This window comes from Ensifer sp. 1H6 (assembly GCF_001976035.1).
Taxonomy (GTDB): domain Bacteria; phylum Pseudomonadota; class Alphaproteobacteria; order Rhizobiales; family Rhizobiaceae; genus Ensifer; species Ensifer canadensis.
Window position 1 is genome coordinate 1 of the sequence record NZ_MOAI01000016.1, and the last position, 57,671, is coordinate 57,671.

The window sequence follows — 57,671 nt, forward strand, 5'->3', positions numbered from 1 at the left end:
AACCGTCGTTCATTGACCGTGCCTCCTGCTTTCCCCAGGACGCACTCATACGAAACACGACGTCCGAGAACATCGGGCGGGAGAATTTCTATGCCTGCGACTTGAAAAGGCGAACATGAGAGTGGATTGATGCCGAAATTCGGATCTACAGTAGAAGCGCATCCTCCGATCAAGTGACGGTCTTCGACACCGAAGGCGTAGGTTGCCCGCAGGCGTGCGCCCTTGCCAGATCGGGCCGAAGGGAGCCGGAGAGCGGCACATGACTATGATCCGGCGTATCAGCGCCGCGACCATTTCTAGCGTATCAAATCACGCAGGTGTTGCGGCATTGACAGAAGCGCTCTTACCAAGCTGGCACCGTGCCCCCGACGATGCGCCACGTTCCAGCCGCTCGAGCTGTGAACAACGTCGGGCGATGTTGCTGCCGCGACGCTCCTTGAAACAGAACGCGCGCAATCCCCTCGCGGAAATTTTGCGCCGCAGCCAACTCGGTGCCAGTGATTGCTAGCGCCGCGCCGCGCGGCTGCTCGCAGGCTCCAGCCCCTTGCCGCGATAGGCCACGGGGATGCCCAGTGTCTCGTGGGCCGTTGCCAGCGTTTCGAGCCAGGTTGCCAGTTCGGTAGGTACCTTCTCGTCGCCGGTCTCCATCGCCTCGATCCACGCTAGATTGCAATGGAGCGCGCTCGCGAGATTGATCGGCGTCCAGCGAAGGGCAAGTAGGCATTGGGTAAATCGCGCGGGGGTCATTTCAGTGCTCAAGTTTGCGGGGGGCGTCGGTTCGATGAGGCTATACACGCAGAAATAAGTCAAGGTGATGACTTGTCGCGCCACGATGATGTGATCGAGTGTGTGGTCCACAGCAATCGTCGACACCAGGAAAAACTGCTGCGATCGTTAAGCGGGATGTCCAACTTGCGTTCGTCGGCGCTGGCCGCTAATTCCGATGTCGATGGCAAATGACAGCGACTCGCGCGGGCGAGTGGATAAGGACAGCCAAGACCGGGGCATTGACCGTTGAACACGACCATTTACCAGTCTGCCATCAACATTGCCGCAAAGGTCGGCCTCTATCTTTCGCTCGCGATGTTCATTCCGGCGCTGGTCGATCTCTATTTCGGCCATCGGGACTGGAAGGTTTTCGCTGTTTCGGCGTGTCTGATGGGTAGCATTTCGCTGGTCACAGTGGCAGCTACGCAAGGTGGACCACCGGCCTTCAATCGAAAAATGGGCTTTCTGCTCGTCAACCTGTTGTGGCTGGTCGTCTCGCTTATCGGTGCCGTTCCCTTCTGGCTTTCTTCGGTCAATCTCGATTTTGCCGAGGCGCTGTTTGAGTCTGTCTCAGGCATCACCACCACCGGCTCAACTGTCATTGCCGGTCTGGACAATGCGCCACCCGGTATTCTTGTTTGGCGTTCGCTGCTCCATTGGCTCGGCGGCATCGGCATCGTCGCGCTCGGGCTGTTCGTCATGCCGTATCTGCGCGTCGGCGGACTGTCGTTCTTCAAGATGGAATCGTCCGATACCACCGAGAAGCCGTTTGCGCGCATCGTCACCTTCACGCGTGCCTTTATCCTGATCTATATCGTCCTGACGGTCACCTGCGGGATCATCTACGGCTATCTCGGAATGAATCGCTTCGATGCGATCAATAACGCGATGTCGACGATTGCGACCGGGGGCTTTTCGACCCATGACGCGTCGCTCGGCTATTTTAACAGCCTGCCGATCCTGTGGGTGGCTACCTTCTTCATTACGGTCAGCAGCCTACCGTTTTCCGTGCTGATCATCTTTATCGTGCGCGGCCGGCTGGACACGCTGAAGGATCCGCAGATCTTCGTGTTCCTGTCTTACCTCACCGTGCTCGCGATCGCAGCCAGCTTGTTTCAGCGGTTGGAAAACGGCGTCGATTTTCACGAGGCGCTGGCGCATTCGTTCTTCACGGTGTCGTCGATCCTGTCAACGACAGGCTTTGCCAGCGATGACTACATGCTGTGGGGCGACTTCATCGTCGCACTCGCCTTTGCGGCGACCTTCATGGGCGGGTGTTCGGGCTCGACCGCTGGCGGCATGAAAGCCTATCGCTTCATCATCATCTTCAATTCCATTCGGGCAGGGCTCTTTAGGCTCATCTACCCGAACGCGATCCACACGGTGCGCTACGGCAAGGCACTGGTCGATATCGACGTGCAGCGGACCGTCTTTTTGTTCTTCACGGCCTATATGATGATCTGGGCCTTCGGCAGCATGGCCATGGGCGCCTTTGGCTATGACCTTTTGACGTCGGCGTCGGCGATCGCCACGGCGCTTTCAAATGTCGGTGCCGGGCTCGGCCCGATCATCGGGCCGGCTGGAAACTTCTCTACCTTGTCCGATCCGGCGCTTTATCTGCTGTCGGTCATGATGCTGCTCGGGCGTCTGGAAATCCTGACCGTTCTGGTCATCTTGACGCCGCTGTTCTGGAAGGATTAAGGCACGAGCGTTTCCGGTTTAACCGGAATTTCACAAACGGCTGTATCTCTTTGTTTTTTGACAGGAAACCGCTACGCACTTGCCCTGGAAATGCTCCAGGAGCCCAAGCGAGTTGGGCTCCTATACGGTTCAGACCGGCTCCGCTTCGCGCCGGGTCGCTGAGTTGTCGACGTAGTATTTTTCGAAGCGGTGGCGATAGTGTTCGGCGGCGCCGAAGTCGCTGTATTTCGCCAATTCCCGCATATCCGTCTTGTTGAGGATGACGCCGAGGATCTTCGAGTTGATCTGCGGTTCGGCGTGGAGCAGGTCGCGCACGAGCCGCGACGGTGTGCGGCCCCATTCGGCCACGAAGAGGAAACCGTCCGCAAGCGGTGAAAACGCCTTGCCATCAACGACAGGGGCGAGTGCTGCGAGGTCGACGATCACATAGTCGAAGGACTTGCGCGCGTTCGCGATCAATTCCTCCATGGCCGGCGAGGCGAGCAACTCGTGGCTGTCATGCGGGTAGTGGTTGGTGGCTTCGCCACCGACCGGGAAGATCGCAAGCTTCGTCTTGTGGTCGATCTTGATGCCGGCCGGCCAGGATGTCTCGCCGGTTAGCGCCTCGACAAGTCCGGTCTTGGGCGCCGGCGTGATCATCTTGCTAAGGCCGGGCCTGCGGATATCCGCATCGATCAGCAGCGTCCGCTTGCCGCTGGCGGCGAGAAGGGCGGCAAAATTGGCAGCGACGATTGATTTCCCTTCATCGGGAACCGCCGACACGATGCCGACCACACGGCAGGCATTTCCATGCAGCATCTGGTCACAGGCGAGCTTGGCGTTGCGGAACGTCTCGGTAAAGGAGGAGCGCGGCGCGTCGAGCACGATGCGGCTGACGCGTTCGAAGGGCACCGGCTCCGGTGCCGGTTGGGGCGGTCCCTTGTCCTTCACAAACCGGGCACGCATATGGTCTGTGGCTGTCGTCGGGCGCGGGCCGATCAGCGGGACATAACCGAGCGACCGATGCCCGAGGATCGAACGGACGTCGCCTTCGAGACGGAACGTGCGCTCCCGGAATTCCTGAAACGCCGCAAACGCCCCACCTGCCATCATGCCGAGCACGGCGGAGAGTGCGAGGATCATCGTCTTCTTCGGGCTTGAGGGCGAAACAGGCACGCCGGCTGCGGAAATCACCCGAGCCTTGGCAATCGGGAAGGAGCGCTGCTGTGCGGCTTGCTCATAGCGGCCGAGATAGGATTCATAGAGCGTCTTCAGAGCTGCGGCCTTCTGCTCGAGTTCGCGCAGATGGACGAGCGAGCGGTTTGCGTCGGAGTTCCGGCCGGTGGTTCCCTCGATGTTTTCGCGCAACGAGGCTTCGCGCGACCGCGCGACCTCGTATTCATTGCGATAGCTCGAGGTCAGCTGCTGCAGTTCCTGATAGATCTGGCGGCCGATATCGTTCTTCTCCGCCCGCAGCGATACCGCCTGGGGATGATCGGCGCTAAAGCTTTGGGTCACCTCCTGCTCGCGTTTGCTGACGGTCAGATAGCGGGTCCTGAGGTCGCGGATCACCGAATTGTCGCCGTCCTTCGACGAGATCGTCGCATTGTCGACGGCCTTTTCAGGGCCCTGTTCGACGATCGCCTGAAACTGCTTGTAGCGGGCCGAAGCGGAGGCCGTGTCGGCCTGGGCGATGATCAGCTGGCTGTTGAGATCGGCGAGCTGTTGCTCGGACATCAGTTCTCCCCGCGCCGAGGTCAGCCCGTTGTCGGTGCGGTATTGCTCGACCTCAAGCGAAGCGACCTGGGATCGCTGCCTCAGGTCGGCAAGGCGCTCCTGCAACCACACGGATGCCCGTTCGGTCGCCTCGAAATTGGCGTTCAACTGGTCGGTCAGGTAGGAATCGGCATAGGCGCGTACCACCTGCGCTGCCAGCTGCGGATCGCTCGAACGGTAGGCAAGGGCAACGACCGAGCTTCGCGAGACGCGTTCGACGGCGAGGCCCTGCTGGATAAGCGCGGCTGCCTTCTGTCGCCGGCCGCTGCGTGCGGCCTCTTCCGAAACCGGAGAACCGCCCGTAAACACACCGGTGATCGACTTCATCCAATCCTTGACCACAGCGAAAGCCGAGCGTGGCGGATTGACGATCGTGTCGTTGTCGGCAAGGTTGATCTTGTCGACGACGCGCAGAGCCAATTCGCCTGATTTGAGGATCTCGACGGCGCTGGCAAGTTGGGTGTCGAGCAGCTGGCTGTTTTGTGGCGAAGCCTCTTCTTCCGCGAATTTCGAGAGGTTCTCGTCGAGCAGGATCTGCGTCATCGAGGTATAGTTCGGCGTGGCGAAAAGCAGGTAGACACCGCCGAGAACGACGAACAGGGCAACGAACAGCCCGACTGTCTTGCCGCGACGAACCACCACCGAAAAAAGCCGGTCAAGGTCGATGAAGCCATCGGTTTCCTCGGCTTCGCGGGGCAATACGCTACTGAACGGTAGACTTCTTTGTTTCATTGGGTCGCTCTGTCCGTTTCCATATAGCTATCGGCCGGCGCCCCCACATCTCGGGGCGCCGGAAACCGGGTTTATGCCGCGCGGATGCGGCCTTCGTGAGACAAAACCATGTCCCTGACGGATTCGTAGACCAGATCGCCGATATCCGAACGAGCAAGAGCAAAGGCGACGTTCGCCTCGATGAACCCATGCTTGGAGCCGCAATCGAAGGTTCTGCCATCATAGGGGTGGGCGTGGAACGCCTGATCCTTGGACAGTTTCAGCATGCCGTCTGTCAGCTGAATTTCGTTGCCGGCGCCGCGCTGCTGTCGAGCGAGAATGCCGAAAATCTCAGGCTGGAGAACGTAGCGACCGTTGAGGTAGAAATTCGAGGGCGCCTCTCCCGCTTTCGGCTTTTCGACCATTTCGGTGACCGCGAAACCATGCGAAACGGACGTTCCCTTGCCGACGATGCCGTATTTGGAGGCATCCTCCGGCGCGCATTGTTCGACGCCGACGACATTGCCTCCGGTTTGACGATAGAGATCCATCAGGCCGGCCATGCAGCCGCGCGCGCCATAGGAGAGCATGTCGGGCAGAAGCAGTGCAAAAGGCTCGTCGCCGATCAGGTCGCGCGCGCACCACACGGCATGTCCGAGGCCGAGCGGCGCCTGTTGCCGGGTGAAGCTCACGGAGCCGGCCTTGGGCAACATGGCCTCGAGCTCGGAAATCTGGGCGTTTTTGCCTGAGCGCGTCAGCGACGAAATCAGCTCGGGCGTATCGTCGAAGTGGTCTTCGATCGCCTGCTTGTTACGGCTGGTGACGAAGACGATATGCTCGATGCCGGCCTCGCGGGCTTCATCGACGGCATATTGCACGACCGGACGATCGACGATCGTCAGCATCTCTTTCGGCACAGCTTTGGTCGCGGGAAGGAAACGCGTGCCGTTGCCGGCAACCGGAATAACTGCTTTTCTGACAGTTCTGATACGGTCCATGGCATTATCCTTTTCTCGTGTGAGGGCTTTTGCCCGAGGTGGATCGTTCAGCCGCCACCGTCATTGTGGCGGGCTTCAAGCGCGACAGCGGCGCAACCAGGCGGCGCAGTCGCACGGCGATCGGCATCCTGAGATGCCGGAGCGCGCGAGGGCTGGAGAGCGCGGTTCTGATGGCGCCGCCCAGCGATCTGGATTTGATGTGTTCAACGAGTGCCAAGAAGGCGCGCGCCTCGTAAAGGCTGCGGCTGCGCTTGCGCTGCATGGCCATCGCGCTCGCGTCGATGGCGTGGGTGCCGAGGAAATCTGTGTCAGCGGCGATCATCGCATCGATGTGGCGCAGTTCCAGCACGCGCGAGATGGAGCCTTCGCGGATGTGATAACGATAGCCGGAGGACGGATCGACGACACAGCGTCCGCCTTCGGCAAGGGCCGAGGCCAGCAGGATATAGTCTTCGCCGATGCGGATCTCTTCCTTGAAGCGCAGGCGGATCTCTTCGAGAAAGCGGCGCTCGAAGATCGGCTTCATGTAGCCGAAATTATAGGTCGACCGGAAAAGCACGTTGGATTCGATGAAGGCGGCAAGGGTGAGAACAGGTGTATTCTCAAGCGTCGTGTCGTCAAACATCCGTTCGCGCCGGCCATCAAGGTTCAGGACTTCCAGATTGTCGACGGCGATATCAGCGCTTTCGCGGCGTGCCCGTGCGATCATTCGTGCAAGTCTTCCGGGGCGAACCGTGTCGTCGGCATCGAGGATGGCGACCCATTCGCCGCGGGCTGCGTCGAGACCGGCGTTGCGCGCGCCGCCAGGCCCCCGGTTGGCCGGAAGTCGGATCAACCGGATACGCGGATCGGCGATAGCCTCGACGACAGCCGCCGTATTGTCCTGCGACGCATCGTCGACGACGATGACTTCGACCGAGACATCTTCCTGGGCGAGCGCACTGTCGATTGCGCGCGTGATCGTATCAGCCGCCTTGAAGGCCGCGATGACGAAGCTGACATCTGGATTGGTTGTCGTCATGGCGCCGCCACTTCCGATGTGCCGTATTGCTCGAGCTCGCGAACGCCGAAAAGGCCGCTGACGACGCCGGCATGCATGACGGCACGCAGGGCATAGCGCGAACGCGCAACTGCCGAGGCGAGCAGGATGAGGCTTGCGGCAGCGCAATACCCGGACTTGGCGGCGGCACGAACGATCTCGACGGCTTTTCCGCTGCCTGCCGAGGCCTGTGCGAGCAGGCGTCCATGAGTCTGACCCGAGCGAAAGCGTCGTTTTGCCAACCATTGGAAGCTGGCGCGCTTTTCCGGCACTATTTCGTAGACCAGGGCATCCGACGCATAGGCCAGACGGCCGCCGGCCTTGTGCATATGGGTGAAGAATTCCGTATCTTCACCGCCGGTTCGGCCGAGCGCGAGGTTGAAACGCCGGCCGGCAAGTGCCGGCGTTTTTCGATCGAGCAAGACGTTGCAGGTGTAGCCCGTTATGATCTCGCCGCCGACCCAGACGGGTCGCGTCGAGTGGAAGTCACCGCGGCGCATCCAGGACGGCGCCGAAAGGTCATATTCGGCTCGGACCGGGCCGAGAACCGCCTCGGCCCCGGTGGCTGAGGCCGTCTCCAGCAGACGCACCAGCCATTCGCGAGCAACCGTTTCGTCGTCATCGACGAAGGCGAGGTAGTCGCCCGATGCGTTATCAAGGCAGGCGTTACGGGCGATCGAGATGTTGCTCGCCGGGCAATGCACATAGTCGATCCCGAAGGGAATTTCCGACCTCAATGCGTCGACAAGACCTTCGGCACTTGGCTGTAGATCGTTGTCGGCGACGATGATCCGAATTGCCGTCCCATCCGGCACGGTAATGGCAGCCAGCGAACGCAGGGTTTCGGCAAGCTCTGGCCGGCGAAACGTGCAGACCGCGATGTCGACCCGAAGGCCGGCGGCCATTTTCTTCGTTGCCTCAATCATGGTGCGACCCGCCTGTTGCGAAGGTCGAGCAGCTCGCGCCAGAAACCGGCGGACCAGGCGAAATGCATCACCATGGCCGAAACCGCTGCCAGCGGGCCGTAGGGGTTTTTCTGGCCGAGCGCCATCCAGGCCCCGTAGCCGATGCAAGCTGCAGCCCAAAGTACGACCGGCACGGCGGCGACCCAGTTGATGACGGCGAGCAGGGCGCCGATTGCGATCGGTGCCACGGCGAGCGGCAACAATTGACGCAGGCTTGGCGCGACGCGATGCTTCAGCACGTTGCGGGCTCGCCCGCGGCCGTAGCTGAAATACTGCCGAAACAGCGGCCCGATCTTTGCCCGGGGGTAATAGACCATGCTCGTTCTGTCGGTCATCCAGATGCGATAGCCGGCCTTGCGGAACCGATAGTCGAACTCGGCATCTTCGTTGTGACTGAAGCTCTCGTCGTAACCGCCGATCGCCTTGAAGGCTGCAATGCGCATCAGCGCATGATGGCCGTGGTCGGCCCAATGGCTTGTGGCCCCGAGCCGGTGTTTGGCGCCGCCATTTCCGAGCTTGGAATTCTGGGCATAGGCCGTCGCCTTCTGAAACGGCGTGAAGCCGACTGTCTCCATGGCAACGACGACGGAGTCGGCGCCGGTTGCGATCACTTCGTAGACAAGCTTCTGGCAATAATCATCAGGATAGGTGCCATGCGCATCGATGCGGATCAGAAAGTCGAAGGACGAGCCATACTCGGCCACCGCAAGATTGATTGCGGCGCTCTGGATACGCTTGGGATTATCGAGCGCCAGGACGGACGGATCGCCTTGGGCCAGCCGCGCTACGATTTCGCGGGTGCCATCGGTGCTGCCGCCGTCGGCAATCAGGATGACAGCATTAAGTGGCGCCAGTGACGGACGAAGCTTGTCCACTAGAGCTTCGATATGTTCAGCCTCATTGAGGCAGGGGATGACGATCAGGCTGCGCGTCGACGTCAGATCTGTTGTGTTCATGACAAACCACCTTCGTTTTGACGGGCTTGAGAAAGGGGCGTCGCGGGCTCGGGGGCCGTCGATGCAATTGCCGAAAGGCGCCTCACGAGGTTCTCGCAATCGGTGTGGCGAAAGACCCAGGTGTCGGTGTTGCAGGCGGCAACCCGCCCAGACGCATCGGCGTGGCTGTTGGCATCGACCGCTCCAAGGAGCGAAACGAGGTTGTCCGGCTCGGGTTCATCAAGCAGAAAACCAAGACCGCGGACCGCCAGAAAACGGGCCGTCTCCGTGCCGCGCATGGCGATCGGAACCCGTCCGTGTCGGCAGCCCTCATAGAGCCGGTTCGGAAGCAGCCATTTGGAGTTCTGGCCCTCCTCGAAAAAATCGATCGCCCAGGTGAAATCGATCTCGTCGTAGATCGCGCCGAGGTCTTCCGGGCTGCGGTAAGCGCCGTGGAAGGTCATGTGCGGCTCATTGCGAATGAAACCGTCGAAATCGTCGAACTCGGAATAGGCGGGCCGGCCGCGTAGTACGATCTCGAAACGGCCCTCCATGCGGCGCGAGAACGTCGAAAGCAGTTCGAGCGACTTGCGGCAGCGTAGCGCACCGAACCAGCCGATCCGCCAGGGGCCGTCTGGTCGCGCTGTGGGGGCCGCGGAAACCTGCAGGCAATCTCGATCGCCGAGCTCCAGCACCTTGTTCTCCAGCAGCATGACTGGCGTCTCCAACCCGGAGAGTGGGCGGAAATAATGCTCGACGAAGGCGGGAGAACTGGTGATCAAAAGCCGCGCATTGCGTCCGAGATAGGCTTCGCTGGCGCGCATGGCGCGTCCAGCCACGTCCTTGCGCAGAAGCAGGCGGTGAATGTCGAGGCATTCATAGACAATAGGGACATCACCGCCGAACATGGAAACCGCCTTGTTGGCGACGGCGAGCATGTCGAGGTTGCGGGCGATGATCAGGTCGGGCCGGCGACCGCGCGCAGCTTGGCGGGTAGCGACAGGCAGGCCTTGGTGATCGCTGAGACCCGCTGGGCAAAGCGACCGTCGCGCGTCGTGCCGAGCTCGATCGGATCGATGCCCTCGATCGCGGCCAGTGCGTTCGCGCCCCGGCGAAAGCCGGCCAGCGTCACGCGCGCACCGCCTGCCTTCAACATCAGGATTCGACGGCGAACCGCGGGGTCAGCCAGATCCTGCGCGAAATAAAGTATCTGCAGCATGAAAACATCCGTTTTCGTGCTCAGCCCGAGCCAAGCTTGATTCAAGAAATCGTGCATCGCAACGGTGGCGTTGCGATGCACGGATGCGTTGTGCCGTCCTCAGTTCAATTTGCAGGCGACGGACTCGGCGAACTGGCACTTGTCGTTGGGTGCGGTGAAGGCGATCCGGTCAACCTGCAGCGCTGTCGGTCCCTTGTAGTTAAAGGTGCCCATCCAATCGCTGAGGGTGTCGGTGCCCCAAAGGCTGAAGAAGATCTTCTGGGCGTTGGACGGGATCTTGGCGGGATCGGTCACTTCGTGAACCAGTTCACCATTGACGTAGTAACGGATCCGCTCCTTCTCCCAGACGAAGGCGTAGTCGTTGAAGCCTTGGTTGGCGCCGCCCGGTACGTCGGCGAGCTTCTCGTTGCCGCCCTTGGCGGAGACGTACTGATTGAGCTGCACCTTTGCCGGGTTCTTGCCGAGCACTTCGAAGTCGATCTCGTCATGCGCCTTTTTGTCGGCAGGCCCGATATAGGTGAAGAAGGCTGAGTTCAGCCCCGATCCGTCGGCGGACTTAATGCGGGCTTCGTAGGTCCCATAGCCGAACCGCTTGCGGGTCTGGACCTCGCCGCAGGCATAGTTGCGTTCGCCTGTCTTGCCCTCCTCGAACTTCAGTTCAAGGATGCCGTCAACGACCACCGCCTGCTCCTTCGACCAGGTGCAGTTCTGGTGCGGCCCGTTGTTCCAGCCATCCGAAACATACCAGTGGCCGGTGTCGAGCGTGTCGAAGTTGTCGAGGAACGACGTGCCGGTGGCACCTTCCTGTGCCATTGCGGAACCGGCAAGGCCGGTGGCGAGACATGTGAGAAGGGCGAGGCGGTGAGGTCTGATCGATCTCATGGTCAGGTCCTTTGCTGTGGCGAGTAGTCGGAGCGACGGCCGGTATCCGGGCGCGCGTTGGCTTGGGAGGAGCCGGTGCGGCTGCCGGTCAGGACGGCGGTGAGGCCCGGTGCCAGGCGCTTGGCAAGCCCATGCGCGGCAACGAGAATGGCGATCGTGATGAACGGAATCGTGAAATAGAACAGGCGATAGTCGGCGATCTCGGTGCGATTCCAGACCATCCAGGAAAGGATGAGCAGGGGGTAATGGGCACAGAAGATCCAGAAGCTGAGGCCACCGGTACGCGCCAGGCGTTCGCCGAGCCGGGTGCGCACGAGAAGCGCTGAAACGGCCCAGGATCCGACGATGCCGGAAAGTGCCGTTAGGCTGCGCAGCATATCGACCCAGACCGGGAACTCCGGACCGGTCTGGTAAAGAACGATCGAGAGCGCGACAGCGGCGGCGAGGAAAACGGCGGTGATCGATCGGGCATAGGGGTCGAGCAGCTTGGTATCGATGCGATGCAGGCTCAGATAGATACCGGTGCAGAAGCCGAAAAGGATAGATTTCTTCAGGAAGATGCCATTCGGCAGTGGAAGCACGGCGAAGGCTAGCAGAACGCCAAGCGTTTGCAGCGGATAGCGCTTGATCAGCCAGGCCAACAATGGCGAGAGCAGGATGCATAGCAGCAGATCGCGCAGAAAGTAGAGTGGAACGTTGATCGGCAGCGCCTCAAGCGCGAAAGCAAGGCTCAGCCATTCGCGTGGCGTGGCATTGACCACATCGGGAAGGTAGCCGAAGCCAATATTCTTGAGCTGCGCCACATAGACGAGTGCGAGAAACGCGAGGTTCCACAGAAGGAAGGGAAGCAGCACCGTGCGCGCCTTGGTCCGAAGCGTCTTCTTATAATCGAACGTATCCAGACCGCGTCGGAACATGAGATAGCCCGAGATCGCGCTGAGGCAGGGAACGCCGACGCGAAACAGGCTGTCGCCCAAAAACACGCGCAGCCAGTCCAGAAACCCATAGGTTCCCAGGAACGGGCTGGTTTGCGGATCATGCGGCACATGTACGAAGACGATGCCCGAAATCAGCACGATGCGCATCAAATTGATCCGCGAGGAAATGTTCGCGTCCATAGCCACGATATCCGTCACTCCTATCTGCCAGCGTCATTTTCGGCGCCGTTTCAACAGAGCAGACTAGAGCCCGCATCGATTAAACTAGGGCAGGGGCGTGGATAAAAATATGGCGCTGCAACAAAAGAATCAGCCATGATTTGTTGCGGTGCAGCATTCGCCACATTTCGAGTTAGCGGCAAAACAACAGGGAATCGACCCCTTCAATCCTTAAAAGCGCACGTATTGTCGCATGTTGCGGAATATGCTCATATTCTCATGAACCAAAGTCTGTGATTGAACGCACGCCGATTAATTGCGATCAAAAATTGCAGATTTTTTTCGTTGATCATTGTCAAATCGGAGTTTTTTTGCTGCCGGCGGCGCGAATTGCGGCGAGTGTAAGGCAGGGCCGAGCTCGCCATTTACGATCATTCCGCAGGTTCTGGCGAAACACCCACCGCGCCGCGCTGGCGGATCATCCGATGTAGTTTCACCAGCAACTGCCGCTCGGTCAGAACCATCAGAATGAGATAGATGAGACCGCCGATGGCAGCCCCGATCAGCACCTGCAAGATGGCGTTGGGAACCAGGGGGCCGAATCGCTCGAGCAGAAAACGCACGGCAAGCGCCATGGCAAAGGCCGCAAACATCGGCCGGGTTGAGACGAAGAAGCCTCTCACGAACGGCATATGGTCGGCCCGGAATACCACCCATGAATATCCGACCAGCGTCAGAACGTTGACGATGCAAAGCGCGATCATCGCGTCGATCAGCGAGCCGTTGATCGCCCCATAGGCGACCGCGCCGGTGGTGATGACAGCTCGGATCACAGCCCACCAGAACAGGATGGCGCCCTGGCCGATGCCTTTGAGATAGGGTACGTAGGTGCTGCAGGGGGTCAGGATGCCCTTGGACAAAGCCAGAAGGCCGAGAACCGGCCAGGCCGCTGCCCATTGGCTACCGAAGAGGACGAGCATCGCCGGTTCGGCGAGCGCCCACAGCCCGAACATCATCGGAGCAAGCAGCACTGTGGTGACCTGCGTGCTCAGCATCAACGCCTGCGACCGGCGCTCGCGATCCTCGCCCATATGGCTGAAGGCGGGGAAAAGCACACCCATGACAGCCGAAAGCACGATCTGGTTTGGAATGCTGGAGAAGCGGTTGGCGGCGGAATAGGCACCGGCATCAGAAAGGCCGAGATAGCGGGAGATCACCACCATCGGCGATTGGAAGGTGATGAAATTGGCGATTTCGGAGCCCATCATGCCGAGACTGAAGCGGCATAACGTCCATACGCGTTGAAACGAAAAAACCAGCCTCGGCACGTAGCCGGAGACGGAATAGAGCCCGAAAAGACGGATCAACGCCGATACGAAGAGCTGCCCGAGCAAAGACCACACGCCGAACCCGACGAGCGCCATGGCAACGGCGACGAGAGCGCCGAGCGTCTCCGAAATCATGCTCCAGGCGGCATCCTTGCTGAAATTCATGCGCCGGGCGAGGAGCGCATAGGCGACATCGCCGCCAAGCTGAAGCGGGATGAGCAGGCTCATGATCTTCAATAGGTAGGCAGCTTCCGGCGCGCCCAGCAGCGTTGCGAGGGGCGCGGCAAAGACAAAAAGCCCAAGCGCCATTGCCATGGAAATCGCCAGATTCGCCCAGAACGCGGAGTGGACAAGGTCCATTTCCTCGTCGCGCTGAATGATCAGCGCGGAGGCCAGACCGGCGCCGCCGATCATCGCCAGAAATTGCACGACGGTGAGCGCGACCGCGACCGTTCCGAACTCTTCAGGCGTCAGGATGCGCGCAAGAATAGGCACGGTGACAAATTTCAGCCCGAATGTGCCTGTCTTTGAGAGCACGCTCCAGCCGACGTTACGGGTGACGGATTTGGCATTGACGGTTGAGGGCATGGCGAACATCCCGTGAGCCCTTTGAAAGAATGAATGACAAAGGACAAGCGATAGACATACGGCCGCGACCCAGTGGGAGGAGACCACGCAAGACTCTTTGTAGAGAAGCCGCAGGGGCGAAAAGATGGCAAAGCTGACGATTATTATACCTTACTACCAGAAGGAGCCGGGCATCCTTCGGCGGGCGCTTTCGTCCGTCTTCGCCCAGACTTTTCAGGACTTCCATGTTTTGGTCGTCGACGATCAATCTCCTTATCCTGTTGATGAGGAGCTGGCGCCGCTCAGTGAAGACATGCGCGAGCGCATCACGATCGTGCGCCAACCCAACCAGGGACCGGGCGGCGCACGCAACACCGGGCTCGACAATGTTCCTCAAGATTCCGAGTTCGTGGCATTCCTTGATTCCGACGACGTCTGGACACCGGATCACCTGAGAAATGCCTATCAAAGCCTGACGCGATTCGATGCCGATTGTTATTGGGCGTCGATAACGGGTGGCGATGCCTTCTACTATCATTTTGGCGTCGCCGATCTCCTGAAGAGCGATACCTGCATCCGGCTGCAGGAGAGCCCGCTGGTCGTGGAAATCCCCGATCTATCCAACGTCATGCTGAGGAATTGGAGCTTTCTGCACCTTTCCTGCATGGTGATCGGGCGCTCGCTGTTCGAGACGATCCGCTTCGACGCCGCACTCCGGTTGGCAGCCGAGGACGTGCTGTTCTTCTGCGATTGCGTGCTGTCGGCGCGGCGTGTGGTGCTTTGCGATGCCGCGGGTGCGGAACGCGGCGAGGGCATCAACATTTTCCATTCGATCGACAACGATTCGCCGGAATTTCTGCAGCAGCAGTTCAACACTTTCGTGGCGCTTGAAACGCTTGAGGGCAGGTTTTTGCGCCGGCCGCAGGAAATCGCCTCGATCCGCTCCTACCAGCATACGGCCCGCCGCCAGGCCCTATGGAGCCAGGCACGGCGACTGCGTCGCAAGAAGGCGCCACAATTCAGGCTGCTTGCGCGCTGGGTATGGCGCGATCCGAAATTGCTGCAAAGCGCGCTTGAACTGGCCGTCGGCAAACTATCACCGCAACGCTGATCACGAAGACAGCATCCCTCAGGAGGGAGAAAGACCCGTCGCTTGCGGCGCCGGACACATTTTTATTTGAGAGAAGGGACCGCTTATGAAGCCCTATTACTGGGAATCACATCACGGAAATTTTGGAGACGACCTCAATCTTTGGCTCTGGGATTTCCTCTTGCCTGGTTTCCGCGACAGCCATGACGACATTCTGCTCGTCGGCGTCGGTACGGTGCTCAATCGAGCGTTATTACCTGACGGCATGCGAAAATTGGTGCTTGGCAGCGGCTTTGGCTATGGCACGCTTCCAGATATGCGCGATACGGCGGAATGGGACATTCGTTGTGTGCGCGGCCCGCTGACGGCCGAAAAGGTCGGTATCGAACCCGAACGCGGCATTGTTGACCCGGCCGTGATGGTCGCCGAAATGCCGGAGTTCCAGAACTTGCCCAAGATCCATAAGCATAGCTTCGTGCCCCATTGGGAGAGTGCGATTGCCGGCATGTGGCCAACGACATGCGGCACGGTCGGCCTGCACTACATCGACCCACGCGGAGAGGCCGGAGCCGTGATCCGGGAGATCGCGCAGTCCGAACTGATCGTAGCAGAATCGATGCACGGTGCGATCCTGGCGGACGCCTTTCGCGTTCCGTGGGTCGCAGTCTCGACATCGAACAGCATCAACAGCTTCAAATGGAACGATTGGGCCCGGACGGTCGGGGTCACCTATCGCCCTCGCCATGTCCCGGTTTCAAGCCGGGCGGAAGCGATGATCAAGGGAACCCGGTTCTGGGGCATGGGTTTTGATGTCGCCGAGACCTATGGTGAAGACCCGAACCGGCGACAGATCGACGGAGACCTCGTCGTCAGCGCGACGCAGCCAAGGCAAACTTTCTTGCGTGGAGCGGCCAAGCAGCTTCTGGCGGCGCCGTCGACGCTAGCATTGTGGCAGGCAAGCAGAGCGCAGCCGCAATTGAGCGAAGACCGCGTCCTGGCCGAACGCAAGGCACGCTTCCGCGACGTACTCGATACGGTTCGTCGCGATTATCTCTAAGGGCTGAGATCAAGCGGCGCCCCGAGCGGGCGCCGTTTAGCCTATCATTGGCTCAACTCAGCGGAAGCCGGCAGCAGGTAGCGCAGCCGCCCCGAGCCGCCGAGCCCCACCGGAGCGTCCGGCTTGCCCGGTCGCATACGTTCGGTCTTATCGGCAAAGATCCCACCGGCGACTGCCGGAACTGCCCCCGGCTTGCCGAGCAGGTAGGTGACGGCGGCGATCGGGCCGCCCTCGCGCTTCAGGTCGAGAAAGCGCCGATGTTCGTAACGTCCCCGGATGTGGCGTTCATGCCGGCGGATCACGGCCGTCGCTTCTGCACTCAATTGATTGTCGGCGAGGATGGCACGGTCGGCCTCGTAAAGGCGCTTCAGGTCCTCGGTGCGGTGACTGCCGCTAAGCGAATTGCCACGCACGATCGCCGCATAGCCGCAGCTGTGGATGATCTTGTAGCGTGCACCTTTGGCAAGCGCCCGCAGATAGAGGTCGTAGTCTTCACCGAGGCGGAGGGTCTCGTTGTAGGCGAGTTGATAGCTGGACAAAAACGCACGCCGCATGAGGGGTTTGAGAAAACCGATCTCGCCACGCCTGACACCGCGGCGCGAGATATTACCTTCGACGAAGCCGGTGAGATCGAGAAGGCGCGGCTCCGGTTGGAACCGGCCGACGTCGGCCGCAGCGCTGGCGGCAGCCCTCTCGTCCATGAAGGCGATGTTGTCGGCGACAAAATCCCAATCCGAAACCTCAAGAAGCTTGGCCAGCCTGCCGGGCAGAAAGAAGTCGTCGGCATCGAGGATGGCGAGGATAGGCGAGCGGCTGATCGAGATCGCGTGGTTTCGCGCTGCAGCCGGCCCCCTGTTTTTCTCAAATCGCACGATGTTCAATCGTCCGGTGTCATCGGCAGCGGACAGGGCGGTTGATGCAGTCGCGTCGGTCGAGCCGTCGTCGATGACGATGACCTCGGCAGTCTCCGGCTCGGCTAGCGCCGAAGCGACGGCCCTTGCGATCGTTTCGGCGGCATTTTTTGCGGCGATGATGACACAAACGTCCATCGTTGCAGCTGCGGTCATTGTGGCCTCCAGCGTTACGTCGGGCATGGCCGGCATCGGTATTCCTTGCCGGCCCGCCGCACGATGCAACGGGATCATGTCGCAACCGCGTCAAAACGTTGACATTTTTGTTGTGGGCATTGCGGAGGGCGAGGGGAGTTTCCCATCGTGCCCTACGGGTTGAAGTGACCCGGCCTGTTCAAGCGCCCCGGCGAAACCTTACCCGCCTGTTTTTCATCGGTCGTTGCGCGTGCGTTCTCGGCCGCCTGCCTGTCGCGTTCGCGCGCCTTCTTCCAGACGAGAAAGACAACAGCCAGGAAATAGCCGACCTGCATCAGGACGGCGCAGACCAAGGTTTGAATAAGGGTCGAGGTAAGCGAACCGTTCAGCAGATAGGTGACGATGGCAAAGACCGCCAAAGCGCCAATCATGCTCGCAAAGACGCGTGGTGCGAACATCGCGCTACCTTGCCTTCGGGGCTGTTGTTGGTGTCTCCATATGAGCTAAGGCCCTTCCCACCACAGGGTTTCAATATATTGGCGGTTATCCCTCGGTTCAACCGACAATAACCGCAGATGCAATATAAGCCGCTATAGCCCCTAAAATGTTTATGTCGCCTTTAGAACAGGCCGCCTCCGATCAAATTCCGTTGATTGCCCGGCGTGGGGCGGATGCAAGGAATCAGTTTGCGGCCGGCCGTATCGAGTTTGGTTGGGGTTTAACGGGGCGAAATGTGTCGCTCGATATTCCACCCTCCGTGGGTTTCGCCCTGTTTCGCTCGTCTCGAAGTTGGCCTCGCTCTCACTTTGTTATCAACTTTTGTTACAAGATTCGCGTTTGTGAAGGATTTGTGCGTGCAGTGCAAAAGAATGCTGCGCCGCAAAAAGCGCCCGTGAAGTTGACGGATTTCAATTTACAGGGCGGGAAAATCTTCTGATGCAAGACGAAAGCAAACATCACTAGTTCAAGGTAAGGTCAATTTTTTCATGAGTAAATTCGGTTTGCCCGCGAACTACATCGAAATCGACTGGAAGCCACTTGGCTCGCCATGAATAGATGATCTTCGGTCCCGAAGAAATATTACATATTCGCGATCGATGATATACGTCCGCGAACCGCGGGCACGGCACCGGCCATCATTTCGCCTTTAAAAACCAAATTCTAACCATACACTCATTCTTGGATACGAGTGCGCCCCCACAGGGGACCGACCAATCGCCAACGTAAATGGAGTCTTCTCTATGAAGTCTGCGACTCGATCGGCCAATTCGCCGTTTTTCAGTACCGCAGAGTCGGGAGCATTTCGTCCGGTAGGAGGAATATCGAAGCGTGGCTTTGATATTTTCACCGCTTCACTGGCTCTCGTCTTTCTCAGTCCGCTCTTCCTGCTCTTGATGATGCTCGTCAAGTTTTCCGATGGTGGATCCGTTTTTTACGGTCACCGCCGTATCGGCCATAACGGCCGTGCATTCCGCTGCCTGAAATTCCGCACGATGCGGGCAGACGGAGATCGGCTCTTGCAGGACTATCTCCGCAACAATCCGGGCGCCTACGAGGAATGGCGTGCGACGCGCAAGCTTCAGGACGACCCGCGCGTGACCATTGTCGGCAGCGTTCTGCGCAAACTCAGCCTCGACGAGTTGCCGCAGCTGATCAACATCATCCGTGGTGAGATGAGCATCGTCGGCCCGCGCCCTGTCGTGGAAGACGAACTCGAACTCTACGACGCTGCAGCCGTGTTCTATCTGCAGTCTCGCCCGGGTCTTACCGGCCTGTGGCAGATCAGCGGCAGGAATGACGTTTCCTATGCCGCCCGCGTCGCCTTCGACACGCACTATGTACAGAACTGGTCGCTGATCCGCGACTTCTTCATCGTCGTCAAGACGATCCCCGCAGTCTGCTTTTCTCGCGGCAGCTACTGACAAACGCTGCGCCACGGAGCCTGACGACCTCGTCGTCGGACGCCGGCGCGCGCGACCAGCAACCGGGAAACCGTAATGAAACATCAAATTGCCAAGGGGAGATCGCGTATCTCCCTCCGAAAGCCGTATTCTCTGAAGGTCGCCATGCTGGCGGCCATAACTGTGTTCGGCACCTTGCCTGTCCATGCCGACGAGTACCATCTCGGCGTCATGGACAAGTTGAAGATCCGCGTGGCCGAATGGCAGACCGCAGAAGGTGCTGTGCGCGACTGGTCGGTGGTCAGCGGCGAATACACCGTTGGTGCCTCCGGCATGGTCTCCATCCCCTTCATCGGCGATCTGCCGGCGGCGGGCAAAACGACCAACGAGATGAGCGAGGCGATCGGCCTCAAGATGCAGACGCTGTTCGGCCTGCGTGATCGGCCTTCGGCGTCGGTCGAGCTCGCGCAGTATCGTCCGGTCTATCTTTCCGGAGAAATCCAGAAGCCCGGTGAGTACCCTTACGTGCCGAACCTGACGGTCCTCAAGGCCGTCAGCCTTGGCGGCGGGTTGAGACGTTCGGAAAGCGGACAGCGCTTCGCACGCGACTACATCAACGCACGCGGAGATTCGAGCGTGCAGGTCTCCGAACGCAACCGGTTGCTTATCCGGCGCGCGCGCCTGCAGGCCGAGATCGCCGGCAAGGAAAAGATCGAATTGCCGAAGGACTTGAAGGACGCGCCTGACGTCGCCGGCTTGCTTGAAAGCGAGACTGCATTGATGGTTTCGCGCGACAAAAGGCAGAAACGCCAGCTGGCGTCGCTGGCCGATCTCAAGTCTCTGCTCGAAAGCGAAATCCAGGCACTGGCGAAAAAGTCAGAAACGCAGAACCGTCAATTGGATCTGGTGATCGAGGACCGGGACAAGATCGAGGGGCTTGCCGAAAAGGGGCTGGCGCTGAGCGCGCGCAAGCTCGCGCTGGAACAGCGCGTGGCGGAGCTGCAGTCAGCTGTTCTGGATATCGACACGGCGTCTCTGAAGGCAAAGCAGGATGTCAGCAAGGCCACCCAGGACGATACCAACCTGCGCAACGATTGGGATGCCCAGCTTGCCCAGGACCTGCAGAACACCGAAGCTGAGCTCGATACGCTGTCCATCAAACTTGGCACCAGTCGCGACCTCATGACCGAGGCGCTGCTGCAATCGGCCGAGGCGGCACAGTCCAAGGACGACATGTCGGACGCTGTCATCAGCTATTCGATCGTCCGTGAAAAGGATGGCAAGGCGCAACAGATTGCCGCTGACGAGAACACGCCGGTGCTGCCGGGCGACGTGATCAAGGTCGAAGCCAATCTGGCGATGCGCTAGAGCCTTTCCAAGGAAAAGTGCGAAGCGGTTTTCCGTCAGGAAATGCTTGGAAATAAAGAGATGGAGCGTTTCTGTGACTCTGTTTAACCCGGCTACGCTCTAAGGAATCGTGATGAGGATTTCCAAGGCAAGCCTCGTTTCTCCTGGTGCAAACCAGGCCTACGGTACGTTTGCGCTGGCGATATCGTTCTTCGTCTTTGCCTATTCCTCGCGGTTCGGGCAGGCGTCGATCCTTGTCTACTATGCGCTGTGGCTGCCGTTGGTGCTCGTCGACTATCGAAGCGTGCTCGGCAATTACGGCAGATATATCTGGATCCTTGCCTTTGCCGTCTTTGCCTGCCTTTCCGTCTTCTGGTCGGCAGCGCCCGGGATGACGGCAAGGACGGGAGTTCAGTATCTCTCGCATGTCGTTTGCGCGCTGATTGCCATGCGCACGATCGACATCCGCACGCTCGTGCGCGGCGCACTGGCGGGCGTCGGTATCGTGCTCACCTATTCGCTGCTGTTCGGCGTCTACCACCTCGATCCGCTCGACGGTACGTTCAGCTTTGTCGGCGCCTTTTCCTCGAAGAACCAGCTTGGCTTTTACGCCTCACTCGGGATCTACTTCGCCTTCATCGCCCCAGTCGCGCTCAGGGAACGCGGGCTTTGGCTCGCCGCCGCCGGGGCCGTCGCGCTGATATCAGCCTATTCGCTGTTGGCCTCGCAATCGGCGACGTCGGTTCTGACCGCCGTCGCCATCGTTGGCTGCTGGCTCGGCATGCGCGCCGTGGGCATGCTGTCGCCCGGTCATCGCAAGGGACTGTTCTTAGGTGCTGTTGTCGTCGGCGGGATCACCGCCATCGCTGCGGTTTATGGCGGCGGCGTCGACCTCGTTCTCGGCCTCTTCGGCAAGGATTCCACGCTTACGGGGCGAACCTACCTTTGGCAGCAAGGGATACAAGCCGCTTTATCCTCGCCTGTCGTCGGGGTGGGCTACCAGGCCTATTGGGTCCAGGGCTTCTCCGAACCCGAACGTCTCTGGGAAGAGTTCTTCATCGCCACCCGCTCGGGCTTCCACTTCCACAACACCTTCATCGAGGCGATGGTGGAGACCGGAGCAATCGGGCTCGTGCTCCTCTGCACCGTGCTTCTGGTCACTGTCTTCGGCCATATCAAACGGTTGCTGGCCTACGACCATCACACCGAATCCTCGGTGCTCTTCGGCGTCGCCATGCTGCTTTTCGTGCGAGCATTTGTCGAAATTGACATCATGAATCCCTATCACGTCGGTTCCTTCCTGCTCTACTTCGCAGCCGGCAAGCTGACGATCAGGCAGGGCCGGCGCGTCGTCACCGAGCGGCGCCTGGCAGAGGGCAGGGTGTTGGCGAGCCATCATCCGCAGCTGAGGTTCTGATGGCACCAACGCCGATGAAAACCATCCACGGCATCCAGTATCTGCGCGCGCTTGCGGCGCTGGGGGTCGTGCTCTTTCACGCAGCCGAACGGACAGGCCATCACTTCGCGATCGGCGCGGCCGGGGTCGACGTCTTCTTCGTCATCAGCGGCTTTATCATGTGGGTGATCAGTGACCGGCGCCCGGCCACGCCGCTGGCATTCCTTAGAGAGCGGCTACGCCGGATTGCGCCGATTTATTGGCTCGCGACCCTGGTGATGATCGGCGGTGGCGTTGTCGGCCTCTTCCCGAACCTCGTGCTGACACTCGGGCATATCCTGGCGTCCCTGATGTTCATTCCCGTGCGTTCGCCCAGCAGCGGTGCGATCTGGCCGGTGCTCGTGCAAGGTTGGACACTCAATTTCGAAATGTTCTTCTACGTCGTCTTTGCGGCTTCGTTGATGCTGCCAAGACACCGCCGGCTACCGGTGATGGCAGCGCTGTTTGTGTCGCTTGTATTGCTGGGTCTCGCGATCGATACGCAAAACGCGCTGTTTTTAACCTATACGCGCCCGGTCATCCTGGAATTTGTCGCCGGCATGATTGTCGCCGAATTCTGGCTGCGGGGCAGGGTTGCCGGTCCGGGCCTCGGCATTGTGCTTGTCTTAAGCGCATTCACCGGATTTGCAGCCCTTGCCGTCCTGCGCCTGCCGTTTGACGAAAGAATATTAGGCCCGCTGGCGGTCATGCTTGTCGTTGGCACGCTTGCGCTTGAAGCCGGCGGCTGGTTTCAAAAATGGACATTACCGACGTTGCTCGGCGATGCCTCCTATTCGATCTACCTCTGGCACACCTTCGCCATATCGGTCGTCGTCAAGGCTGCTGCGATGATCGGTCTGAATTCAGTGCTGACGCTGCTCTGCGCTTTGGCCGCCGGCACGCTGGCCGGTATTGCGGCCTATCTCCTGATTGAGCGTCCACTTCTTCGACGTACCCGCTCCAGATTGCCTCTGAACCGGGTACGCGAGGCATCCTAGCCATCTAAGCCAGGGGTGCAATCAGTCGAAGTCGCTGATATCAGGCGCCCTGGTTGCGGCGGGAATGCCAGTTCCAGGCCGTGCGCGTGATTGCCGCCAGGTCGTATTGCGGCTCCCAGCCGAGGACTTCGCGAGCCTTGTCGTTGTTTGCGACAAGCGTGGTCGAATCTCCCTCACGGCGATCGACATAGTCGATGCCGAAGCTGCGGCCCGAGACATCGGTAATGGCGTTCAGCAGTTCCTTCACCGTCGTGCCGGTGCCTGTACCGAGATTGAGTTCGACGCTGTCGCCGCCTTCAAGCAGGTATTCGACGGCGCGAACATGGGCGTCGGCGAGGTCGAGGACGTGGATATAGTCGCGCACGCAGGTGCCGTCGCGGGTGTCGTAGTCCGTGCCGAAGACCTTGAAGCCGTCGCGGCGGCCGAGCGCGGCATCGATTGCCAGCGGGATCGCGTGGGTCTCGGGTTCGTGCCACTCGCCGATCCGCCCTTCCGGGTCGGCACCGGCGGCGTTGAAATAGCGCAGGATGACCGAGCGCAGGCCCTTGTACTGGCCATAGTCCTTCAATGCCTGCTCGCAGACCCACTTCGTGCGGCCATAGGGGTTGATCGGGGCCTGGCGGTGCTGTTCGTCGATCGGCACACTCTCCGGCAGGCCGTAGGTGGCGCAGGTCGACGAGAACACGAAGGCTTCGATGCCGGCGGACAGTGCTGCCGACAGAAGGGTCAAGGTCCCGATGACGTTGTTGTCATAGAACGAGACCGGATCCTTGACGGATTCCCCGACCTCGATCATCGCGGCGAAATGCAAGATCGCCCGCGGTTTGTGGCGCGCAAGCACCTCATCGAGACGCTGGCGGTCGCGGATATCGCCCTTTTCCAGAACACCCCATTTGACGAACTCCTCGTGGCCGTTCGACAGATTGTCGTAGACCACGGGTTCGAACCCCTTGGACGCAAGCTGAAGGCAGGTGTGCGATCCGATATAGCCGGCGCCGCCGACGACAAGAACCTTGTTATTTGTCATGAATATCTCAATCTCGGGCTTGGAAGGAATTGGCAAAGTTTTCAATGAACAATGGCCGAATTGTCAATGGCTCGTGGCGCGTTTCGCGCGATCGCACGCTCTCTTTCCGCACCATGATCCACATGCCGCTTGATCCCAGCAAAAGAAGGCAGGGAGGCGGCCGCGGGTGAAATATCTCCATCGGCTCTGAGGCGGAGATGCTTCTTTCGCTTCGCGCGAAACATATAGCATATTAATTTACTAGATTTAGTTGATAAGCCGGCGCCTAGTCGTACGATAGCCTCCAGACATCCAAAGGAAGGCTCCCATGACGACGAAACTGAAACGGCTCGCGCTGACGCTGGCGACACTCTCCGCCTCCGGCTTTTTCCTGTCCGGCGCTTTTGCACAAGGTGCAGGCGATCCGATCAAGGGCGGGACGCTGATCTATCTCGAGCAGCAGGCCCATACCAATCTCTACCCGCCGGCCGGCGGCTTTTACCCAAATGGCGGCATCCTCAACCAGATCACCGACAAGCTGACCTACCAGAACCCGAAGACGCTCGAGATCGAGCCTTGGATCGCGGAATCGTGGACGCTCAACGCTGATGCGACCGAATACACCTTCAAGATCCGTCCTGGCGTCACCTTCTCCGACGGCACGCCGCTGGATGCCGCTGCCGTCGCAAGGAACTACGACGTCTTCGGGCTCGGCAACAAGGAACTGAAGCAGCCGGTCTCGGAGGTCATCAACAACTACGCGCGCAGCGAGGTCATCGATCCGCTGACCGTCAAATTCTACTTCAAGAAGCCGTCGCCGGGCTTCCTGCAGGGTACATCGGTGATCGGCTCCGGGCTCGTTGCCGCAAGCACGCTGGCGCTTCCGTTTGAACAACTGGGCGATGCCACCAAGATCATCGGCTCCGGTCCGTTTGTCGTCGACAGCGAAACAATCGGCAAGGAACTGAACCTGAAGGCGCGCGAAGAATACGCCTGGGGTCCGGCAAAGCTGGAGCATCAGGGGCGGCCCTATCTCGATGGTATCACATACATCATCACCGGCGAGGACAGCGTGCGCATTGGCGCTCTGCTGGCGGGCCAGGCCGATTTCATCCGGCAGGTCCAGGCCTACGACGAAAAGCAGGTCGAGGCACAGGATTATCAGATCTATGCCCCCTCGACGCGCGGCGTAAACAACAGCGTCGTCTTCCGACCCGACAATCCGCTCGTCGCCGACGTCAGGGTCCGCAAGGCGCTGCTGCACGCGACCGACACCAAGGAAATCGTCACCACGCTGTTTTCCGCCAACTACCCACAGGCGACCTCCATCATCGCCTCCACGGCGCTCGGCTACCGCGACATTTCGGCGAAGCTTTCCTTCGATCCGGAAAAGGCAAAAGCCCTGCTCGATGAGGCCGGCTGGACGGTCGGCGCCAACGGCCTGCGCCAGAAGGACGGCAAGGAACTGGTGCTGACGGCCTATGAATCGCTGCCGCAGCCGCAGAACAAGGAAACCTTGCAGCTGGTCGCCCAGCAATGGGGCAAGCTCGGCGTCAAGCTGACGGTGCTTGCCGGCGACAGCGGCAGCAGGATCGTCGACGATCTCGATCCGCTCAAGACACCGGTTTCACCGGCCATGGTCGGGCGCGCCGATCCCGACGTGATCAAGAGCCAGTACTACCCAAAGAACCGTGACGTCCTTCGCCAAAAGGGTGGCCAGAGCGACAAGGTCCAGAGCTTCGCCGATGACAAGCTGAACGGCCTGCTCGAGGCGCTTGCTTCGGAGCCGGACCGCGAGAAGCGGTTGGCGATTGCCGGCGAGGTTCAGGACTATGTCGTCGACCAGGCCTATGCGGTCCCGATCTTCGAGGAGCCGCAAGCCTTTGCTGGTGCGCCTTACGTCCAGGGCATCGCCTTCGAGGCGGTTGGCCGCCCAAGTTTCTACAGCACGTGGCTTGCCGAACACTGACATCGACCGGTCGGCCACGCCCATTGCCGTGGCGACCCTCGCAATGAGATCAAGCAGAGGAACGGCGAATGTCCGGATATTTGCTCAATCGCCTGGGGCAGGCGTTGTTCGTCCTATGGGCGGCTTTTACCATCTCCTTTGTGTTGCTTCAGGCGATGCCCGGTGATGCCATCCTGATTAAGTTTCAGAACCCGGAACTCGGGCTCAACCCGCAACAGATCGCCGATATCCGGGCGTCCTACGCCGCCGACAGCGCCATCTGGGTGCAGTATCTACAGACGATCGGCAGGTTTCTCACCGGCAACTTCGGCTATTCCGTTCAAGCGGGCGTTCCGGTCAGCACGATGCTTGCGACCCACCTGCCGGCGACGCTGAAACTCGCCTCTCTTGGTTTCGTCCTTGCCGCTGTCTTTGCCGTCGCAATCGCCTTCGTTTCGAGCCTCACGCCCTTCGCCTGGCTCCGCGGTGCACTCCAGTCCGTGCCGTCGCTCTTCATCTCGATCCCGACCTTCTGGCTCGGCATCATGCTGATTCAGATCTTCTCGTTTCGTTTGAAACTCGTACCGGTCATCAACCCCGGCCCTTGGCAGGAACTCATCCTGCCCGTCGTCACGTTGGCAGTGCCGATTTCCGCGCCGCTCGCCCAGGTCTTGGTGCGCAACATCGACGATGTGCTCACACGCCCCTTCGTCGCGGTTGCTCGCGCCAAGGGGGCAACCCGCCACTGGGTCCTGTGGCGCCACGTTGCCAAGAACGCGCTGCTGCCGACGCTCACCATTGCCGGCGTGCTCTTCGGTGAACTCATCGCCGGCGCCGTCGTCACCGAGACTGTCTTCGGCCTTAACGGCATCGGAGGGCTGACGGAAAGGGCGGTCGGCAGCCAGGACGCGGCCGTGCTCCAGGCGATCGTTGTGCTCTCGGCCTTGGCCTTCGTCGTCATCAATCTCATCGTGGATCTGCTCTTTCCTGTGCTCGATCCGCGTCTTCGGACAAAAGCAGGAGCCACCGCATGACCACGTTCGATACAATCCACGATGACGCCATCGCGTCAGGGCACGGACACCGGGTGGGCGGGCGCTTCTCGCTCCCCCATTTCATCCGCCGGTTGCCAGTGGGCCTGGCTTTGTCCTGGCTGGTTCTCGCCATCGCCTTCCTCTGGGCAGTCGCTCCGTGGCTTTTCACCATCTACAATCCGCTCGAAGGGGTTGGTGGGGAACAGCTTCGGCGGCCGGACGCCAGCCATCTGCTCGGTACCGACGCGCTTGGGCGCGATCTCTACGGCCGTATCGTCTACGGAGCGGTTCATTCGCTGACCGGTGCCTTTGTCGCTGTGGCACTTGGTCTTGTCATCGGTACGGGCCTTGGCGTGGTCGCCGGCTCGGTCGATCGGCGGCTTGACGATGTGATCATGCGGCTTGTCGACGTTTTGCTGTCTATCCCGCCACTGCTGTTGTCTCTCAGCATCATCATCCTGCTCGGCTTCGGCACGGTGAACGCGGCGATCGCCGTTGGCGTCACCTCTGTTGCCGGTTTTGCCCGCTTGGCGCGTTCGGAAGTTGTTCGTGTCCGGCGCAGCGATTATGTTGAGGCGGCGTTCGGCAGTGGGGGCACCTTCACCTCCGTCCTCTGGCGGCATGTGTTGCCGAATTCGTTGACGTCGGTTCTCGCGATCGCCGCACTGCATTTTGGATCGGCGGTGCTGCAGATCTCGACGCTCGGGTTCCTGGGCTACGGCGCACCGCCGCCGATGCCCGAATGGGGCTTGCTGATTGCTGAGGGCCGAAACTACATCTCGACCGCCTGGTGGCTGACGACCGCGCCCGGCATCGTCGTCGTTCTGGTCGTTCTGGCCGCCAATCGTGTCAGCCAATCCTTCGGCAAGGTAGCCGCATGAACACCTCAATCGCTGCATACCCACCGGTGCTAGAGGTCGAGAACCTGTCGATCTCCTACCATGACGGCGTCGCCCATCGCCGTGTCGTGCACGATGTTTCGTTCCGGATCGAGCCCGGCGAGGTGGTCGCGCTGGTCGGGGAGTCCGGCTCCGGCAAGACGACGACGGCGCAATCGATCATCGGCCTGCTCCATGCCAATGGCCGCATCGACGGCGGCAGCATCAAGCTCAACGGCACCGACATTTCCCGCTGGTCAGATCGACAGCTTGATGCCGTGCGGGGGGCTAAAATCAGCCTGGTACCACAGGATCCGGCAAGTTCGCTCAATCCGGTCAAGACGATCGGAGCGCAGGTTGGCGAGATTCTTCGCATCCATGGCGCCGCAAGCGGTCGCGAGCTGGAAGCGCAGGTGATTTCGCTTCTGGAGCGCGTCGGGCTGAGCGAGCCTGCCCTCAGGGCGAAGCAGTATCCGCACGAGCTTTCGGGCGGCATGCGTCAGCGCGTGCTGATCGCGATAGCGGTCGCGCTGAAGCCGCAACTCATCATCGCTGATGAACCGACAAGTGCGCTCGACGTGACGGTGCAGAAACGCATCCTCGACCTGATCGACGAATTGCGCGCCGAATACGGCACATCGGTTCTGCTTGTGACCCATGACCTCGGGGTTGCCGCCGACCGAGCCGACCGGCTTGTCGTACTGCAGGGCGGCCGGGTCCAGGAAGTCGGCGCGACCAAAGGCGTGCTTGCCGCACCGCGAAGCGCCTACACACGGCAACTGATTGCCGACGCGCCGTCGTTCTCGGCCGTTGCGCGCAGGGCCCCAGCGACCGCGCGCGAAAAGCCCGCATCATTAGACGATGATGTCGTTATCGTCGAAGGCCTTGTGCAGGACTTCGTTCGCCCCGATGGCGATGGCAAATCCTTTCGCGCCGTCGACGGTCTCAATTTTCGGGTCCGTCGCGGCACGACCCATGCCATCGTCGGCGAATCCGGCTCCGGCAAGACCACCACCATCCGCGCGATTGTCGGCTTTCAGAAACCGACTGCGGGCCGTATCGAGATCGATGGTACTGATCTTTCGTCGCTTCGTGGCGAAACGCTGCGCCAGTTCAGGCGCAAGATCCAGTTGGTCTACCAGAACCCTTATGGCTCGCTTGATCCGCGCCAGACGGTGTTCGACATCGTTACCGAGCCACTTCTGAATTTCGCCAAGCTCTCGCGACCGGCGCGTGAGGAAAAAGTCCGGGCAATCCTCAGTCGGGTCGGCCTGCCGGAAGCGGCGCTTGGCCGCCGCCCTCACGCGCTTTCGGGCGGTCAGCGACAACGGGTGGCAATCGCCCGCGCACTCGTTCTCGACCCCGACGTTGTCGTGCTCGACGAGGCGGTCTCGGCTCTCGACGTGACGGTGCAGGCCCGCATCCTCGATCTTCTCGACGAACTCCAGCGCGATCTCGGTCTGACCTACCTGATCGTGTCTCATGACCTCGCAGTCGTTCGGCAGATCTCCGACACGGTGTCCGTGCTGAAGGACGGTCGTTTGGTCGACGGAGGACCCGTCGAGGACGTCTTCGAAAGGCCGGGCAGCGACTATACCCGCGAACTCATCAGCGCCATCCCCGGACAAAAACGAGCAGCCCTCGTCTGACGGCGCAGGAATGAATGACAGGACATAAAATGACGAATACGACGCCACGCAAGCGACTGGGGTTCTTTACGCGTCTCCTCGACGACGTGCCCGCCGGTACGCGCTATCATTATGCGGCCGAGCAGATCGCGACCGCCGAACGTTTCGGCTTCGATACCGCCTGGGTCGCCCAGCATCACTTCCATGCTGACGAAGGCGGTTTGCCGGCGCCACTCGTCTTCCTGGCACATGTCGCCGCGCAGACGTCGCGGATCAGGCTCGGGACTGGCGTCATCACGCTGCCGCTTGAAAATCCGATACGGGTTGCCGAGGATGCGGCTGTGCTCGACCTCCTGTCGTGCGGGCGGGTCGAAATCGGCTTCGGCACCGGTGGTACGCCGTCATCGTTTACAGCCTTCGGCCTCGAGAGTGCCGAGCGCGGAGACATCTTCGCCCGGCATCTGCGCGTCGTTCTCGATGCCTGGGCCGGACGCAGCCTTTCAGGCGGCGACCAGCTTTATCCGACGGCGCCGCAATTGCTCGACCGGATCTGGCAGGCCACGTTCTCCGTCGCCGGCGGGGAGAGGGCAGGGCGGGCCGGCGACGGCCTCATGCTGTCGCGCACCCAGCCCCGGACCGCCGAACGACCGGATGCGTCGCTCGCCGAATTACAGAACCCGATCATCGACGCCTATCTCGCGGGATTGCCGGCAGGCAGCGCACCCCGAATTTTGGGTTCACGTAGCCTGTTCGTGGCAGACAGCCGCGCGGAGGCGTTGCGCCTGGCCGAATTCGGCTTGCGTCGCGGTGCGGAGCGGTTGATTGCGGCCGGCCACAAGCCGACGGGCAACTCGCTCGCCGAACTGATCGCCGCTTTCGACGTCCATGTCGGGACGCCCGACGACGTGATTGAAAGCCTCCGTGCGGATACGACGCTCGATCGGGTTACCGACCTCGTCTTCCAGGTTCACTCCATCGATCCGCCGCACCCGCTGATCCTGCGCTCGATCGAGCTGATTGCAACCAAGGTCGCAGCGGCGCTCGGATGGGCACCGGAGGAGAAATTCGCCCCCCGACGCCTCGGAGCCGTCGGCTGACAACGCCGATCACCGCAGCGGCACCCGGCGCGCCGCTAAACTGAAGGAAGGAGACTTACCGTGACCACATCGACACCCGATATTATCGACCTGCTGGCCGGCATCAAGCCGGGCTCATCGCTTGATCGCATCCGCACCCAGCGGCCGGAAACACGCGAGCAGGCGCAGAAGAGCTATCTCGCGCTCTTCGAACCCGAAAATTTCGGCGACGTCTCTCATGCCGAACGGCAGGCAATTGCCAGCTTCGTCGCGGGATTGCATCGGCATCCGGATATTTTTGAGTTCTACGTCAGCCCACTGGAGGAAGGCGAAGCGAACCGCTGGGTGGTCGAGGTGTTGAAGGCCGAGATCGGCGCGGCGCAGGCCGTCGGCCCCTATGGGCGATATCCGGCCGGCGCTTTGAGCGTCGAGGACGCACCCGGGCCGATCTACCAGGTCTCTGATGCCGGGCGTGAAGCGCTCGGAGCAAAGCTTGCGGCAGCCTTGGAACATGCGCATCTGCTTGTCTTCCATCTCCGTGACGCGAGCCCCAGGGCGCTTCAGGCGCTGATCGATGCCGGCTGGACGGCGAACGGCATCGTGACGCTGTCGCAGCTTGTCGCATTCGTTGCGTTCCAGATCCGGGTAATCGCCGGCCTTGGCCTGCTTGCGGCCTCCGCTAGGCGCGCTGCCGCCTGAGCCTTAGAAGGAGTTTGTCATGACTGACCACATCATCACGCCCACGATCGAAAATCGCCCAGTCGCGTTCACGCAGGCCGAGATCGGCTGGACGCCGTGGCTTGAGCCGCTTGCGGAGGACGACCTGACGGAGGCGCACCTTGCCGGTCTCGTCGAGGCATCGCGCGCAAAGTCGCCCTACTTCCGCTTGCTCGTTCGCGATCCCCAGGTTCTGGAGGCCCGGACGAAGACGGACAAGGACATCTTCTACAACACCCGCACGGGCCTGCCGCGTGCCGAGCGCGAGCTTGCAGCGACTGCGGCATCGCGGTCAAATGGATGTATCTTCTGCGCCTCCGTGCATTCGCGTTTCGCATCTCACCATTCCAAGCGGGGCGACGACGTTCAGAAGCTGCTCGATGAAGGTGTGGATGCAGATCTCGGCGAACGCTGGAATGCAATCGTTGCAGCCTCGGTGGCGCTGACGGCGACGCCACCCACATTCGGCGACGATCATATCGAACGCCTGTCTGCCGCCGGCCTCGATGAACTCGAGATTGCCGACGTGATCCACGGCGCCGCCTTCTTCAACTGGGCGAACCGCCTGATGCTCTCGCTCGGCGAGCCGACACCGGCGGTACAATGATCTGAGATTGAGGGGCGCGGCCAAGCATGCTGCGGGGTCCCGGCAAATGCCCGCATCACCGCGGTTGAACCGTGCCGATGGCTCGCACGGTCCGGCCATGCCGCATCGATCAGCGTCCAAGAAGGCCAACCGAACAAGGCGCGAGCATTGCTCGCGCCTTGTTGATATTCGTTATCGGTACCGAACCATGACGGATGGCCATCTGACGTTCAGTGCCAGCCAGGCAACGAAAGCCTATTGGGTCGGGGCGAGCGGTGGCTCGACCTGTCTGCGCACGAGCTTTCCTTCCTCAGCCTTGTAGAAAAACTGGCTTGAGACCAGCCATCCCTTGAGTGGTCGAAGTGGTGGAATGCACGTCAGCAACATGAATGGGCCGGTGACCAGAAGGTGTATCCACAGCGGGGCGCTGAATTGCACCTCCAGCCATACGCCGAGCAGCACGCTTGGCACGCAACCGAAGCAGATGACGAAGAAGGCGGGGCCGTCAGCGGGATCGGCGAAGGAGTAGTCGAGATCGCAGACCTCACACTTCTTGCGCATCTTGAGGAAGCCTTCGAACAGATGCCCCTGGCCGCAACGCGGACAACGACCGCGCAAGCCAGTTTGCATCGGAGGTATGGGAGGCCAGTCGTGATCCGAAGACATATGCGTTCCTTTCAGGCGTCTGCGGCGCAGCCATTCCGGCGCGCCAGCTGATATGCCTGGGTGCGGTCGACGAATGCTCCGTGCCGCCTCAGGCCTGCAGGGATTAAGACGCCTAAAAGCACGCATTGTCAATTTATTGTATGCATACATTGCTGCGACAATTTCGCCGGCCGCAAACGAAAGACCTCAAACGACGAGACTCGATGCAGCCGGAGATTGCTGAAGCAGATCTGCAATCGTCATCAGGCTGCGCTGCAACTCCTCGTGCGTCCGTGCCGCGCCAAGGCCGAGGCGCACGGCTTCAGGTGCTAGGTCGAGCGCGAAGGCATCGCTGGCCACGACGCTGATGCCTGATGCCCGCAGCCGACCGGAAAAATCGCCTCGCGTCCAGGGTAGTGGCAGGTGTAGCCATACGTGGAAGCCTTCCTGGTCCGTCTGGACAACGTCCCTTGGCAACAAGCGGCTGACCATGGTCTGTCGGATCGTCACTTCCTGGCGGATGGCGCCGAGGACCTCCCTTGCCGTCCCGTCCTCAATCCAGCGTGTTGCGATCGCGGCGTTGAAGGGGGGAGCCATGCCACTCGTCGCGCGTATCGCGCCCTCGATGCGCACGCAGCTTTGGCGATCCGGAACGACGAGATAGGCAATCCGCAGCGCTGGCGACAGGCACTTGGCGAGACCGGCAATGTGATAGACGAGGTCAGGCGCAAGTGCTGCCAATGGCAGCGGCGCGGCGATTGGTAGCGCTCCATAGGCGTCGTCCTCGATGATTGCTACGCCGTGGGTTCGGGCAATGGCAACGATCGCCTTGCGGCGCTCAAGCGGCAGTGTTGCTGTGGTCGGGTTGTGGAGCGTGGGGTTACAGTAGAGCGCTCTTAATTTCGTGCTTTTGCAAATCGCTTCAAGCTGTTCTGGTACAATGCCATTTTTGTCGATAGGAACGCCGACGATATCGATGCCGAGATGGGCGGCGAGCGCCCGTAGGCCGGGATAGGCAATGGTTTCCGCGGCGATCACATCGCCGGGCTTTGCAAGGCTGCTGATCGCGGCCAGCAGGGCGCTTTGTGCTCCTGCGCAGATCAGTACGCGCTCGGCTGGGATTTCTCCCAGGCGCGGCTGTAGCCAGTTGGCCCCGACAGCGCGATTGTGAAGCGTGCCGCCGGGCGCCTGATACCGCATCAACAGATCGAGCCCATGTTCGCCCTGCAGGCTGGCGATGTCGCTCCACAGGCGCATTGTCAGGGCCGCGTCGTCGAAAAGTGGCGGCAGGTTCATGCTCATGTCGACAAGGCCATCGGCTGCCGGCTGCAATCCCTTCATTCTTTTCGCCTTGACATAGGTGCCCTGGCCGACGCGCCCTTCCACCAATCCGCGGTGTCGCGCCTCGTTGTAGGCGCGACTCACCGTGGTGAAGTCGATGCCCAATGCGCTGGCGAGCGCGCGCTGGGGCGGCAGCCGCGCGCCTTCGGACAGGCGACCTTCGGCGATATCAGCTGCGATGGCGTCGGCAATAGCGATGTAAAGCGGTCCGTTCGCTTTCCGGATGGCCGGCAGCCAGGTCGTCTCCGATGCATCCGTCGTCATGGCACTACCTCAAGATCACATTGTATGGATATTGCATGTTTTACCATGCTGGCGCAAGCCGCCGTATTTCGGGGACGGGCTAGCGTGCACGGGGCCACCGAATCGCTGCGTCGAGCGGCACAAACGGTTGCTCCATTTCCGTTACTGCGGAAACCTAGGAAGCTTTTCGACGTTCAACCTACCCGGCGCTCGACAGTTGAGCGTTCGATGCAGGCATTTGGTTGCATTTGTCCTGACTGCTCGCCGGGCGACCGGACCCCATCGCCGCTTGGGTTGCTGCCGAGGCTGGTAGGTTTCAGTCTTTTTCCCCCTCAAGGCAAATCTTGTTTGCCATATCGCGTGGCTGTCATTTGCGCGAAGGGCAACAATGTCATACGCTTAAGCCGTGACGCGCGCTTTGTATGGTTGTTTTCGCCGACGAAGCCAGCAAACGAGAAATGCAACAGAACCGGTCCATCCCAAGGGGCCGTGGAGCAGCGCCATGCATATCCCAAAGCCGAAGCCCATTCGTTCGTTTGTCGCAACCGGGGAGGGTGGGTTTAGCGACACAATCGGGATCAAACGCGCCATTCGCGCCTGTGGCAAACGGTCGGCTATCGGCCTCTCTGCATTTCTTGTGACGCTGGCGCTCTCGAACCTTGCCTATGCGGCGAACTGCAAGGATCCATCGGCGCCGGGCGCTGACTGGAGCGATTGCAACAAGAAGCTGCTGATGCTTGGCGGGATCGATCTCGAGGGTGGGAAACTGGTCAACACTGATTTCACCCTGACGGATCTGAGGGGCGCGAATCTCACGGCCGCAAACCTGGAGAAGGCGACGCTGGTGCGTTCGTCATTGGCCGGCGCCAGGGCCGATAAGGCGAATTTCGCCAAGGTTGAAGCCTACCGAACCAGTTTTGCCGGCATCTCGGCGGAAGGCGCTTCATTCAACAGTTCCGAACTGCAGCGAACGAATTTCACCGGAGCCAAGTTGACGGGCGCGGACTTCGAGAAGGCCGAGCTCGGGCGCGCCAACTTCGAAAAGGCGGTGATCACGGGCACGCGTTTCCCGATGGCCAATCTGTCGCGCGCCACATTCAGCGGCTCCAGCTTCGAGGGCCCGATCGACTTCACCGATGCCTTCATGTTCCTGACGCGCATCGAAGGGGTGGATCTGTCGGCCGCAACCGGGCTTGAGCAGGAGCAGGTCGACCTGACATGCGGCGACAGCGCCACCAAATTGCCGGCCGGGCTATCTACTCCGGCCAATTGGCCGTGCCCGGTCGACTGAACGGGGGTCGATCTCAACGGAGATGTTGCTTGGCGGCAATCGCCAGGCATTGCTTGAATGCCTCGAGATCGGTCAGCCGGTCGGCTTCGGCCACTTCGCGCTTTACGAAGGTTCCTCCGCGCGCCAGGATGCCGCCATCGAGCATCAGATTGTCGGCCATATCGAAATCCTCGATGCTCAACCCGTCCTGTCCAGCCACGCGGCCGTCCGGGCGCAATGCGGCCGTGCCGCCGTAATGGCCGTGAAGGATGCGGTCGTAATAGCTGCGCGAGGTGTTGGTGTAGGCATAGACATGGCGGCCACGGCCGCACATGAAGCCAAGCTCGAAAACTGTGCCGACATCGGCGCTGATGCCGCGAAACGGCGTCAGATTGGCGATGATCATGTCACTGGCCAGCATCATGCCTTCATCCACGCCATAGATCGCAACGCCGCGTGCATGCTTGGTTTCGGCCGGCGGAATTTCCAGGTCGCCCGGCACGAGCGGCGTGAAGCCGGCCGCACGGGCAAGTTCGGCCTTCTGTGCCTGGATCTCCACGGCATTGCTCAGGAACACTTCAGGCCCGGCCAGATATACTTTCACGATCATGCTCCTTGCAGATTTCCCAGTCCGTCAAAGGAGGTCAGCCTAGGGAGGTCGCGGGCGGGCGCCTAGTAGGCGTGGTTGCACGGCCGGCGCTTACCCACCGATATTTCGGTACTTGTCCGCGCTGATTGCAGGAGCGGTCGATGATGGCACGGCATGGACAGGCGGCTTCGTCATCCGCTATCTCTCAGCCGTTCTGTCCAGGCATATCCATCAGCGGGGTCCATCGATGCCAAGCCAGCCTTTGACCACCTATGTCGGCGTTGCACATCCGTGGATGTGCGACACGATGGGGCACATGAACGTTCGCCACTATGCGGCGATGTTCGATGATGCCAGCTTCCAGCTGCTTGGTCATATTGCCGGGATCGAGGTTGAAGGCGAGCCGGGCAGGGGCTGGGCCGACGTGCGGTCGGAAGTGGAATACAAACACGAGACGAAGGCCGGCACCCTACTCACCATTCGCTCGCGGGTGGTCAAGCTGGGCCGTTCCTCCGTGACCTTCGAGCAGATCATGTCAGGCACGCTTGATGATGTTGTTCACGCCGTCAACCGAACGGTGACCGTTCGCTTCGATCTTTCGGCGCGCACGGCAATGGCGCTGGAGCCGGCGGCCCGCGCCCGCGCGGAGGCATTGCTTCAAGCGTGATCTGCCGCCCGCGGTCCGTCGTCAGTCCGTATAGATCCGCTCTTCGACAGGGGTTTCGGCGATCAACACCTGCAGCCCGGCAAGCAATGCCTTTTCTGCACGGTTCAAGGCCTTGTCGGGGTTCGTCAGCAGGAAGATGTCGATCGCCGGCGGTGCTTCATAGGGTGGCAGCCGCCACAACACACCATGGCCACGTCGCGGCGTGCCACATGCAGCGGCAAGGGACCGACGCCGAGGCCGGCGACAATCATCCGGCGAACTTCTTCAAGGCTTGACGAAACGCCAACCACGTTGGCATTGAGCTTGGCCTCGCTACGCAGCAGCGCAACGGGCCGCAATGCATCGGCGATATGGTCGGTGTGGAACGACACCGAAGTCTCACCCTTGAGGTCAGCAAGTTTCAATCCTTCCCTGCCGAACAGCCGATGGTGTGGGCCGCAGAAGAAGCCGAAGAACTCGCGAAAGACCAAGAGGTAGTCGAGTGCCGGGTCGCGGACGCTGACGAGGCAGAGGCCGAAGGATGCGCGTTTCTCCCGCACCTGGCGGGTGACTTCGCCGCTTGCAGCAACCGAGATGTTCAGCGTCGCGCGCGGATAGTTGCGATGAAACTCCATCAGCGCCCGATCAAAGATCGGCGATACCACATGGCTGGCGACGGCGATCGTCACATGCCCGGTCACGTCGTCGCTGACCCCGCGCACCAGTTGCGGCAGCTGGGATATGGTTCCGAAGACCTCAACCGCCTGCTCGTAGAGAAGTTGGCCGACCTCCGTCAGGTCGAAACGCGTCGCGTCCCGCTCGACGAGCCGACGCCCGACCCGGTCCTCCAACCGCTTCAACGCGTTGCTGACGCTTGGCTGTTTCAGGTTCAGCCGTTCCGCGGCGCGTGTGATGCTTTTGACCTCGGCGATCACCACGAAAGTGCGCAGAAGGTTCCAGTCGAGCTCCCAGACGAGCCGTTCGGATCGAGGTGTGACCATTCCTGAAATCTATGCCCTCTATTCCCATTATCTATTTGCGCAATGCTGATGCAAAGGCAATCATGAAATTCGGAAGGCGCCTCGATGCCCGTCCCAAGCGCACGAGAAGGCGCATTCATCCAGAGGAGCAAGGAACATTTCATGAAGACCATTTTCTCCGGCCTTTTGGCCGCTACGCTCACCATTGCCGCAACCTTCTCCGCCGTTTCGGTGCGCGCTGACGACCTCGAAGCGGTGAAGTCTGCGGGTGAATTGAAGATCGCGATGAGCGGGCAGTATCCGCCCTTCAACTTCGTCAATGAACAGAACCAGGTTGTCGGCTTCGATGCCTCGATCGGCCAGGCGATTGCAGAGCGCGTCGGCGTCAAGGGTACCCTGGTGACGACCGCCTGGGACGGCATCATCGCAGGCCTGCTCGCCAACAAATACGATACCGTCGTCGGATCCATGACGATCACGCCCGAGCGTGAGAAGGTCGTCGATTTCGTCGGCCCGTATTATCACGCCGGCCGCGCGGTGTTCGTCGCCGAAGCCTCCGCCGTTCAGAAGCTCGACGAACTCAAGGGCAAGACGCTCGGCGTCACGCTCGGGGAAACCCATGAGAAATGGGCCCGCGAACAGGGCGGCTGGGACGTGCGCACCTACAAGGGTCTGCCCGAGCTGATGATGGAACTGAAGAGCGGCCGCGTCGATGCGATCGTCGTCGACAACATTCCGGTCATGGTTGCCGTCAAGGAAACCGGTGAGAAGGTTCGCCGTCTGGAAACGCCTGACATCGAAGGCGGCAGCGTCGCCATCGGTATCGCCATCCGCAAGAACAATCCGGAGCTGAAGGCTGCAATGCAGAAGGCGCTCGAGGATATGCTGGCGGACGGCTCCTACGAGAAGATTTCGATGGAATGGGTGGGCAGCGACATCCGCTGATCGCTTGCTTCTACCCGTCTCCGGCCGCCCATTGACGGCAGCGGCCGGAGATTGTCGCGTTCTCCCCCCGGAGTTTTCCAATGGACTTTTCGCTGGTGCAGCGCGTCTTCCCGTTCTTCGTGGAAGCGGCGTGGATCACGATCGAGATATCGGCGCTTTCGCTGGCGCTCGGGCTCGGCGTCGCCTTTCTCGTGGCGGCGGCAAAGATGTCGCGCTCTTGGCCTTTGCGCGTCTTTGGTTCTGCCTATGTCAGTCTGTTTCGCGGCACGCCCTGCCTGATCCAGCTTTTCGTCCTCTATTTCGGCGGCCCGCAGATCGGCATCAATCTCGAGCCGTTCGCCGCCGGCGTGATCGGGCTTGGGCTCAATATCGGCGCCTATATGGCCGAAGCCATTCGTGGTGCGATCCAGTCGGTCGACCGCGGCCAGACCGAAGCTGCCCGCTCGATCGGCTTCAGCCGGTTCCAGACGATGCGCAAGGTGGTGCTGCCGCAGGCCGCACGGTTGATGATCCGCCCGCTCGGCGTCAACGCCGTGGCTCTGGTGAAGGGATCGGCGCTGGTATCGACGATATCCGTGGTCGAACTCACCTACACGGCCCAGCGCTATATCGGCTCGACCTACAAGCCGTTCGAGATCTTCGGCGTTGCCGCCGTGCTCTACATGCTCATCGTCTATGTCGTCGCGCGGATCGTCGATCTGCTTGACCGACGCTACGCCATAGCCTGAAGGGGAGGCGCGCATGCAAGGTCTCGATTTCAGCGTTGTCCCGCCCTATGCCGATATCCTCTGGATGGGGGTCTGGTGGACTGTCGTCCTTACTGTCTCCGCAGCGGCCATCAGCTTCATCTTCGGCGTCGTTTTTGCCCTGGTTGTTCTCTATGCGCCGAAGGCGGTGGCCTTGCCGGTGCGCGCCTTCATGTGGCTCTTCATGGGCACACCGCTGCTGTTACAACTGTTCCTGATCTACTACGGGCTGGGGCAACTGGGGTTCAAGATCCCGGCACTTGTCGCCGGCATCATCGGTCTCGGCCTGCACTTTGCCGTCTATAACGCCGACATTCTGCGCGCCGGGATCGTGGCAGTGGATGTCGGGCAGACAGAAGGCGCGCGCAGCCTCGGTTTCGGCCGTTTTCAGACGCTGCGCTACTTCGTCGTGCCGCAGGCCGTGCGCAACACCATTCCGGCCATGGGCAACAACCTGATCGTGCTGTTGAAGGAGTCCTCGCTGGTGTCGATCATCGGCATTGCCGAGCTGGTTCATGCTGCGCAGCTGGCGATCAGCGAAACCTTCCGGCCGTTCGAATTCTACATCACGGTCGCTGCACTCTATTACATCCTAAACCTCGTGCTCGAAGCGGGTCTGCGCCGGGTCGAACAGAACGTGGAGGTATCACGATGACCGCCCAGCGACCCATGGTCGAAGTCAAGAGTGCTCGCAAGGCCTATGGCGAGCTTCAAGTCCTGAAGGGCATCGATTTGTCGGTTGCCCGGGGGCAGATCATTGCGATCATCGGCCCGAGCGGCTCCGGCAAGAGCACGCTGCTGCGCTCGATCAATCATCTCGAAACGCTGAACGGCGGCGAGGTGTGGCTCGACGGCGTCCAGGTCAACCAGTGCCTGCGCGGCCAGGCCTTCGAGCGCCACATCAACGCGGTGCGCCAGCAGATGGGCATGGTGTTCCAGCACTTCAATCTCTTCCCGCACCTGACGGTGATTGAAAACGTCACGATGGGACCGATTATCCTGAAGGGCATGGCGAAGGCGGCTGCACGCGAGCTGGCGGTCGGGCTTCTGTCGAAGGTCGGGCTGGCGGAGAAGGTCGACGCCTATCCCTCGCGACTGTCAGGTGGCCAGAAGCAACGTGTCGCCATCGCCCGGGCGCTCGCGATGCAGCCGAAGGTCATGCTTTTCGACGAGGCGACCTCGGCGCTCGACCCCGAACTCGTCGACGAGGTCAATGCGGTGATGAAGCAGCTCGCCGCCGAGCACATGACGATGCTGATCGTCACGCATGAGATGCGCTTTGCCGGCGAGGTCGCCGACCGCGTGCTGTTCATGGATGGCGGTGTCGTCGTCGAGCAGGGTGCGCCAGCCGAGATTTTCCGCGAACCGAAACAGGAGCGCACGCGGGCTTTCCTCAAGAAATATCTGGCGGCGTGATGGATGCGATGAAGATGACCAGCAACCAATTCCCCGATTTCGGCCTGACACCTGAGCAGCGCCGCGAAGCGGTGCTCGGCCACTACTTCGAATACCCCGGGATGGATGGCGAGCGCGGCGAAATCTGGTGCTACACCGACGCCTATGCCTACCCGCCCGGTGCAACGGTCCGGCTTCAGGTGAGTTCGACCGCAGCCCTGTTCGAACTGGAGATCGTACGCGACGGCGCCGTCGAAACACCGGTCATGAAGCGAAGCGGCATTGCCGCCCGCTGGCAGGATACGCCGGACCAATGCTCGGTGGTCGGCTGCGGCTGGGAGACGACGCTCGAGTTTCAAGTGGGCGGGGACTGGTCGTCCGGCGCCTACCGCATCACCCTGACAGCCGAAGGTCGCGATGGCGCGCCCATTCGCTGTCAACATCTTTTCATCGTGCGCCCCGAGGCCGGCCGCAAGCCGGGCCGCGTGTTGCAGGTTGCAGCGACCGGATCCTGGACGTCCTACAACACCTGGGGTGGATCGAACCATTATCAGGGCATCACCGGCCCCAATCGCGACCAGTATGCAACAATTGTCAGCATCGAGCGGCCGTTCTGCCGCGGCTTCGTCCAGCTACCGGCCGATGCGCCTCGGGTGCCGCTGGAGATCTATTCTCCGATGGCAGTGGCGCCACGCTACCCGCACATGGAATGGGCCTATGCCAACGGCTATTCCAAGAAATATGCCTCGTCCGGCTGGGCAAGCTATGACAGTCATTTCTTCCGCTGGGCCGAGCGCGAAGGTTATGCTGTCGATCTCGCCAGCCAGCATGAATTGCATTTCAATCCGGAAATTCTCGACGGCTACGACTGCGTCGTCTTCGTTGGTCACGACGAATATTGGACCTGGGAGATGCGCGACGCGGTCGACACCTATGTCGAGCGGGGCGGCCATGCCGCCCGCTTTGCCGGCAATTTCATGTGGCAGACGCGGCTGGAGGACGGCGGCAAGCGGCAGGTATGCTACAAATATCGCTCGCGTGCCGAGGACCCGGCCTACCGTTCCGCCGATCAGACGCGCACGTCCGGCTCCTGGGAGGCGGCAGAGATCGGCCGCCCCGGCGCTTCGACCTTCGGGCTCAATGCCACGCGCGGGCTCTATGTCGGCTGGGGCGGTTGTGCGCCGCGCGGCGCCCGCGGGTTTCCGGTCTATCGTCCGGAGCATTGGGCATTTGCCGGAACCGGTATCTACTATGGCGACATCCTCGGCGCCGAAGGTCACGCCTTCGGCTATGAGGTCGACGGCCTCGACTACATCATCCGCGGCGGTCTGCCGGAGCCTACGCAAGACAGCGGCGCCCCGGATGGTCTGGAAATCCTGGCGCTCGGCATGTCATCGCTGAAGGAAGAGAGCGCCGATATACCCGCCGACGATCAGTTCCTCTCCGACGCGGACGCTGAGTTCGTTGCCGAAACACTGATCGGCGACACCGGAGAGGCGGCAGTCGATCGCGTCAAGCGCGGCTGTGGCATGATCGTCAATTTCCCACGCGGCAAGGGCGAGGTGTTCCACGCCGGCAGCTGCGAATGGGTTGCCGCCCTGAAGCGCGGCGACGCGATGGTCGAACGCGTCACCGCAAATGTTCTTAACCGTTACCTCAAACGCTGACAGAGACCCGACATGCTCAAGACGACAGCTTCCAACGAACGGCCCGCTTCACACCTGTTCTACCAGTCGCGTCTTCGCCGGCCGCTGGTCGACCGGGCCGAGGGCATCTATCTCTGGGATCAGGATGGCCGCCGGGTGATCGACGGTTCGAGCGGTGCGATGGTGGTCAATATCGGCCACGGCAATCGCAACGTGCTCGAGGCGATGAAGCGGCAGATGGATCGCGTGACGTTTGCCTATCGTCTCCACTTCGAAAACGAACCGGCGGAAGAATTGGCCCGCCGCGCCGCCGAAAAGCTGCCCGAAGGCATGGACAAGATCTTCTTCGTCTCCGGCGGGTCCGAAGCGGTCGAATCCTGCCTGAAGCTCGCCCGCCAATGGGCGGTTGCGACCGGCCAGAAGGACCGTTGGAAGGTGATTTCGCGGTTTCCGTCCTACCACGGCGGCACCCTCGGCGCTCTGGCGGTCACCGGCTATGCGGCGCTCTCCGATCCGTTCTCGCCGATGATGCGCGAAATGCCGAAAGTGCCGGCTCCAACCGCCTATCTCGACTGCGACAATCTCTCGATGGAGCAACGCGGCATCAAATATGCCGATATGCTGGAGGATAGGATCCAGTCCGAAGGCCCTGATAGCGTGCTGGCGTTCATCATGGAACCGATCGGCGGCGCCTCGACTGGCGCCCTGGTCGCACCCGACAGCTATTACAAGCGCATCCGCGAAATCTGCGACAAGTACGGTATCCTCTTGATCCATGACGAGGTCATGAGCGGAGCCGGTCGTACCGGAAAATTCCTTGGCGGCGACCATTGGGATTGCAAGCCGGACCTGATCGCGCTGTCGAAAGGCTTTGCCTCAGGCTATTGCCCGCTGGGCGCCATGGCAGCACCATCGAGGCTGGTGCAGCCGGTGCTCGACGCCGGCGGTTTCCAGCATGGTTTCACTTATGCCGGCAATCCGCTCGCCTGCGCTGCCGGGCTTGCGGTGCTGGACGAGATCGATCGGCTCGGCCTGATCGACAATGCAGCCGTCATGGGCGACGCGCTCAAGGCCGAGCTGGTCGCGCTTTCCGAGCGGTTCCCGTTTATTGGCGATGTGCGCGGCAAGGGTCTGTTGCTTGCCGCCGAGTTCGTTTCTGATCGTGAGACGATGAAGCCCTTGCCGAAGGAATTGAACGCACATCAGCGGGTCGTTGATCTCGCCTATGAGCGTGGACTGATCATCTATTCGCGGCGGACACGCGGCGGCGTCGAAGGCGATCATTTTCTGGTCTGCCCGCCGATGATCATCACCAGAGAGCAGATCGGCGAGATCGTCGCTATTCTCGGCGATGTGCTCGAGCAACTTGCCGCCGAACTCAATCTTCCCGACAACCGTTGAGATCGACATTATGACGAAAACCAAGACGTCGCGCAGGAAGGTCATCATCACCTGTGCGGTGACGGGCTCGGTGCACACGCCGACCATGTCGCCCCATTTGCCGATCACGCCGGACCAGATCGCTTCGGAAGCAATCGCTGCGGCGGGGGCCGGCGCCTCGGTCCTGCACCTGCATGCGCGAAATCCCGTGGACGGCCGCCTTCGGCCGACCCTTCGCTGTTCATGCAGTTTCTGCCGCGGATCAAGCAGTCGACCGACGCCATCGTCAACATATCGACCGGCGGCTCGTCGCTGATGGCGCTGGAGGACCGCTTGGCGGCGTCCTTGCGGGCCGAGCCGGAAATGTGCTCGCTGAACATGGGGTCCATGAACTTCGCCCTGTTTCCGGCGCTCGACAAGCCAGTGGCGTGGAAACACGATTGGGAGCCGGAGCTGCTGGAGGCGACGCGCAGCTCGATCTTCAAGAACACATTTGCCGACATGGAGTTCATCCTCACCCGGCTCGGTCAGGGATGCGGCACACGGTTCGAATTCGAATGCTACGATGTCGGCCATCTCTATTCGCTGGCGCATTTCCGCGACCGCGGTCTGGTCTCCGGTCATCTGTTCATTCAGTTCGTCTTTGGCATTCTCGGCGGCATCGGCGCCGATCCGGAGAACCTGACGCATATGAAGCGCATCGCCGACAAGCTTTTCGGTGACGACTATTCGTTCTCGGTGCTGGCCGCCGGCCGGCACCAGATGCCGATGATCACTATGGCGGCTGCGATGGGCGGCAATGTGCGGGTGGGGCTGGAGGACAGCCTTTACAATGGCCGCGGGCAACTTGCGACCAGCAATGCCGAACAGGTTCTGCGCATCCGCGCCGTTCTCGACGCCTTGTCGCTGGAGGTTGCCACCCCTAAGGAAGCACGTGATCTTCTTGGCCTCAAAGGCGGAGATCAGGTGGCATTCTGACGCCGCGGCAACAGGCGCGTCATCGATGCCAATAGGCTCATCGGCAGAAAAGGGGACGGAAGTGACGACGACGCACGGGAAGACCGCAGATATCCGCATTCGCCCCGGTGAGGTTGAGGACGCCGAGGCGATGCACGGCGCGATCCAGGCGATGGGCCGCGGGCTCGATATGGTCGGCAAGGTCACCTGCACGGTCGAGGACTTCAGCCGCTTCGGTTTCGGTCCCGCTGCTGCCTTCGGTAGTCTGATTGCCGAGGTGGATAGAGAATTTGCCGGCCTTTGCCTGTTCTTTCCGATCTTCTCGACCTGGCGCGGCCGGCCCGGCGTCTTCGTGCAGGATCTGTATGTCGGCGATCGCTTCCGCGGCCTCGGTATCGGCGAGCGCCTGTTGCGCGAAGTGGCCTCGTGGTCGAGGGTGCGGGGCGGGGACTACCTGCGGCTGGAAGTCGATGTGGAGAACGAGCCGGCGCAGCGCCTTTACCAGCGGCTCGGCATTACCTGGCAGACGAAAGACCGCGCTCATGCCGCCTATGGCGAGGCCTTTGTGGCACTCACCGAGGGACTGAAAGCTTGACGATGCAGGAACGGGAGAGAGCATGAAAGCCTTCTACGCACAGGAACAGAAGCGACACGACCCGAAGGCTTTCCTTTCGAGCGGGGCGCCGCAGCCGAACCCGGAGCAGCCCGAACGGGTTGAAAGGCTCCTGATCGGCGCCCGTGATGCCGGATGCTCCGTCGTTCGGCCGCGCGACCACGGGCTCGGCCCGATTGCCGCCGTGCACACGCCCGAATATCTCGACTTTCTCGAGCATATCTACGCGCGCTGGCAGCGCATCGCCGAAGCCTCGGACGAGGTGATACCGAACATTCACCCGCTGGCCCGCGATGGCCGATACCCGGCTTCCGCAGTAGGGCAGGCCGGATATCACATGGCAGACACCGCATGCCCGATCTCCGGCGAAACCTGGGAGAGCGTGCGCTGGAGCGCCTGGAGCGCGGTCGATGCGGCAGATGCGGTGCTGGCTGGGGATCGCGCCGCCTATGCGCTCTGCCGCCCACCCGGTCATCATGCCTTTGCAGACGTTGCTGGCGGCTTCTGCTTCCTCAACAACTCCGCCGTTGCGGCGCAGCGTTTTCTGTCGAACGCGTCGCGCGTGGTGATCCTCGATATCGATCTGCATCACGGCAACGGCACGCAGGGCATCTTCTATCAGCGCTCCGATGTGCTGACGGTCTCGATCCACGCGGATCCCGTGCGCTTCTACCCCTTCTTCTGGGGACATGCGGACGAACGCGGCGAGGGGCCGGGCCTTGGCTACAACCTCAATCTGCCGCTCGAGCGCAAGTCCGGCGACGCCGATTTCCTCGCAGCCCTCGACGTCGCCTTCCGCCGGATCCGCGCCTACGCGCCGGACGCGCTTGTGGTGGCACTCGGGCTCGATGCGTTCGAGGGCGATCCCTTCGGTGGCCTGTCGGTCTCGACATCAGGCTTCGCAAGGATGGGCGCGGCGATCGCCGGTTTGGGCTTGCCGACGGCCATCGTTCACGAGGGCGGGTATCTCTGCGATGCGCTGTCCGACAATCTGACGTCTTTCCTCACGGGCTTCGGCGCGACGGCCAAGCTCTGAGGCTGCCGTGACGTCAACGAACGGACGTTGTAATCTATTGTGTTAGCAAAGACGCAGAAACTATTGTTTTTGTTGTCGCTTTCTGAAGAGGCAATGGCGTTTTGAACGTGTCGCCCACTTCGGGCAACAGGCGGCTCGCCTCATCGAGGAAGCCGCGGATCAGCGGCAGATGACGGCGCTCCGCCAGGCAGATCGCGTACTCGTCGATGATCTCTCTCGCGTCGTCGATCGGCACGAACGAGAGCCTGATGTCATGGCCGAATTCGAGATCGGCAACGACGCCGCAGCCGACGCCATTGGCAATTGCTTCGCGCACGCCTTCGCGGGAAGAGATCTCGACGATCTGGTGGATCGAGATGGAGTGGTCGGCGAGATTCTTCTCGAAGATCTCGCGGGTGCGCGAGCCGCGCTCGCGCATGACGAAGGAGAGACCTTCGAGTTCCTTCATGGTGACGCCGTCGCGCGATGCCAGCGGATGGGATGCCGGCACGCAGAGGCCGAGGCGCATGCTCAGAAAACGGACGCCATGGAGGCGCGGGTCGTCGGGGATCTGCGCGGTGATCGCGACATCGGCGCGATAGTCGATGATCTGGTCGATCACACGGGCGGAATTATCGACGGCTAGGGAGAATGTCAGTTTTGGTCGATCGATCTTCAACCGCGAAAGGATCGGTAGCGCCAGGATGGGGCCGTCGGCGGCAACACGCAGATGACCGCCAGTCGTGCCGGCCTCGCCGCGCAGGAAGGCGTTGGCTTCCTTCTCTGCTTGAAACAGGCGCGAGGTGATTTCGAACAGGCGCTCGCCATGGGCGCTGAGGCTGACGCCGCGCGCCTTTCGATCTAGCAGGTTCTGCCCGCATAAAGCCTCCAGGTCCCGCACATGCTGGGACAATGTGGACTGGCTGATCGCCATGTCGCGGGCAGCCTGGGAGAAGCCGCCGGACTGGGCGACGATGTGAAACGCTTTCAATTGAGTGATCGACATTGCTTCCGGTTCTGTTGCCCGCGGGCATGGCCTGTTGGATCCGCGCGCGCATCATTGTCGGAAAAGCTGACAGGCACATGACACCGGCGGTTACCACACCGATCGGCCCCCCCCGAGGTGGGGTGAAACCGATGGCAGCCATCGGAAAACGCTATGACCGTTTTACGTTTTGTTAAGCAACTGTCATCTGCGCGGTAAGCGTGGCGGCTAACGGTGACGCACGGCCAAGAGCCGATCCCGTTCACCTTTAGAGAGAAAGCCGACATGACTTCCTCCCCCAATTCGCTTGCGACTCCGATCCAATCTTCGTCCGATTGGCTCCTGAATATCCCGCGTGTGCAGGCCCAGCAGGGCATTCTCGTGTCGCCCGGCGGCACGGGCAATGTTTCGTCCTACAGCCTGGTCTACGACGCCTACTTCCCGTCGGCTGGCTCCAGCGGCTGGATCCCATTCCTGCAGACGGATGTCACCAACACGTCTGATGGCGATATCTTCGGCAAGGTTGGCGGCGAGAGCTTCGGCCTCGGCATCAACAGCGACTATCGCGGCACCGCCAAGCTCGATGCCTGGAACCGAATTGGCCTGACGATCGACAAAGACGCCAGCGGCGGCGTCTCGATGAAGAAATACATCAACGGCGAGTTCGTCGCCGAACAGAAGATGACCGGCACGCTTGCCGCCCGCTTCACCATCGACAAGGCCAAGGGTTTCCTGATCTTTGCCGACGAAGACGGCGAAACGTCTTCCGGCTATCTCAGCAACTTCCTCTTCATCGAAAAGGTGCTCACGGGTACGGAACTGTCGGCGCTCGGCAATGCCAAGCCGGAGGGCATCGTTCCTGATGCGCTGAAGACTGATGCGCTGTCGTCCAACGGCACCGAGTTCCGTTTCGGCGAAGGCTCGACTACGCCGGCATTCGGCCAGGGTTCCTTGAGCGGCCAAGGCACCACCGTGTCGACAACGACGCCGGCAACGGCGGGCATTCCGGCCGTCGGCCAGGACACGACGCCGAACCCGGGCTCCGTCGTCAAGACCACCGCCATCAAGGACATGATGGTCACGCCGGATGCGGCCGATGTGACGATCGACCTGTCGCAGCATTTCTCCGGTGAAAACCTGACCTTCACCGTCCAGAACAGCAAGGGCGAGGTGCTGAATGCCGTCCTCACCAATGGCAACAAGCTGGTGCTGGACTTCGCAGCGCTCGGTCACTCCGACGTCCGCGTGACGGCAACCGACGCCGCCGGCCATGCGGTCAGCGATGATTTCCGCGTCCGCGTCGCCGGTGCGAATGCCTATACGATCGCCGTCTTCCCGGATACGCAGGACTACACGTCCAACGATGGCATCAAGCACTTCTTCGGCGACATGACGCAGTGGCTGCTGGACAATCGCCAGAGCCACAACATCGTCTTCATGACCCATGTCGGCGACATCACCCAGAACAACCTGTCCGGCCAGTGGGACATCGCCGAAGCTGCCCTTCGCAAGCTCGACGGCAAGATCCCCTACGCCCTGCTTCCGGGCAACCATGACCAGGCCAATGGCGGCAGTGCTGCCGACCACTCGTCGATCTATCTCGACCAGCGTTTCTCGCCGGACAAGCAGGCAGAAACCAGCCCGGGCACCTTTGGCGGCGCCTACGATCAGGAGCTGATGAGCGCCCGCAACACCTACAGCACGTTCACGGCCCCCGATGGCACCAAGTGGCTGTCGATCTCGCTCGAGTTCGGTCCGCGCGACGACGTGATCCGTTGGGCAGGCGACGTCATCGAGGCCCATCCCGATTATCGCGTCATGCTCGCCACCCACTCGCTGACGAGCTATGCCGGCCGCCAGGACAATCTGGCCCTGCCGCTCTACGACGAAGGTGCAGGCTACGACTACGGCATGCGCACCGACCAGCGCGGCGCCAACGACGGCGAATATGTTTCGCGCGAACTGCTCGCCCGCTATCCGAACATCGTCATGACCTTCTCCGGTCACATCTTCGGCGATGGCGCTGAAACCGACATCACCTACAATCAGTACGGCGAGCCGGTCTTCCAGTTCCTGGTCAACTACCAGAATGGTGTGTCGCGCGAGATCACCGGCAACGGCAACGAAGCGAAAGGCAACAATGGTGGCAACGGCGCCATCCGCCTGATCACCATCGATCCCGACAACAACCGCATTTCCACCGAGACCTACTTCACCGGGTTCGACGACTACCTAGACGGCTTCCGCACCAAGCCGGAACTCGATCGCGACGGCCTGACCGGCTACTATCGTGGCCACCAGGAAGTGTTCGAGAACATTGACGTCAGCGGCGGCAATGCACGCGCCATGGCTGAAGCCGGTGACGACATCATCGCTGACGCTTCTGCGGGTGCCTCGTCCGCCAATGTCGCGCTTTCCGGTGCCAAGTCGCTGCTGCCGGCAAGCGTCAAGAGCTGGGTCTGGACCAACGAGAACGGCGACGTGGTGGCTGAAGGCAAGAACGCTAAGGCCGAGCTCGAGCTTGGCAAGCACAAGCTGACGCTGACCACCACCGATTTCAACGGCATCAAGACCAGCGACACCGTTGACGTAATTGTCCGTGGCGATCGCACTCTGTTGGTCGAAACCTTCAACGACGGCAATGCCAACGGCTGGGCAACCGATATCGGTGCGGCCAACGGCAATACCGGAAACTTCCTGTTGAAGGGAACGGTCTTCTCGCGTCCGACCGGAGCAGCCGGCCTTGCAGCACCTGAGGCCGCGCTCTTCGACCAAAGCGATGCCGCCCGCAACAAGCTGGTCTTCGTCGGTGAGGGCTCGTCTACCTGGACGGACTACGTCTTCGAAGCGTCGTTGACCCAGCTCGACAACGACGCGATCGGCGTTCTCTTCTACTACAAGGACGCCAACAACCACTACCGCTTCACGCTCGATGGCGAGACCAACCGTCGCCAACTGGTCAAGGTGGCCAACGGCGTCGAGACCATATTGGCATCGGTGAACGAAGGTTCGCCCTACAATATGGAAATCCCGTTGACCGTGGCTGTCACCGGCGGCGCGATCAACATCTTCCTCGGCGACAAGAATGTCTTTGCCGGACCGGTCACTGACGCCAATGCGCCGCTTAGTGGCGGCACCGTCGGCCTCTACTCCAGTGGCCAGCGCGCGTCGGTCTTCGATGACATCGTTGTCACCAGGGCAGATACGACGGCAAAAGCCGGCATCGACCAGCGAACCTACGACATCGACGGCGACGGCAAGGCTTCCGTCAAGCTTGACGCCTCCGGCTCGTTCGGTCCGAAGCAGTTGCTCGACTACGTCTGGACGGACCTCGCCGGCAACGTCATTGCCAATGGCAAGACCGCCAACGTCAATCTCGACACCGGCGTCAACAAACTGCTGCTCAAGGTGACGGCTGTGGACGGTTCGGTCTCGACCGATCGTGTCGATATCACCGTTGTCGACCGCACCAAGATCCTTGTTGCCGAAGACTTCTCGTCGCCGCAGTCCCTGTCGCGCTTCAACATCGTCGATGAGGGCGAGCTTGGCGGCATCGGACCTGATGGAAAGGCCTCCGAATGGCTGCTTGCCGACGGAAAGCTGGCACAGACGACGGGGCTTGCGAGCCGCGAACTGACTTGGAGCGGGGCAACTGCCGCGGATCTGTGGAAGCGTGGCTGGAGCCCGCTTGGCGACGGCGTCAACGTCCTTCGTCTCGGCACTTATGCTTTGTTCAAGGATCCGGCAGCACTTGCCTGGACCGACTATGCGGTCGAGGCGACGATCCAGACGCCTGACAAGGACGGCCTCGGCTTCCTGTTCCGCTACAAGGACAACAAGAACTACTACAAGCTCGAGCTCGATGCCGATGGCATCCTCGACCGCAGCCCTGGCAATGGTGCTGGCAGCATCTTCAACTTGGTGCGCATGAAGAACGGGGTCGAGGAGATTCTTGCCCAGGTTCCGGGCAAATATGAGCCGGGCCAGGCGATGAAGCTGCGCGTCGAAGTCGTCGGCGACAAGATCACCGCCTTCCTCAATGACGAGGCACTCTTTGCCTATCCGGTCGGCGACCGTGGTCTCGATGCTGGTACCTTCGGCCTCTATTCCTGGGGCAATGCCGGATTGTCCTTCGACGATCTGACGGTTGTCGATCTGAAATCGGGCCTTGAAGGCGGCCAGGTGATCAACGGCACCAATACCCGTGACATGCTGGTCGGCGGTGAAGCCGGCGAGACGATTTACGGTCTTGGTGGCAACGACACCCTCATTGGCAACGGCGGCGACGATCGCGTCGATGGCGGCGACGGCGACGATACGCTGATGGGTGGTGCCGGACGTGACGGGCTTGTCGGCGGCAAGGGCAACGATGTGCTGATGGGCGGCGAGGGTGCCGACATTATTGCCGGCGGTCTCGGCGACGACCTGATCGAAGGTGGTGCCGGCAACGACGTGCTGATCGGCGGTGACGGTTCTGATACTTACGTCTACGGACGTGGCGAAGGCTCCGACGAAATCGTCGAAACGGCCGCTGCATCTGCTGATAGCGACGTTCTCGTCCTGCACGACATCGCCCGCGGCGAAGCCGTCCTGCATAAATACGGTGAAGCCGTCGAGGTCGAATTCACCAATGGCGAAAAACTGACCCTCAACGGCCAACTGGCAGGCGGCGGTGTCGAACTCGTTACCTTCGCCGATGGCACGGTCATGAACCGCGCGTCGATCGCCAACAGCCTCGTCAACCGTGGTCCGGTTGCCGCCAGCGACACGCTTGCCCCGATCGATGAGGATGCGCCATCCTTCGTCATCCCGTTTGCGAGCCTGCTCGCCAACGACAGCGATGCCGATCTCGATCAGTTGAAGGTGACTGGCGTCACTTCGGTCGTCGGTGGTACCGCCACCGTCGAGGAGGGTGGCATTCGCTTCACGCCTGCCGCGAACTTCAATGGCGAAGCCTCCTTCCACTATCAGATCTCCGACGGTCGCGGCGGCTCGAGCGAAGCCGGCGCCACCTTCGTCGTCAAGCCGGTCAACGACGCGCCTGTTGCATCGTCGCTGACCATTGAGACGAACGAGGATACGTCGATCAGCGGCACGATCACGGCAACCGATATCGATGGCGATACGCTGAGCTATGCCGTCAAGACGGGCGCTGGGCCCGCCAATGGCAGCGTCGCACTCGATGGCAGAACCGGCGCCTGGACCTACGATCCGAATGCCAATGTCAACGCATCGGACAGCTTCATCGTCGTTGTGTCCGACGGCAAGGGTGGCAGCAGCGAGAGCACCGTCAGTGTGACGATCAAGCCGGTCAATGATGCACCGGTGGCTGTTGCCGATACCGGCGGCGTTGCCGAGAACGAGACCGCCACCTTCGACCTCGTTGCCAACGATACCGATATCGAAGGCGACCGGCTGACGCTCGTCGGTTTTGCGGTCACGGCGGTGACCGGTCTGACACTGACGAATGCTCAGGCTGCTACAGCCTTCTCGATCGTCGATGGCAAGCTCGTCGCCGATCCGTCTTCTGCCTTTATGGCTCTGGAAGACGAGCAGAACGCCATGGTCACCGTCACCTACACCGTGCGTGACGCCCAGGGTGGGGAATCGACCGGCACCGCCTCGATCAAGATCGACGGCTACACCGAGTACAACGTCGTCGAAGGCACCGACGGCAACGACACGCTGGTTGCCACTGACCGCAAGGATATGATCGAGGCCGGCAACGGCAACGACACGGTGCTGGCGGGCGATGGCAACGACATGGTCGATGCCGGGGCAGGCAATGACCGCGTTGTCGCCGGAGACGGCAACGATGTGGTCGAGGGTGGTGCTGGCAACGACGTGCTTATGGGCGGCGCTGGCAATGACGCGCTGAGCGGCAGTGCCGGCAATGACCAGCTCAACGGTGGTACCGGCAATGACACGCTGAACGGCGGCACGGGCAATGACGTGCTGACCGGCGGTGCGGGTGCCGACACCTTCGTCTTCGCCTCCGGCGACGGTCGCGACGTGGTCCTGGACTTCCAGGCGGGTGCACAGGGCGACGACGTGGTCGTGCTTTCGAAGGACATGCTCGCCGACTACCAGGCGCTCCTGTCCTCCGGTGCCTTCACCGATGGTGACGCCGGTGCACAGATCGCGTTCGACGATGGGTCGTCCATCACCTTCAACGGTGTGAAAACGGAAAACTTCGTCATCGACGACTTCCGCTTCGCCTAACCAAAGCGAGGGGCGCACTATTCGGTGCGCCCCTTTTTCGCGCGGCGTAGGCTTCAATCACTTCAGGCATGTCATCGCCTTGTGTTGCCTGCCTGCTACCGCCGCGATCTCAACGGATCAGGGACCATGCGCGACAGTTCTTCCAACAGAAATTCCAGCCAGTTCAAGGGTGTGTTTGCGGGCTGTGCGAGTGCCTTCGTCGGCATTGGCCTGATGAGTGCCGTCGTCAACGTGCTCTACCTCACCGGATCGCTCTTCATGATGGAGGTCTACGACCGGGTGCTTCCGAGCAGAAGCCTGCCGACGCTTGTTGCGCTTCTCGCCATCGTTGTCGTGCTATACGCGTTTCAGGGCCTGTTCGACGCGCTGCGTGGCCGATTATTGGTGCGCATAGCCGATCGGCTCGACCAGGCGCTTTCACCAAGGATCTACGATGCGATCGTCGGTCTGCAGTTGCAGGTGCCGATCAGCAGTCGCTACGCCCAGCCGTTGCGCGATCTCGATACCATCAGGGCCTTTCTCTCGGGCAGCGGGCCGACCGCGCTCTTCGATCTCCCCTGGCTTCCGTTCTATATCGCCATCTGCTTTGCCTTCCATTTCTGGCTGGGTGTCACGGCACTCGCAGGCGCTGTCATTCTGGCGGCGATTACCCTGTTGACGGAACTCGTTTCGCAGCGGCCGGTCGAGGAGGCTGCGCGCCATTCTTCCAAGCGCAATCGCATGGCCGAGAGCGGCCGCCGCAATGCCGATGTGATCACGGTGATGGGCATGGGCCCGCATCTGAGGCGCCGCTGGCAGGATGAGAACCGCGCGTTTACGCGTGAGCAGCGCCGCGCAAGCGATGTTTCCTCGGGGTTCGGCGTGTTGAGCAAGGTGCTGCGCATGATGCTGCAGTCCGGCATCCTTGCGGTCGGCGCCTGGCTCGTGATTAACGAGCAGGCAACGCCCGGCATTATCATCGCTGGCTCGATCCTGTCCGCCCGGGCACTGGCGCCGGTCGATCTGGCGATCGCCAACTGGAAGGGCTTCATCGGTGCCCGCCAAAGCCGCCGACGCCTGCAAAAGACGCTGGCGCTTTTGCCCGATGCGCCTGATCGCATGGATTTGCCGGCACCGAGCCGTGCACTGTCTGTCGAACGCGTCAGCGCTCTTCCGCCGGAAACGACAGACGTCGTCTTGCAGGATGTCACCTTCACACTGGAGGCTGGCGCGGGGCTCGGCGTCATCGGTGCGAGCGGCTCAGGCAAGAGCTCGCTTGCACGTCTGCTCGTGGGCATCTGGCACCCGGCGCGCGGCGCGATCCGGCTCGATGGCGCCACGCCGGACCAATGGCCGGCCGCAGCGCTTGCCCGCCATATCGGCTACATGCCGCAATCGATCGAGTTGCTCGACGGCACCATCGCCGAGAACATTGCCTCCTTCGACCCCGACGCTGGGTCCGACGACATCATCGCCGCTGCCCGCGCAGCAAGGGTTCACGATCTGATCGTCAGCCTGCCGGAAGGCTATTCCACCGAAGTCGGGGAAAATGGCCGGCCGCTTTCCGCCGGCCAGAAGCAACGCATCGCGCTTGCAAGGGCCCTTTACCGGGATCCCTTCGTCGTCATCCTCGACGAGCCGAATTCAAACCTCGATTCCGAAGGAGAGGAAGCTCTGACGTCGGCGATCCTCGGGATCCGTGAACGCGGCGGCATCGTCATCGTCATTGCCCACCGCCCCAGCGCGCTGCTTGCGGTCGACAAGGTGCTGATGATTGCCGCGGGCCGCCAGCAGGCTTTCGGCCCGAAGGACGAAGTTCTCTCGAAGGTTCTAAGGCAGACAACCGCCAATCCGGGTGCGCTCAAGGTGGTGCAATCAGCAGAAGCAGCAAAGGCATGAACATGGATGATTGGCAGACACTCAGACGTTCGATCCGCACCCACCTGATCGTCGGCGTGCTCGGATTTGCGACGCTGGTCGGGCTCTTCGGCGGTTGGGCGATCAGTACGGAAATCGTCGGGGCGGTGATCGCTCAAGGATCCGTGGTTGTCGAAAGCAGCCTGAAGAAGGTGCAGCACCCCGTGGGTGGCGTCGTCAGCGAACTCATGGTGCGCGACGGCGACCACGTGAAGGCGGGGGATGTCGTCATGCGCATCGACGCGACGATGACGAAGGCCAATCTGGCGATCATTCTCAAGAGCCTGGACCAGTTCGCCGCCCGCAAGGCGCGGTTGGAGAGCGAACGCGATCGTACGGAACGTGTCGTTTTCCCGGAGACATTGCTGTCGCGCGCCGAGGATCCTGATGTGGCTGCAATGATGCATGCCGAGCAACGCCTTTACGAAAGCCGCAGGGATGTGCGCGAGAGCAAGAAGCGGCAACTGGAGCGGCGTGTGCAGCAGCTGAACGACGAGATCCGCGGCATGGATGCCGAGCGCACCGCCAGTAGCCGCGAGCGGATCCTGATCAAGGAGGAGCTTGGCCGCTACACCTTCCTGCATGACAAGGGGCTGATGGAAAAGAGCCGCCTCAGCGCACTCGAGCGCCAGGCAACCGACATCGATGGCGAGATGGGCAGGCTGCTGGCAGGCGTCGCCGGCGTGCACGAGAAGATCGCCGAGACATCGCTGCAGATCATCCAGGTCGACGAGCAATGGGCCGAGGAGGTCGGAACCGACCTGCGCGAAATGGATGCCCGCATCGGCGAATATGTCGAGCGCAAGGTGGCGGCCGAAGACCAGCTGAAGCGGGTCGATATCGTCGCGCCGCAGAACGGCATCGTGCACCAGCTCGCCGTCCATACGGTCGGTGGTGTGGTCGCTCCGGGCGAGCCGATCATGATGATCGTGCCGGATATCGACAAACTCGTCGTGGAGGCCAAGGTCGCGCCGCAGGACATCGACCAGATCTATTCCGGACAGAAGGCGATCCTGCGTTTCTCCGCCTTCAGCCAGAAGACGACGCCGGAAATTGTCGGGGCCGTCGAGCGGGTGTCCGCCGATGTGTCGGTCGACCAGCGGACGGGTGCGAGCTTCTACGTCGCGCGCATCGCGATCACGCCGGCAGAGATCCAACGGCTTGGCAATGTCTCGCTGATGCCAGGCATGCCGGTGGAGACGTTCATTACCACCGGGGAACGAAGCGTTGCTTCATATTTCATCAAGCCGCTGATGGACCAGGTCAGCCGAGCCTTCCGCGAGAGCTGAGCCAACCGTCGATTCGCGGTCCGCCGGCCGTTGCTAACGAAAGCAGTCCGTTCCATCCGGTCATCCGACCGTGACGGGGCGGGCTGTTTTGGTGTTCGGGGCGCAATGATGCAGCAACAGCCCGGCAGATTTCTGCCTGCATGCGGCCTGCTAAGATCATGCTGCCGCCGGCTCATTGTGTCTCCCTCAACAGCAATCCACCTTGAAAAGTGGGCTGTTGCCCAGTTTATCACGTCACGATTGCAAGTAGCCGCCGCTTCAAAGTCGCTGAATTCGCACGGTTTTTCTCCGTAAAACCGGAATCGCTAATTCTTGCCAACATAATTGTCGACAAAATAGTTGACATTAGCGCCAACAACTTCAAATCTAGCGCTGTCAGCCATCCAGTGATCGAGGGATCGCGGACCGACCGGGTCGGCACGGCACGGCGACGAATGGGAAAAACAGAGGGAACCACATGAAACTGAGAAAGCATCTCCTTGCGGGGTTGGCATTCGCCTTTCTCGCCTCGACGGCACAGGCCGAAACGCTGCGCTGGGGCAGCCCGCGGGATATCTTCTCGCTCGACCCGTATTCCTACGGCAGCACGTCGAACCTCGCCTTCCTCAATCACGTCTATGAGGGACTGACGCGCTACACGCCAGATTTCGTCGTTGAGCCGGCACTCGCCACCAAGTGGGAGTTGGTCTCCGAAAAGGTTTGGCGTTTCCACCTGCGCAAGGGTGTGAAGTTCCAGAACGGCGCGGATTTCAACGCCGACGACGTAATGGCCTCGATGGCTCGCGTCAGCCACCCGACGTCGCCGCTGCGTGGCAACATTCCGGCCTATGTCTCCACCACGAAGGTGGACGACTACACGGTCGATATCGAGGTGAATTCGCCAAGCCCGCTGTTCCTGAACGACATGACCAACATCTTCATGTTCGACAAGGACTGGCTGATCGAGAACAAGTCCGAATTGCCGACCGATGTCGGCGGCAAGGTCGAGGGTTACACCACCTATCACACCAACGGCACCGGGCCGTTCATCGTTGAGTCGCGCGTGCCTGACAGCAAGACCGTGCTCGTCAAGAATAACGGCTGGTGGGATACCCCGAAGCACAATCTCGACCGCATCGAATTCACCCCGATCACGTCGGCTGCTACTCGCGTCGCG

Annotated in this window: 46 protein-coding genes and 2 pseudogenes (1 of these 48 running past the window's edge); 30 read left to right on the forward strand and 18 right to left on the reverse strand. The window is 61.2% G+C overall.

Annotation, left to right across the window (positions count from 1 at the left end; all coding sequences use genetic code 11):
- Positions 1–504: 504 nt before the first annotated feature.
- Positions 505–747: a hypothetical protein gene (locus BKP54_RS19090; RefSeq protein WP_084814700.1), complete on the reverse strand. Its 243-nt coding sequence runs from the start codon at positions 745–747 to the stop codon at positions 505–507.
- Positions 748–1,014: 267 nt separating this feature from the next.
- On the opposite strand from BKP54_RS19090, the gene BKP54_RS19095 reads away from it, so the two are divergent.
- On the forward strand, positions 1,015–2,469 hold the full coding sequence (locus BKP54_RS19095) for a TrkH family potassium uptake protein (RefSeq protein WP_084814701.1): 1,455 nt from the start codon (positions 1,015–1,017) through the stop codon (positions 2,467–2,469).
- Positions 2,470–2,598: 129 nt separating this feature from the next.
- Here the strand turns inward: BKP54_RS19095 and BKP54_RS19100 are convergent, their stop codons facing one another.
- The 9 genes and pseudogenes from BKP54_RS19100 to BKP54_RS19140 all read right to left on the reverse strand — a co-directional run bounded on the left by BKP54_RS19100 (position 2,599) and on the right by BKP54_RS19140 (position 13,986).
- Positions 2,599–4,956, reverse strand: a complete 2,358-nt coding sequence (locus BKP54_RS19100) for a Wzz/FepE/Etk N-terminal domain-containing protein (protein WP_084814702.1) — start codon at positions 4,954–4,956, stop codon at positions 2,599–2,601.
- 71 nt (positions 4,957–5,027) lie between these two features.
- Positions 5,028–5,933: a UTP--glucose-1-phosphate uridylyltransferase gene (locus BKP54_RS19105; RefSeq protein WP_025428870.1), complete on the reverse strand. Its 906-nt coding sequence runs from the start codon at positions 5,931–5,933 to the stop codon at positions 5,028–5,030.
- Between the two features lie 4 nt (positions 5,934–5,937).
- Positions 5,938–6,954 (reverse strand): glycosyltransferase family 2 protein, encoded by a 1,017-nt coding sequence (locus BKP54_RS19110; RefSeq protein ID WP_025428869.1) that lies wholly within the window; start codon positions 6,952–6,954, stop codon positions 5,938–5,940.
- Positions 6,951–7,877 carry a glycosyltransferase family 2 protein gene (locus tag BKP54_RS19115; protein WP_084814742.1) on the reverse strand — a complete coding sequence of 309 codons (927 nt, stop codon included), beginning with the start codon at positions 7,875–7,877 and terminating at the stop codon, positions 6,951–6,953. Before BKP54_RS19115 ends, BKP54_RS19110 begins: the two co-directional genes overlap by 4 nt.
- A 17-nt stretch (positions 7,878–7,894) precedes the next feature.
- Positions 7,895–8,893, reverse strand: coding sequence for a glycosyltransferase family 2 protein (locus BKP54_RS19120; RefSeq protein WP_084814703.1), 999 nt, complete (start codon positions 8,891–8,893; stop codon positions 7,895–7,897).
- Positions 8,890–10,091, reverse strand: a pseudogene (locus BKP54_RS19125) (glycosyl transferase family 1). Before BKP54_RS19125 ends, BKP54_RS19120 begins: the two are co-directional and overlap by 4 nt.
- A gap of 99 nt (positions 10,092–10,190) precedes the next feature.
- On the reverse strand, positions 10,191–10,973 hold the full coding sequence (locus tag BKP54_RS19130; RefSeq protein WP_025428865.1) for a glycoside hydrolase family 16 protein: 783 nt from the start codon (positions 10,971–10,973) through the stop codon (positions 10,191–10,193).
- Positions 10,974–10,975: 2 nt separating this feature from the next.
- Positions 10,976–12,091: an acyltransferase gene (locus tag BKP54_RS19135; RefSeq protein WP_084814704.1), complete on the reverse strand. Its 1,116-nt coding sequence runs from the start codon at positions 12,089–12,091 to the stop codon at positions 10,976–10,978.
- A 410-nt stretch (positions 12,092–12,501) separates the two neighbouring features.
- Positions 12,502–13,986: a lipopolysaccharide biosynthesis protein gene (locus BKP54_RS19140; protein WP_057206441.1), complete on the reverse strand. Its 1,485-nt coding sequence runs from the start codon at positions 13,984–13,986 to the stop codon at positions 12,502–12,504.
- Between the two features lie 124 nt (positions 13,987–14,110).
- Between BKP54_RS19140 and BKP54_RS19145 the strand changes: the two genes are divergently transcribed.
- On the forward strand, positions 14,111–15,076 hold the full coding sequence (locus BKP54_RS19145) for a glycosyltransferase family 2 protein (protein WP_025428862.1): 966 nt from the start codon (positions 14,111–14,113) through the stop codon (positions 15,074–15,076).
- An 85-nt stretch (positions 15,077–15,161) separates the two neighbouring features.
- A complete protein-coding gene (locus BKP54_RS19150) occupies positions 15,162–16,112 on the forward strand; it encodes a polysaccharide pyruvyl transferase family protein (RefSeq protein WP_025428861.1) in 951 nt (316 codons plus the stop codon).
- A gap of 44 nt (positions 16,113–16,156) precedes the next feature.
- Here BKP54_RS19150 and BKP54_RS19155 read toward each other — a convergent pair whose 3' ends face one another.
- Positions 16,157–17,179 carry a glycosyltransferase family 2 protein gene (locus BKP54_RS19155; protein ID WP_025428860.1) on the reverse strand — a complete coding sequence of 341 codons (1,023 nt, stop codon included), beginning with the start codon at positions 17,177–17,179 and terminating at the stop codon, positions 16,157–16,159.
- A 152-nt stretch (positions 17,180–17,331) separates the two neighbouring features.
- Positions 17,332–17,616, reverse strand: coding sequence for an exopolysaccharide production repressor protein (locus tag BKP54_RS19160; RefSeq protein ID WP_025428859.1), 285 nt, complete (start codon positions 17,614–17,616; stop codon positions 17,332–17,334).
- 152 nt (positions 17,617–17,768) lie between these two features.
- Between BKP54_RS19160 and BKP54_RS35205 the strand changes: the two genes are divergently transcribed.
- From BKP54_RS35205 to BKP54_RS19180, 5 genes are all read left to right on the forward strand, one after another.
- Entirely contained in the window at positions 17,769–18,095 is a 327-nt protein-coding gene (locus tag BKP54_RS35205) for a hypothetical protein (protein WP_128090455.1), read from the forward strand.
- A 304-nt stretch (positions 18,096–18,399) separates the two neighbouring features.
- The gene (locus BKP54_RS19165; RefSeq protein WP_057214412.1) at positions 18,400–19,080 is read left to right on the forward strand and encodes a sugar transferase; all 681 of its coding nucleotides are present in this window, start codon (positions 18,400–18,402) and stop codon (positions 19,078–19,080) included.
- 144 nt (positions 19,081–19,224) lie between these two features.
- On the forward strand, positions 19,225–20,427 hold the full coding sequence (locus BKP54_RS19170) for a polysaccharide biosynthesis/export family protein (protein ID WP_272502213.1): 1,203 nt from the start codon (positions 19,225–19,227) through the stop codon (positions 20,425–20,427).
- A 112-nt stretch (positions 20,428–20,539) separates the two neighbouring features.
- The gene (locus BKP54_RS19175; protein ID WP_084814705.1) at positions 20,540–21,823 is read left to right on the forward strand and encodes an O-antigen ligase; all 1,284 of its coding nucleotides are present in this window, start codon (positions 20,540–20,542) and stop codon (positions 21,821–21,823) included.
- 14 nt (positions 21,824–21,837) lie between these two features.
- Positions 21,838–22,839: an acyltransferase gene (locus BKP54_RS19180; protein ID WP_084814743.1), complete on the forward strand. Its 1,002-nt coding sequence runs from the start codon at positions 21,838–21,840 to the stop codon at positions 22,837–22,839.
- Positions 22,840–22,879: 40 nt separating this feature from the next.
- Here BKP54_RS19180 and galE read toward each other — a convergent pair whose 3' ends face one another.
- The gene (gene galE / locus BKP54_RS19185) at positions 22,880–23,866 is read right to left on the reverse strand and encodes a UDP-glucose 4-epimerase GalE (protein ID WP_057206363.1); all 987 of its coding nucleotides are present in this window, start codon (positions 23,864–23,866) and stop codon (positions 22,880–22,882) included.
- Between the two features lie 307 nt (positions 23,867–24,173).
- Between galE and BKP54_RS19190 the strand changes: the two genes are divergently transcribed.
- The 7 genes from BKP54_RS19190 to BKP54_RS19220 all read left to right on the forward strand — a co-directional run bounded on the left by BKP54_RS19190 (position 24,174) and on the right by BKP54_RS19220 (position 31,733).
- Positions 24,174–25,814: a TIGR04028 family ABC transporter substrate-binding protein gene (locus BKP54_RS19190; RefSeq protein WP_084814706.1), complete on the forward strand. Its 1,641-nt coding sequence runs from the start codon at positions 24,174–24,176 to the stop codon at positions 25,812–25,814.
- A gap of 68 nt (positions 25,815–25,882) precedes the next feature.
- The gene (locus BKP54_RS19195; protein WP_084814707.1) at positions 25,883–26,827 is read left to right on the forward strand and encodes an ABC transporter permease; all 945 of its coding nucleotides are present in this window, start codon (positions 25,883–25,885) and stop codon (positions 26,825–26,827) included.
- On the forward strand, positions 26,824–27,708 hold the full coding sequence (locus BKP54_RS19200; RefSeq protein WP_057214425.1) for an ABC transporter permease: 885 nt from the start codon (positions 26,824–26,826) through the stop codon (positions 27,706–27,708). Before BKP54_RS19195 ends, BKP54_RS19200 begins: the two co-directional genes overlap by 4 nt.
- Complete coding sequence (locus tag BKP54_RS19205; protein WP_084814708.1) at positions 27,705–29,354, forward strand: ABC transporter ATP-binding protein; 1,650 nt, start codon at positions 27,705–27,707, stop codon at positions 29,352–29,354. The genes BKP54_RS19200 and BKP54_RS19205 overlap by 4 nt, the downstream gene beginning before the upstream one ends.
- A 29-nt stretch (positions 29,355–29,383) precedes the next feature.
- Positions 29,384–30,430, forward strand: a complete 1,047-nt coding sequence (locus BKP54_RS19210; protein WP_084814709.1) for a putative FMN-dependent luciferase-like monooxygenase — start codon at positions 29,384–29,386, stop codon at positions 30,428–30,430.
- 60 nt (positions 30,431–30,490) lie between these two features.
- Positions 30,491–31,108, forward strand: a complete 618-nt coding sequence (locus tag BKP54_RS19215) for a CMD domain protein (RefSeq protein WP_084814710.1) — start codon at positions 30,491–30,493, stop codon at positions 31,106–31,108.
- Between the two features lie 19 nt (positions 31,109–31,127).
- Positions 31,128–31,733: an alkylhydroperoxidase domain protein gene (locus BKP54_RS19220; protein WP_057214432.1), complete on the forward strand. Its 606-nt coding sequence runs from the start codon at positions 31,128–31,130 to the stop codon at positions 31,731–31,733.
- A 234-nt stretch (positions 31,734–31,967) separates the two neighbouring features.
- Here BKP54_RS19220 and BKP54_RS19225 read toward each other — a convergent pair whose 3' ends face one another.
- Complete coding sequence (locus BKP54_RS19225) at positions 31,968–32,378, reverse strand: DUF983 domain-containing protein (RefSeq protein ID WP_025428846.1); 411 nt, start codon at positions 32,376–32,378, stop codon at positions 31,968–31,970.
- 186 nt (positions 32,379–32,564) lie between these two features.
- Positions 32,565–33,962 (reverse strand): PLP-dependent aminotransferase family protein, encoded by a 1,398-nt coding sequence (locus BKP54_RS19230; RefSeq protein WP_025428845.1) that lies wholly within the window; start codon positions 33,960–33,962, stop codon positions 32,565–32,567.
- 481 nt (positions 33,963–34,443) lie between these two features.
- On the opposite strand from BKP54_RS19230, the gene BKP54_RS19235 reads away from it, so the two are divergent.
- Positions 34,444–35,232, forward strand: a complete 789-nt coding sequence (locus tag BKP54_RS19235) for a pentapeptide repeat-containing protein (RefSeq protein ID WP_025428844.1) — start codon at positions 34,444–34,446, stop codon at positions 35,230–35,232.
- Between the two features lie 13 nt (positions 35,233–35,245).
- Here the strand turns inward: BKP54_RS19235 and BKP54_RS19240 are convergent, their stop codons facing one another.
- On the reverse strand, positions 35,246–35,821 hold the full coding sequence (locus tag BKP54_RS19240) for a nucleoside 2-deoxyribosyltransferase (RefSeq protein WP_025428843.1): 576 nt from the start codon (positions 35,819–35,821) through the stop codon (positions 35,246–35,248).
- Positions 35,822–35,933: 112 nt separating this feature from the next.
- Between BKP54_RS19240 and BKP54_RS19245 the strand changes: the two genes are divergently transcribed.
- Positions 35,934–36,467: an acyl-CoA thioesterase gene (locus tag BKP54_RS19245; RefSeq protein WP_225968510.1), complete on the forward strand. Its 534-nt coding sequence runs from the start codon at positions 35,934–35,936 to the stop codon at positions 36,465–36,467.
- 125 nt (positions 36,468–36,592) lie between these two features.
- Here the strand turns inward: BKP54_RS19245 and BKP54_RS19250 are convergent, their stop codons facing one another.
- Entirely contained in the window at positions 36,593–37,447 is an 855-nt protein-coding gene (locus tag BKP54_RS19250) for a LysR family transcriptional regulator (RefSeq protein ID WP_245317859.1), read from the reverse strand.
- A 141-nt stretch (positions 37,448–37,588) separates the two neighbouring features.
- Here BKP54_RS19250 and BKP54_RS19255 point away from each other — a divergent pair, with 141 nt between their 5' ends.
- The 9 genes and pseudogenes from BKP54_RS19255 (at position 37,589) to BKP54_RS19295 (ending at position 46,144) form a co-directional block, all read left to right on the forward strand.
- Positions 37,589–38,371 carry an ABC transporter substrate-binding protein gene (locus BKP54_RS19255; protein WP_025428840.1) on the forward strand — a complete coding sequence of 261 codons (783 nt, stop codon included), beginning with the start codon at positions 37,589–37,591 and terminating at the stop codon, positions 38,369–38,371.
- A gap of 80 nt (positions 38,372–38,451) precedes the next feature.
- Positions 38,452–39,099, forward strand: a complete 648-nt coding sequence (locus BKP54_RS19260; RefSeq protein WP_025428839.1) for an amino acid ABC transporter permease — start codon at positions 38,452–38,454, stop codon at positions 39,097–39,099.
- A gap of 13 nt (positions 39,100–39,112) precedes the next feature.
- Positions 39,113–39,772: an amino acid ABC transporter permease gene (locus BKP54_RS19265; protein ID WP_057224297.1), complete on the forward strand. Its 660-nt coding sequence runs from the start codon at positions 39,113–39,115 to the stop codon at positions 39,770–39,772.
- A complete protein-coding gene (locus tag BKP54_RS19270; RefSeq protein ID WP_025428837.1) occupies positions 39,769–40,533 on the forward strand; it encodes an amino acid ABC transporter ATP-binding protein in 765 nt (254 codons plus the stop codon). The genes BKP54_RS19265 and BKP54_RS19270 overlap by 4 nt, the downstream gene beginning before the upstream one ends.
- A gap of 8 nt (positions 40,534–40,541) precedes the next feature.
- Positions 40,542–42,179: a N,N-dimethylformamidase beta subunit family domain-containing protein gene (locus BKP54_RS19275; RefSeq protein ID WP_025428836.1), complete on the forward strand. Its 1,638-nt coding sequence runs from the start codon at positions 40,542–40,544 to the stop codon at positions 42,177–42,179.
- Positions 42,180–42,191: 12 nt separating this feature from the next.
- Positions 42,192–43,559 (forward strand): aspartate aminotransferase family protein, encoded by a 1,368-nt coding sequence (locus BKP54_RS19280; RefSeq protein ID WP_025428835.1) that lies wholly within the window; start codon positions 42,192–42,194, stop codon positions 43,557–43,559.
- Between the two features lie 10 nt (positions 43,560–43,569).
- Positions 43,570–44,516 (forward strand): annotated as a pseudogene (locus tag BKP54_RS19285) (3-keto-5-aminohexanoate cleavage protein).
- 61 nt (positions 44,517–44,577) lie between these two features.
- Positions 44,578–45,090 carry a GNAT family N-acetyltransferase gene (locus BKP54_RS19290; RefSeq protein ID WP_245317860.1) on the forward strand — a complete coding sequence of 171 codons (513 nt, stop codon included), beginning with the start codon at positions 44,578–44,580 and terminating at the stop codon, positions 45,088–45,090.
- Positions 45,091–45,112: 22 nt separating this feature from the next.
- On the forward strand, positions 45,113–46,144 hold the full coding sequence (locus tag BKP54_RS19295) for a histone deacetylase family protein (RefSeq protein WP_084814711.1): 1,032 nt from the start codon (positions 45,113–45,115) through the stop codon (positions 46,142–46,144).
- Positions 46,145–46,178: 34 nt separating this feature from the next.
- On the opposite strand, the gene BKP54_RS19300 is transcribed toward BKP54_RS19295, so the two are convergent.
- Positions 46,179–47,129: a LysR substrate-binding domain-containing protein gene (locus BKP54_RS19300; protein WP_084814712.1), complete on the reverse strand. Its 951-nt coding sequence runs from the start codon at positions 47,127–47,129 to the stop codon at positions 46,179–46,181.
- A 264-nt stretch (positions 47,130–47,393) separates the two neighbouring features.
- Between BKP54_RS19300 and BKP54_RS37130 the strand changes: the two genes are divergently transcribed.
- The 4 genes from BKP54_RS37130 to BKP54_RS19320 form a co-directional block, all read left to right on the forward strand.
- On the forward strand, positions 47,394–53,330 hold the full coding sequence (locus BKP54_RS37130; protein ID WP_084814713.1) for an Ig-like domain-containing protein: 5,937 nt from the start codon (positions 47,394–47,396) through the stop codon (positions 53,328–53,330).
- A gap of 126 nt (positions 53,331–53,456) precedes the next feature.
- Positions 53,457–55,208: a type I secretion system permease/ATPase gene (locus BKP54_RS19310; RefSeq protein ID WP_057206400.1), complete on the forward strand. Its 1,752-nt coding sequence runs from the start codon at positions 53,457–53,459 to the stop codon at positions 55,206–55,208.
- Positions 55,209–55,210: 2 nt separating this feature from the next.
- Positions 55,211–56,515, forward strand: a complete 1,305-nt coding sequence (locus tag BKP54_RS19315; protein ID WP_057206453.1) for an HlyD family type I secretion periplasmic adaptor subunit — start codon at positions 55,211–55,213, stop codon at positions 56,513–56,515.
- A gap of 457 nt (positions 56,516–56,972) precedes the next feature.
- A protein-coding gene (locus BKP54_RS19320) for an ABC transporter substrate-binding protein (RefSeq protein ID WP_025428827.1) crosses the window boundary here: on the forward strand, positions 56,973–57,671 show its 5' end (the start). 864 nt of this gene lie beyond the right edge of the window; the window shows 699 of its 1,563 coding nt (coding positions 1–699); it begins with the start codon at positions 56,973–56,975; the stop codon falls past the right edge of the window.

Bases quoted from the DNA above. Each gene is read 5' to 3' on its own strand.
- BKP54_RS19295 (WP_084814711.1), top strand. From the start codon at position 45,113: ATGAAAGCCTTCTACGCACAGGAACAGAAGCGACACGACCCGAAGGCT.
- BKP54_RS19225 (WP_025428846.1), bottom strand. From the start codon at position 32,378: ATGTCTTCGGATCACGACTGGCCTCCCATACCTCCGATGCAAACTGGC.
- BKP54_RS19220 (WP_057214432.1), top strand. From the start codon at position 31,128: ATGACTGACCACATCATCACGCCCACGATCGAAAATCGCCCAGTCGCG.
- BKP54_RS19155 (WP_025428860.1), bottom strand. From the start codon at position 17,179: ATGACCGCAGCTGCAACGATGGACGTTTGTGTCATCATCGCCGCAAAA.
- BKP54_RS19130 (WP_025428865.1), bottom strand. From the start codon at position 10,973: ATGAGATCGATCAGACCTCACCGCCTCGCCCTTCTCACATGTCTCGCC.
- BKP54_RS19210 (WP_084814709.1), top strand. From the start codon at position 29,384: ATGACGAATACGACGCCACGCAAGCGACTGGGGTTCTTTACGCGTCTC.
- BKP54_RS19205 (WP_084814708.1), top strand. From the start codon at position 27,705: ATGAACACCTCAATCGCTGCATACCCACCGGTGCTAGAGGTCGAGAAC.
- BKP54_RS19240 (WP_025428843.1), bottom strand. From the start codon at position 35,821: ATGATCGTGAAAGTATATCTGGCCGGGCCTGAAGTGTTCCTGAGCAAT.
- BKP54_RS19105 (WP_025428870.1), bottom strand. From the start codon at position 5,933: ATGGACCGTATCAGAACTGTCAGAAAAGCAGTTATTCCGGTTGCCGGC.
- BKP54_RS19110 (WP_025428869.1), bottom strand. From the start codon at position 6,954: ATGACGACAACCAATCCAGATGTCAGCTTCGTCATCGCGGCCTTCAAG.
- BKP54_RS37130 (WP_084814713.1), top strand. From the start codon at position 47,394: ATGACTTCCTCCCCCAATTCGCTTGCGACTCCGATCCAATCTTCGTCC.
- BKP54_RS19175 (WP_084814705.1), top strand. From the start codon at position 20,540: ATGAGGATTTCCAAGGCAAGCCTCGTTTCTCCTGGTGCAAACCAGGCC.
- BKP54_RS19270 (WP_025428837.1), top strand. From the start codon at position 39,769: ATGACCGCCCAGCGACCCATGGTCGAAGTCAAGAGTGCTCGCAAGGCC.
- BKP54_RS19195 (WP_084814707.1), top strand. From the start codon at position 25,883: ATGTCCGGATATTTGCTCAATCGCCTGGGGCAGGCGTTGTTCGTCCTA.
- BKP54_RS19300 (WP_084814712.1), bottom strand. From the start codon at position 47,129: ATGTCGATCACTCAATTGAAAGCGTTTCACATCGTCGCCCAGTCCGGC.
- BKP54_RS19235 (WP_025428844.1), top strand. From the start codon at position 34,444: ATGCATATCCCAAAGCCGAAGCCCATTCGTTCGTTTGTCGCAACCGGG.
- BKP54_RS19180 (WP_084814743.1), top strand. From the start codon at position 21,838: ATGAAAACCATCCACGGCATCCAGTATCTGCGCGCGCTTGCGGCGCTG.
- BKP54_RS19170 (WP_272502213.1), top strand. From the start codon at position 19,225: ATGCTGGCGGCCATAACTGTGTTCGGCACCTTGCCTGTCCATGCCGAC.
- BKP54_RS19145 (WP_025428862.1), top strand. From the start codon at position 14,111: ATGGCAAAGCTGACGATTATTATACCTTACTACCAGAAGGAGCCGGGC.
- BKP54_RS19150 (WP_025428861.1), top strand. From the start codon at position 15,162: ATGAAGCCCTATTACTGGGAATCACATCACGGAAATTTTGGAGACGAC.
- BKP54_RS19120 (WP_084814703.1), bottom strand. From the start codon at position 8,893: ATGAACACAACAGATCTGACGTCGACGCGCAGCCTGATCGTCATCCCC.
- BKP54_RS35205 (WP_128090455.1), top strand. From the start codon at position 17,769: ATGTCGCCTTTAGAACAGGCCGCCTCCGATCAAATTCCGTTGATTGCC.
- BKP54_RS19230 (WP_025428845.1), bottom strand. From the start codon at position 33,962: ATGACGACGGATGCATCGGAGACGACCTGGCTGCCGGCCATCCGGAAA.
- BKP54_RS19315 (WP_057206453.1), top strand. From the start codon at position 55,211: ATGGATGATTGGCAGACACTCAGACGTTCGATCCGCACCCACCTGATC.
- BKP54_RS19100 (WP_084814702.1), bottom strand. From the start codon at position 4,956: ATGAAACAAAGAAGTCTACCGTTCAGTAGCGTATTGCCCCGCGAAGCC.
- BKP54_RS19190 (WP_084814706.1), top strand. From the start codon at position 24,174: ATGACGACGAAACTGAAACGGCTCGCGCTGACGCTGGCGACACTCTCC.
- galE (WP_057206363.1), bottom strand. From the start codon at position 23,866: ATGACAAATAACAAGGTTCTTGTCGTCGGCGGCGCCGGCTATATCGGA.
- BKP54_RS19275 (WP_025428836.1), top strand. From the start codon at position 40,542: ATGAAGATGACCAGCAACCAATTCCCCGATTTCGGCCTGACACCTGAG.
- BKP54_RS19200 (WP_057214425.1), top strand. From the start codon at position 26,824: ATGACCACGTTCGATACAATCCACGATGACGCCATCGCGTCAGGGCAC.
- BKP54_RS19135 (WP_084814704.1), bottom strand. From the start codon at position 12,091: ATGGACGCGAACATTTCCTCGCGGATCAATTTGATGCGCATCGTGCTG.
- BKP54_RS19090 (WP_084814700.1), bottom strand. From the start codon at position 747: ATGACCCCCGCGCGATTTACCCAATGCCTACTTGCCCTTCGCTGGACG.
- BKP54_RS19255 (WP_025428840.1), top strand. From the start codon at position 37,589: ATGAAGACCATTTTCTCCGGCCTTTTGGCCGCTACGCTCACCATTGCC.
- BKP54_RS19140 (WP_057206441.1), bottom strand. From the start codon at position 13,986: ATGCCCTCAACCGTCAATGCCAAATCCGTCACCCGTAACGTCGGCTGG.
- BKP54_RS19280 (WP_025428835.1), top strand. From the start codon at position 42,192: ATGCTCAAGACGACAGCTTCCAACGAACGGCCCGCTTCACACCTGTTC.
- BKP54_RS19165 (WP_057214412.1), top strand. From the start codon at position 18,400: ATGAAGTCTGCGACTCGATCGGCCAATTCGCCGTTTTTCAGTACCGCA.
- BKP54_RS19160 (WP_025428859.1), bottom strand. From the start codon at position 17,616: ATGTTCGCACCACGCGTCTTTGCGAGCATGATTGGCGCTTTGGCGGTC.
- BKP54_RS19265 (WP_057224297.1), top strand. From the start codon at position 39,113: ATGCAAGGTCTCGATTTCAGCGTTGTCCCGCCCTATGCCGATATCCTC.
- BKP54_RS19115 (WP_084814742.1), bottom strand. From the start codon at position 7,877: ATGGCCGCCGGCCTTCGGGTCGACATCGCGGTCTGCACGTTTCGCCGG.
- BKP54_RS19260 (WP_025428839.1), top strand. From the start codon at position 38,452: ATGGACTTTTCGCTGGTGCAGCGCGTCTTCCCGTTCTTCGTGGAAGCG.
- BKP54_RS19310 (WP_057206400.1), top strand. From the start codon at position 53,457: ATGCGCGACAGTTCTTCCAACAGAAATTCCAGCCAGTTCAAGGGTGTG.
- BKP54_RS19250 (WP_245317859.1), bottom strand. From the start codon at position 37,447: ATGGTCACACCTCGATCCGAACGGCTCGTCTGGGAGCTCGACTGGAAC.